This is a genomic window from Flavobacterium sp. T50_26 (assembly GCF_057652995.1).
Genome location: NZ_JBYFCC010000014.1, coordinates 1 through 57,671 on the forward strand (window position 1 = coordinate 1; position 57,671 = coordinate 57,671).

At 32.7% G+C, this 57,671-nt stretch carries 51 protein-coding genes (1 of these 51 running past the window's edge); 29 read left to right on the plus strand and 22 right to left on the minus strand.

What is annotated here, in order from left to right:
• Positions 1–139: 139 nt before the first annotated feature.
• The 12 genes from AC23MC_RS09670 to AC23MC_RS09725 form a co-directional block, all read right to left on the minus strand.
• Positions 140–862, minus strand: coding sequence for a hypothetical protein (locus AC23MC_RS09670; RefSeq protein WP_487568247.1), 723 nt, complete (start codon positions 860–862; stop codon positions 140–142).
• A 184-nt stretch (positions 863–1,046) separates the two neighbouring features.
• Entirely contained in the window at positions 1,047–2,930 is a 1,884-nt protein-coding gene (locus AC23MC_RS09675; RefSeq protein ID WP_487570644.1) for a tetratricopeptide repeat-containing sensor histidine kinase, read from the minus strand.
• A 15-nt stretch (positions 2,931–2,945) separates the two neighbouring features.
• Complete coding sequence (locus tag AC23MC_RS09680) at positions 2,946–3,674, minus strand: LytR/AlgR family response regulator transcription factor (protein ID WP_487568245.1); 729 nt, start codon at positions 3,672–3,674, stop codon at positions 2,946–2,948.
• A gap of 92 nt (positions 3,675–3,766) precedes the next feature.
• Positions 3,767–4,747, minus strand: a complete 981-nt coding sequence (locus tag AC23MC_RS09685) for a carbon-nitrogen hydrolase family protein (protein ID WP_487568244.1) — start codon at positions 4,745–4,747, stop codon at positions 3,767–3,769.
• Positions 4,748–4,750: 3 nt separating this feature from the next.
• Positions 4,751–5,542 carry a hypothetical protein gene (locus AC23MC_RS09690; RefSeq protein WP_487568243.1) on the minus strand — a complete coding sequence of 264 codons (792 nt, stop codon included), beginning with the start codon at positions 5,540–5,542 and terminating at the stop codon, positions 4,751–4,753.
• Complete coding sequence (locus AC23MC_RS09695) at positions 5,532–5,954, minus strand: acyl-CoA thioesterase (protein WP_487568242.1); 423 nt, start codon at positions 5,952–5,954, stop codon at positions 5,532–5,534. The genes AC23MC_RS09690 and AC23MC_RS09695 overlap by 11 nt, the downstream gene beginning before the upstream one ends.
• Before the next feature lie 79 nt (positions 5,955–6,033).
• Entirely contained in the window at positions 6,034–6,534 is a 501-nt protein-coding gene (locus tag AC23MC_RS09700; protein ID WP_487568241.1) for a hypothetical protein, read from the minus strand.
• 41 nt (positions 6,535–6,575) lie between these two features.
• The gene (locus AC23MC_RS09705; RefSeq protein WP_487568240.1) at positions 6,576–8,168 is read right to left on the minus strand and encodes an AMP-binding protein; all 1,593 of its coding nucleotides are present in this window, start codon (positions 8,166–8,168) and stop codon (positions 6,576–6,578) included.
• Positions 8,169–8,171: 3 nt separating this feature from the next.
• Positions 8,172–9,002, minus strand: a complete 831-nt coding sequence (locus tag AC23MC_RS09710; protein ID WP_487568239.1) for a KilA-N domain-containing protein — start codon at positions 9,000–9,002, stop codon at positions 8,172–8,174.
• A gap of 44 nt (positions 9,003–9,046) precedes the next feature.
• Positions 9,047–11,350, minus strand: a complete 2,304-nt coding sequence (locus AC23MC_RS09715; protein ID WP_487568238.1) for an oxidoreductase — start codon at positions 11,348–11,350, stop codon at positions 9,047–9,049.
• Positions 11,351–11,390: 40 nt separating this feature from the next.
• A complete protein-coding gene (locus tag AC23MC_RS09720) occupies positions 11,391–11,960 on the minus strand; it encodes a hypothetical protein (RefSeq protein ID WP_487568237.1) in 570 nt (189 codons plus the stop codon).
• 8 nt (positions 11,961–11,968) lie between these two features.
• A complete protein-coding gene (locus AC23MC_RS09725; RefSeq protein WP_487568236.1) occupies positions 11,969–12,574 on the minus strand; it encodes a flavin reductase family protein in 606 nt (201 codons plus the stop codon).
• Between the two features lie 257 nt (positions 12,575–12,831).
• Between AC23MC_RS09725 and AC23MC_RS09730 the strand changes: the two genes are divergently transcribed.
• From AC23MC_RS09730 to AC23MC_RS09820, 19 genes are all read left to right on the plus strand, one after another.
• Positions 12,832–13,251: an IS1/IS1595 family N-terminal zinc-binding domain-containing protein gene (locus AC23MC_RS09730; protein WP_026709909.1), complete on the plus strand. Its 420-nt coding sequence runs from the start codon at positions 12,832–12,834 to the stop codon at positions 13,249–13,251.
• Between the two features lie 108 nt (positions 13,252–13,359).
• Complete coding sequence (locus AC23MC_RS09735) at positions 13,360–14,574, plus strand: hypothetical protein (protein ID WP_487568235.1); 1,215 nt, start codon at positions 13,360–13,362, stop codon at positions 14,572–14,574.
• A gap of 26 nt (positions 14,575–14,600) precedes the next feature.
• A complete protein-coding gene (locus AC23MC_RS09740; protein ID WP_487568234.1) occupies positions 14,601–14,861 on the plus strand; it encodes a DUF4212 domain-containing protein in 261 nt (86 codons plus the stop codon).
• Between the two features lie 141 nt (positions 14,862–15,002).
• On the plus strand, positions 15,003–16,715 hold the full coding sequence (locus AC23MC_RS09745) for a sodium:solute symporter family protein (RefSeq protein ID WP_487568233.1): 1,713 nt from the start codon (positions 15,003–15,005) through the stop codon (positions 16,713–16,715).
• A gap of 84 nt (positions 16,716–16,799) precedes the next feature.
• Positions 16,800–16,994: a hypothetical protein gene (locus AC23MC_RS09750; RefSeq protein WP_487568232.1), complete on the plus strand. Its 195-nt coding sequence runs from the start codon at positions 16,800–16,802 to the stop codon at positions 16,992–16,994.
• On the plus strand, positions 16,987–19,677 hold the full coding sequence (locus tag AC23MC_RS09755; RefSeq protein ID WP_487568231.1) for an ATP-binding protein: 2,691 nt from the start codon (positions 16,987–16,989) through the stop codon (positions 19,675–19,677). The genes AC23MC_RS09750 and AC23MC_RS09755 overlap by 8 nt, the downstream gene beginning before the upstream one ends.
• Positions 19,678–19,682: 5 nt before the next feature.
• The gene (locus AC23MC_RS09760) at positions 19,683–20,048 is read left to right on the plus strand and encodes a response regulator transcription factor (RefSeq protein WP_487568230.1); all 366 of its coding nucleotides are present in this window, start codon (positions 19,683–19,685) and stop codon (positions 20,046–20,048) included.
• A 14-nt stretch (positions 20,049–20,062) separates the two neighbouring features.
• Complete coding sequence (locus tag AC23MC_RS09765; protein ID WP_487568229.1) at positions 20,063–21,958, plus strand: acetate--CoA ligase; 1,896 nt, start codon at positions 20,063–20,065, stop codon at positions 21,956–21,958.
• 106 nt (positions 21,959–22,064) lie between these two features.
• Positions 22,065–23,972 carry an acetate--CoA ligase gene (acs, locus tag AC23MC_RS09770; protein WP_487568228.1) on the plus strand — a complete coding sequence of 636 codons (1,908 nt, stop codon included), beginning with the start codon at positions 22,065–22,067 and terminating at the stop codon, positions 23,970–23,972.
• A 177-nt stretch (positions 23,973–24,149) separates the two neighbouring features.
• Positions 24,150–25,391 (plus strand): T9SS type A sorting domain-containing protein, encoded by a 1,242-nt coding sequence (locus AC23MC_RS09775; protein ID WP_487568227.1) that lies wholly within the window; start codon positions 24,150–24,152, stop codon positions 25,389–25,391.
• 39 nt (positions 25,392–25,430) lie between these two features.
• The gene (locus tag AC23MC_RS09780; RefSeq protein WP_487568226.1) at positions 25,431–25,673 is read left to right on the plus strand and encodes a hypothetical protein; all 243 of its coding nucleotides are present in this window, start codon (positions 25,431–25,433) and stop codon (positions 25,671–25,673) included.
• 55 nt (positions 25,674–25,728) lie between these two features.
• Positions 25,729–26,850 (plus strand): NAD(P)/FAD-dependent oxidoreductase, encoded by a 1,122-nt coding sequence (locus AC23MC_RS09785; RefSeq protein ID WP_487568225.1) that lies wholly within the window; start codon positions 25,729–25,731, stop codon positions 26,848–26,850.
• Positions 26,850–27,560 (plus strand): methyltransferase domain-containing protein, encoded by a 711-nt coding sequence (locus tag AC23MC_RS09790; protein WP_487568224.1) that lies wholly within the window; start codon positions 26,850–26,852, stop codon positions 27,558–27,560. Before AC23MC_RS09785 ends, AC23MC_RS09790 begins: the two co-directional genes overlap by 1 nt.
• A 10-nt stretch (positions 27,561–27,570) precedes the next feature.
• A complete protein-coding gene (locus AC23MC_RS09795) occupies positions 27,571–28,623 on the plus strand; it encodes a type III polyketide synthase (RefSeq protein ID WP_487568223.1) in 1,053 nt (350 codons plus the stop codon).
• Complete coding sequence (locus AC23MC_RS09800; RefSeq protein WP_487568222.1) at positions 28,617–29,396, plus strand: SDR family oxidoreductase; 780 nt, start codon at positions 28,617–28,619, stop codon at positions 29,394–29,396. The genes AC23MC_RS09795 and AC23MC_RS09800 overlap by 7 nt, the downstream gene beginning before the upstream one ends.
• Positions 29,397–29,408: 12 nt before the next feature.
• Positions 29,409–29,837 (plus strand): 3-hydroxyacyl-ACP dehydratase FabZ family protein, encoded by a 429-nt coding sequence (locus AC23MC_RS09805; RefSeq protein ID WP_487568221.1) that lies wholly within the window; start codon positions 29,409–29,411, stop codon positions 29,835–29,837.
• Between the two features lies 1 nt (position 29,838).
• A complete protein-coding gene (locus AC23MC_RS09810) occupies positions 29,839–31,113 on the plus strand; it encodes a beta-ketoacyl-[acyl-carrier-protein] synthase family protein (RefSeq protein WP_487568220.1) in 1,275 nt (424 codons plus the stop codon).
• 27 nt (positions 31,114–31,140) lie between these two features.
• Positions 31,141–31,395: an acyl carrier protein gene (locus AC23MC_RS09815; RefSeq protein WP_487568219.1), complete on the plus strand. Its 255-nt coding sequence runs from the start codon at positions 31,141–31,143 to the stop codon at positions 31,393–31,395.
• Positions 31,392–31,865: a 4'-phosphopantetheinyl transferase family protein gene (locus tag AC23MC_RS09820; RefSeq protein ID WP_487568218.1), complete on the plus strand. Its 474-nt coding sequence runs from the start codon at positions 31,392–31,394 to the stop codon at positions 31,863–31,865. Before AC23MC_RS09815 ends, AC23MC_RS09820 begins: the two co-directional genes overlap by 4 nt.
• Here AC23MC_RS09820 and AC23MC_RS09825 read toward each other — a convergent pair.
• Entirely contained in the window at positions 31,858–32,475 is a 618-nt protein-coding gene (locus tag AC23MC_RS09825) for a 3'-5' exonuclease (RefSeq protein ID WP_487568217.1), read from the minus strand. The genes AC23MC_RS09820 and AC23MC_RS09825 overlap by 8 nt on opposite strands.
• A 3-nt stretch (positions 32,476–32,478) precedes the next feature.
• Positions 32,479–34,398 carry a DUF294 nucleotidyltransferase-like domain-containing protein gene (locus AC23MC_RS09830; RefSeq protein ID WP_487568216.1) on the minus strand — a complete coding sequence of 640 codons (1,920 nt, stop codon included), beginning with the start codon at positions 34,396–34,398 and terminating at the stop codon, positions 32,479–32,481.
• Positions 34,399–34,492: 94 nt separating this feature from the next.
• Between AC23MC_RS09830 and AC23MC_RS09835 the strand changes: the two genes are divergently transcribed.
• Complete coding sequence (locus AC23MC_RS09835; protein WP_487568215.1) at positions 34,493–35,095, plus strand: Pr6Pr family membrane protein; 603 nt, start codon at positions 34,493–34,495, stop codon at positions 35,093–35,095.
• 448 nt (positions 35,096–35,543) lie between these two features.
• Positions 35,544–37,190, plus strand: a complete 1,647-nt coding sequence (locus AC23MC_RS09840) for a DUF4832 domain-containing protein (RefSeq protein WP_487568214.1) — start codon at positions 35,544–35,546, stop codon at positions 37,188–37,190.
• A gap of 56 nt (positions 37,191–37,246) precedes the next feature.
• On the opposite strand, the gene AC23MC_RS09845 is transcribed toward AC23MC_RS09840, so the two are convergent.
• The 6 genes from AC23MC_RS09845 to AC23MC_RS09870 all read right to left on the minus strand — a co-directional run bounded on the left by AC23MC_RS09845 (position 37,247) and on the right by AC23MC_RS09870 (position 49,100).
• A complete protein-coding gene (locus tag AC23MC_RS09845) occupies positions 37,247–41,143 on the minus strand; it encodes a DUF2194 domain-containing protein (RefSeq protein WP_487568213.1) in 3,897 nt (1,298 codons plus the stop codon).
• A 32-nt stretch (positions 41,144–41,175) separates the two neighbouring features.
• Positions 41,176–42,927 carry a hypothetical protein gene (locus AC23MC_RS09850; RefSeq protein ID WP_487568212.1) on the minus strand — a complete coding sequence of 584 codons (1,752 nt, stop codon included), beginning with the start codon at positions 42,925–42,927 and terminating at the stop codon, positions 41,176–41,178.
• Positions 42,928–43,149: 222 nt separating this feature from the next.
• Complete coding sequence (locus AC23MC_RS09855) at positions 43,150–43,974, minus strand: endo alpha-1,4 polygalactosaminidase (RefSeq protein ID WP_487568211.1); 825 nt, start codon at positions 43,972–43,974, stop codon at positions 43,150–43,152.
• Positions 43,946–45,559, minus strand: a complete 1,614-nt coding sequence (locus tag AC23MC_RS09860) for a hypothetical protein (protein ID WP_487568210.1) — start codon at positions 45,557–45,559, stop codon at positions 43,946–43,948. The genes AC23MC_RS09855 and AC23MC_RS09860 overlap by 29 nt, the downstream gene beginning before the upstream one ends.
• Before the next feature lie 70 nt (positions 45,560–45,629).
• On the minus strand, positions 45,630–47,180 hold the full coding sequence (gene pelF, locus AC23MC_RS09865; RefSeq protein WP_487568209.1) for a GT4 family glycosyltransferase PelF: 1,551 nt from the start codon (positions 47,178–47,180) through the stop codon (positions 45,630–45,632).
• Between the two features lie 381 nt (positions 47,181–47,561).
• Positions 47,562–49,100, minus strand: coding sequence for a DEAD/DEAH box helicase (locus AC23MC_RS09870; protein ID WP_487568208.1), 1,539 nt, complete (start codon positions 49,098–49,100; stop codon positions 47,562–47,564).
• Between the two features lie 210 nt (positions 49,101–49,310).
• On the opposite strand from AC23MC_RS09870, the gene nhaA reads away from it, so the two are divergent.
• The 3 genes from nhaA to AC23MC_RS09885 are packed head-to-tail and all read left to right on the plus strand — an operon-like array spanning position 49,311 to position 51,563.
• A complete protein-coding gene (gene nhaA, locus AC23MC_RS09875) occupies positions 49,311–50,672 on the plus strand; it encodes a Na+/H+ antiporter NhaA (RefSeq protein WP_487568207.1) in 1,362 nt (453 codons plus the stop codon).
• Positions 50,673–50,674: 2 nt separating this feature from the next.
• Positions 50,675–51,286 (plus strand): YqaA family protein, encoded by a 612-nt coding sequence (locus AC23MC_RS09880; protein WP_487568206.1) that lies wholly within the window; start codon positions 50,675–50,677, stop codon positions 51,284–51,286.
• A gap of 1 nt (position 51,287) precedes the next feature.
• Positions 51,288–51,563: a DUF3817 domain-containing protein gene (locus tag AC23MC_RS09885; protein WP_487568205.1), complete on the plus strand. Its 276-nt coding sequence runs from the start codon at positions 51,288–51,290 to the stop codon at positions 51,561–51,563.
• Between the two features lie 4 nt (positions 51,564–51,567).
• Here the strand turns inward: AC23MC_RS09885 and AC23MC_RS09890 are convergent, their stop codons facing one another.
• Positions 51,568–51,957 (minus strand): acyl-CoA thioesterase, encoded by a 390-nt coding sequence (locus tag AC23MC_RS09890; protein ID WP_487568204.1) that lies wholly within the window; start codon positions 51,955–51,957, stop codon positions 51,568–51,570.
• Between the two features lie 268 nt (positions 51,958–52,225).
• On the opposite strand from AC23MC_RS09890, the gene AC23MC_RS09895 reads away from it, so the two are divergent.
• Both AC23MC_RS09895 and AC23MC_RS09900 read left to right on the plus strand, forming a co-directional pair.
• Entirely contained in the window at positions 52,226–53,530 is a 1,305-nt protein-coding gene (locus tag AC23MC_RS09895) for an OmpA family protein (RefSeq protein ID WP_487568203.1), read from the plus strand.
• 80 nt (positions 53,531–53,610) lie between these two features.
• Entirely contained in the window at positions 53,611–54,015 is a 405-nt protein-coding gene (locus AC23MC_RS09900) for a glyoxalase (RefSeq protein ID WP_487568202.1), read from the plus strand.
• Here AC23MC_RS09900 and AC23MC_RS09905 read toward each other — a convergent pair.
• The gene (locus AC23MC_RS09905) at positions 54,012–54,782 is read right to left on the minus strand and encodes an META domain-containing protein (protein ID WP_487568201.1); all 771 of its coding nucleotides are present in this window, start codon (positions 54,780–54,782) and stop codon (positions 54,012–54,014) included. The genes AC23MC_RS09900 and AC23MC_RS09905 overlap by 4 nt on opposite strands.
• A gap of 307 nt (positions 54,783–55,089) precedes the next feature.
• Between AC23MC_RS09905 and AC23MC_RS09910 the strand changes: the two genes are divergently transcribed.
• The 3 genes in view from AC23MC_RS09910 to AC23MC_RS09920 are tightly spaced (at most 33 nt apart) and all read left to right on the plus strand, a layout consistent with a single transcriptional unit that may run on beyond the window.
• On the plus strand, positions 55,090–55,803 hold the full coding sequence (locus AC23MC_RS09910; protein WP_487568200.1) for an esterase family protein: 714 nt from the start codon (positions 55,090–55,092) through the stop codon (positions 55,801–55,803).
• Between the two features lie 21 nt (positions 55,804–55,824).
• A complete protein-coding gene (locus AC23MC_RS09915; protein WP_487568199.1) occupies positions 55,825–56,781 on the plus strand; it encodes an ATP-grasp domain-containing protein in 957 nt (318 codons plus the stop codon).
• A gap of 33 nt (positions 56,782–56,814) precedes the next feature.
• Positions 56,815–57,671, plus strand: the 5' portion of a protein-coding gene (locus AC23MC_RS09920) for a carboxylate-amine ligase (protein ID WP_487568198.1). It continues 253 nt past the right edge of the window; 857 of the gene's 1,110 nt are visible here — the first part of the coding sequence; the start codon lies at positions 56,815–56,817; its stop codon lies off the right edge, out of view.

Sequence of the window (57,671 nt, forward strand, 5' to 3'; positions counted from 1 at the left end):
AATAAGCACTTTAAATATACTAACTTTTGCTTTTTTGTACAACTTTTTTAGTGAAATTATATCGAACTCACGTTAATTAATTCAATTTAGAAAAAGAAAACATGTACTTTAAATTTTAAAGTTGAATTTAGTTGTGTTTTTATTTGCTAAGTTCTTTGTTTAGAATATAAGTATATGCCCATGAAGCATCAATAGAACTTCTAAAATCATTTCGCATTTGTTCGGCTTTCTTTACACCATGTTTATTTTCCATGACTTTCCAAACACCGTCTTTTTCTATATCCATTTCTGCTAAATCTTTGTATGAAGTTGTCACCATATAATTAGGAGCATTTTCGTCACCACCCATAAATGAGTACCATGAACCTCTAACATCTCCTTCAACAGCTTTTAGTGTGTTATGAACTTCTTTAAGGGTTGCATTAAAAACGGTAGAGTTTTTTACTCTAAAGTAAGTTACCCAAACTACGGTTCGATCAGGATTCACTTTTTTAGTGCTCATTTCCGGCATAGTAGAAGCCAAATGATAAACATTTTTTTCAATGTGTGGCATTATCATATTTATGACAATATCTCTACAGGCTTTACCGGCTTCATCATCTTTGTCTAATTCTGCCCAGTTTTTAACCAATCCTGTTAAAGCATAAACGGTTCCTTCTCCTTGAATTCTTGACCAAAGATTCCAAGAATCTGTTCCGTTGTTTTTTTCATAACATTCTTTGTACATTTTTACACCTGCCTTGAATTGATCATGGTGACCTTGCTTGATCGTTAATTCAGACATTGTCAATATTTGACGTTCTGCAACTTGTGCCATAGCTATTATTGGTAATAGCAGTACTAAAAAGAGTAATTTTTTCATGATTAATTAATTTTTAAGATTAGTTGAATTGGATATAAATCCGGTACTAAGTAAAATGTAATTAACTGAAAATGAAATAGGTTTAGGACGAAGTGGAGTAAAAAATGTCCGAAAAGGCAGATTTCCTTATCGGAGGAGTTTTAATGTGTCAATTGGTCAATGTGGCAATGAGTCAATTTGAAGATTAAGCCACTTTTCGCAGTTTAAAATCAAAAATATGGGTTGTTCCATTTTCTGATTCTTCTTTCATAGTGCCGTTTAATTGTTGGGTGAGGAGGGAAACAAGCTGAGTTCCGAATCCGGTTCCTTGCGTAATTCCGGATTTTCCGATGCCATCATCGGTGACAACCAAATGAAGATGTTGGTCATTTTGTTTTTCTAATTTAATGGTAATAGTTCCTTTATCGCCTTCAGGGAAAGCATATTTAATGGTGTTCGTCAGTAATTCATTGATTATCAAACCCAAAGGAACGGCTGTATCAATGTCTAAATCGAGTTTTTCCATAGCTAAATTCAATTTGACTTTTTCTTCCGCACCAAAACTGTCGAGAATACTTTGACTGAGGTTTAAAAAATAATCTTTCATCTCAATAGAACCCAAATTCGTTCCTTGATAGAGTTTTTGATGAACAATGCTGATGGAGTTCACCCGATTTTGTCCTTCTGTCATCGCTTCTTTAGTTTTTAAATCATCAATTTGAGCTGATTGTAAAGCAAGTAAACTGGAAACTATTTCCAGATTATTTTTCACTCGATGATGAATTTCTTTCATCAATAATTCGTTTTCAGCATTTTTCTGAGCTAATAAACGATTGCTTTTGCTTCGGTTTCGATAACTGATGAAGCCAAAAATCAACAATCCTAAAAGCAAACCAACGACAATAATTCCCAAATATTGAACTAATTTTTGTTGGGATATTTTAGCTTCCTGAAAAGCGATAGTTTCCTCTTTTTTCTCTGTTTCGTATTTAGTTAGCAGTTCCGACATTTTTGCATCACTTTCAATAGAACCGATGCTATCTCTCAAATCATACGCTTTTTGTTTGTATGATAAAGCGGATTCAAAGTCATTTAGTTTCTGATAAATTGTACTGACATGGTGATAATTTTCAATAAGATTCGCAATATCATTATTCGTTTCCTGCAATCGAACGGTTTCCAGTTGATAGGGAAGAGCTTCTTTATAATTTCCTTTTAACAAATTTATTTCCCCTAAATTGGCAGTTACCGTGTTGATTCCGTTTTGATAATTGGCTTCTTTGGCCATTTTTAAACAATTAGTATAAAAACGAATGGCTTCATCATATCTTCCTAATTTTTTGAGTGCATTTCCTTGACTATTGCCAATATCAACCAAGCTGGTCAATCCTAAATTTTGTTCTTTTGCAATAGCGGCCGCTTTATTAAAATAGTCTAATGATAGTTGATTTTTCCCCATAGCAATGGCAACGTCTCCGGCATTAGTATAAACGTAAAAAAATTCAGAAGTCAAGTTGTTTTTTTCTGCCATTTCGATTGCTTTTTCAGCATACTTTAGGGCTTCATTTAATCGGTTTTGCTTCGTTAAATCCCACGAAATTCGCGTCATTGCATCACAAATTCCTGCTTTATCATCAATACTTTCCATTAATTTTAAAGCATAAATATTTTTTTGCATCGCTTTATCATATTCACCTTTTTTCTTTAGAACCCAAGCGATTTTAAATGAAGTTGATGCTTGTCCTCTTACATCATCAATGGCTTTATATCCTTTCATTGCCTTATCAAAAAATAGATTTGCTGAGTCTAACTGAAGTAAGTTTGCGTGCATTCTGCCTTCCATTTCATAAAATTTCGGTTGCCAGTTTTTATCGTTTAGTTGATCGGCTAATTTGACACCTTTTTTTGCCAATACTAACGCTTGTTTCATATCATTTTCAAAAACAGTGCTGACCATTTCAGAAATGATTTCTAATTTTTTGGTTTGATTTTTTTCGGAATTTAGTTTCAGTTCTAATTCGGCCAAAGTGGCTTGTTGACTATGAATAATAAGCGGAAACAAAAGCAAAATAAGTAGTTTTAATTTCATAGTCATTAGATAAAATTATACTTTTTGTATGTGAAGCAATAGTTGTTTTTTTAGTTCCGGACTTACGGGAATGGCTTTTTTGGCAATCACCAAATGACTGGTTGCAATTTCGTCGATGTGATGCATATTGATGATAAAAGAGCGATGAATTCGCATCAGGTTTTTGACGTTTAACTTTTCTTCTAAATCTTTTAATGTGCTGACAATGAGGTGTTCTTTTTCTTTGCAATGAATTTTGCAATAATTGCGTTCGGCTTCAATATACAGAATGTCGTTGATGTTAATTTTTATCATTTTATCGTGGCTTCGAACAAAAATCGAATCACTCATAACAAAAGTGTCTAAGTCAGTAACTTCTCCCTTTTTTTCTTCTTGAATGCGAAGAATCGTCAATTCAATAGCATGTTGAAGGTCTAACTTTTTGAATGGTTTGGAGATAAAAGCGTACGGATTTGTTGTTTTTGCTCTGTTGAAATGAATATCATCCGCATTCGCAGTCAAATAAATAATTGGAATTTTGAATTCTTTTTGAATGATATGAGCCAATTCAATTCCGTCTAAATCACCTTTTAGATAAATGTCAAGAAGTAAAATATCCGGTGTATTTTCACGGATTTTAGGCAAAACTTCTTCTGCTCTAGGAATGATTCCAATTACATCATACCCAAGATTTGACAATTGAAGTGCAATATTAGCCCCAATAATCATCTCGTCTTCTATAATAAGAATTTTTATTTTTTCCATTAAGAAAATGACTTATAAATGAATAACTTCAATAATAATCTTAAAATTCTGAATGGTAGATGGATATGGGATGTAAAAATACTTCTTTTTATTTAACTTTTGTTAAAATCTTCGTGATTATCTATAAATGTTATTTTTCGGGTAGGAGCGGTGTTTACGCGGAGATCAAAAATATCAAAGCGATTGTAATGTCCCAGAATATCATGCATTTGTTTCGGTTGAATGCATTTTTCCAAATCGATTTCGGCATACACAATTCCTTCGTCATCAATCAAAGGTTCACCCACAACAGCTCCGTTTGGACCTATAATTCCTGAAAATGCCGAACTTTTTCGAGTCAACAATTCTTCAATATTAGGAACATCGGGTTTTAAAACATCCATAATTTCTTTAGAAATAGTTGAACACGAAACAACGGTGAATAATTTCCCTTCAAACGAATGAGCAGCGGCACGAATTTTAATCGCTTCAGCCATATTGTAATCGGGCGGAGCAACTGGAAGTGAAATATAATTGGCTATGTGAATCAATTCGCCTTGCGACAATAACGTAAATCGAGCTAAAGTGTTTGTGTTTTCGCCACAAGCTAATGTTCCGATTGGACCGATTTCTGTTTTATAAACTTTTAACGACGAACCGTCACCGCTTGACCACGTTAGTTTTTCTGCCCAAGTGGGGACTAACTTTCGGTGTTTTCCGATGAGATTTCCATTATTATCGATGATAAGATTAGTATTGTAAATTTCTCCATAACTATCGCCGCGTTCATTAATTCCAATAACAATGTGCATATTGAACTCTTTAGCTGCATGGAATAACGGTTTCATCGATTCATCTGATAAAGCAACTGAATTTTTATATAATTGTTCATACCATTTACTGCCTTGCACAGGTGTCATGATCCAGTTCCAATACGGATATCCGGCAACGAAAACTTCCGGAAATGCAATTAATTGAGTACCGTAAGAACTGGCTTCTTTAATGAAAGAAATGGCTTTTTCAATGGTTTTTTCTACGTTTAAAAAAACGGGGGAGGTTTGAACTGCGGCAGCTTTGAATTTTGGAAAGTTCATAATTTAATAATTTTCTAACGAATACTTTAATGTCCCGTCGTCAGTGTTGTTTCTATTATAGTTTATAATAATAACGTGCTCAAAAGTTTCGTTAATATCATCTATTTTATTATGATACCATTTAGATCCTATTAATTCTTTTTTAAATTTTTTATCAATTTTCCTACCTAAAGAATTTATTATTTCTATATCAACAACCTCACCTTCTTTATTATGGATTAATTTAAAACAACCAAAAGTCTTTTTAGAATCAAAATTATTAATACTTAATAGTGCATTGCGGAAACCTCCATCTTTTGATGTGTTATGTGATAACTTATTATTTACTTTTTTAATTTTTTCAATTTTTAATTCTTCTAAAATATTTAAAATCTTAATTTGTTGTTTAGGATAATCTTTATGGTAATTTTGATATTTTACTGAATCAATAGTTTTGTTTAATTGAAAATTTCCACTACAAAGACTAGTATAAATCTTACCATTCTCTTTATTTTTAAAACCAAAAATAATCCATTCAGTATCTTTTGGCAAAAACATTCCACAAGAAGCATCACTCATACTTTCTAAATGCAACTCTATAATTTTATTGCCAAAATATTGTTTAACGGTTTCGATCTTTACAAAATAAGGTTTATAAGAATCCATATGATTCCCAATTGTTTTAGATTCTGTAATTTTAATCCTTGCTATATAATCATGTGTCTTTATTTTGTCAATTAATGATGAGTGCACACATGAGCAGGAATAGCTCTTATAAAAAACAACAAGTAATAAAACTAGTATTTTATATTTCATAATGCTTTATTTTATTTTTTATTTCATCCGAAAAACCTTCTGCTTTGATTTTTTCTCGGTCTTCCGCTATTTTTACGTTGACTAAAGTTACTTCGCCTTCTAAAACGGTTAACTCTTTTTCATTAACGAATTGAAATCCGCATAAAACTGATGCAAAACCAATGTCTTTTACCCATAATTTTTTGGTCAGAACTTCTCCCAAACGAGCGGGATTTTTGAATTGGATTTTCAAATCTACTGTTGGAATGCCGTTGGTTTCGTGCATTTTTGAAAAAGGTCGGTCGAGAGCTTCTTCAAACCAATCTTCTACTAAATCATTTAGCATTTCCAAGAATCTTGGATAGAAAACGATTCCAGCGTAGTCAATGTGTTTGAATTTTATTTTTTCTTGTTTGGTGAAAGTATTTTTCATTGTTGTCTTTTTTTGCCACGAATTTCACTAATTCTCACGAATTTATTTTTTTCTTGTTTATTGAATATAATACTAATTTTTATTCATTAAAATAAGTTATTCCAAATTCTTTAAAGAGTTTTTCTTGTCTTAGAGCAAGTTTGCTTATAATTTCCATATTTGGAGAATAATAACTGCCATTACAATCAAAACACAACTCAACATAACCAAAAACTTCATTTTTATTATTATAAAATATAATAGCGTGTCTTGGATCATAACAGGCTGCTTCCCAATTTTCAACTTCGGAATTTATTAATTCATTTTTCAGTTTATTGATTTGAGTTGAATTTAAAACAATTCGATTTTTTAAATACTTTTCCTTTATATCAATTTTTTTATCCTTTATATAATTTACTGGGCTATAATACTTTGGGTTATCTTCTTTTTCCCATTGATTTCTATCCAAATAAGCCAAAATCTCTATTTTTTTAGTTTGTTCAAAAATCACATCAATTTCACTTTTCCTGTGAAAATTACAAGAATTAAGAATCAAAACAAAGAATAAAATTGAGGTTACAAAATATATCTTTTTTAGCATAATAAAAGTCTTACTACTTAATACTCCTATCTTAATACTTCCTACTTCAACTTAAACCTCTGTATTTTCCCCGTCTCTGTTTTAGGCAAAGCTTCCGTAAAATAAATCACTCTCGGATATTTATACGGAGCCGCTACTTCTTTGAACCAGTGCTGAATATGATTTTTCATATTATCCGTTGCTTTAGATGTATCTTTTAGAATAATATGAGCACAAACTAACATCCCACGTTCAGAATCAGGCAAACCAACTACGGCACATTCCAGAATTTCTTCGTGGGTTAAAAGTACGGATTCTACTTCAATTGCTGCAATATTATATCCGGAAGAAATGATCATATCATCACCACGAGCTACAAACCAAAAGTAACCGTCTTCGTCTTGTTTAAAAATATCTCCGGTAATATTCCAGCCGTTTTCAACATATTCTTGTTGTTTTTCGATACGATTGAGGTATTTACAACCTGTAATTCCGCGAACGGCTAATCGTCCGGGTTCATTCGATGAAACGTCATTTCCGTTAGCATCAATGATTTTCGCTTCATAACCTGTTACAGCCAAACCTGTAGATCCCGGTTTCATATTATCTTCATTTGATGAAATGAAAATATGAAGCATTTCGGTTGCTCCAATTCCATCAATGATTTTTAATCCGGTGGCGTTGTACCAATCTTCCCAAACCTTTAAGGGCAAAGTTTCTCCGGCAGAGACACATTTGCGTAAGCTTGAAATGTCGTATTCGTTGACTTTAGTCGTAATAATTCGCCAAGCGGTTGGAGCGGTAAAACAAATCGTGATTTTATGTTCCTGAATGGCTTGTAATAAAACATCCGGCGTTGGTTTTTCTATTAAAAATGTGGAAGCACCAAAATACAACGGAAACAATACCAATCCACCTAGACCAAAGGTAAAACCAATGGGTGGACTTCCTGTAAATATATCATTTGCGGTTGGTTGAAGAGAATAAGTTGGAAATGCTTCGCAAATATTCAAAATATCTTTGTGATAATGAGCTGTCATTTTGGGCAATCCTGTTGTGCCGGAAGTAAAACCAATCAAAGCAACACTATCTGATTTGGAATGAAAATTAGTAAAGGTTTTTGATTTATTCATCATCAAATTTTCCAATTCGGAAGTGCCACTTTCTGAACCACAGAATTTGCTGATTCTTTTCAAATAATCGGAATCCACCAAATCCATTTCGCTTTCTAAAGCGATATCGCAAAACACGTGGGTGATTTCGGCACATTCGATGATTGTTTTTAGTTCTTTGGAACGTAGCAAAGGCATCGTCGCTACTACAATTCCGCCTGCTTTCAGAATTCCAAACCACAACGCAACCATCATCGGATTATTGGCAGAACGAATTAAAACCCGATTTCCGGATTGTAAACCTAAATCATCCACTAAAACATTAGCAATTTGATTGGCTTTTTCAAATAAATCCTGATATGTCCACGTTTTTTTGAAAGTACGAAGACAAGGAGCATTTCCGTTACCGTTTTTAATGTGAGAATCTAAAAGACGTTCGACACAATTGAGCATTTCATTTTCATACCATCCTTGTAAATAGGTGGGCTGCAAATCGATGCTTGGTAGGGAATTGTGAGCGAAATTGTCATCAAAGTGTTTCATTTATTACTCTTTAAGCTTTTTTATTTCCTTGGAACGAACTAGAGATTTCATTTGAGTAATAGCAACTTTATTAAGTTGTATAAGTCGTTCACTTTGTGCTAGACCTTGCTGAATAAGTAATGCATTTATACTTTCCAAATTACTCAGGACTACTAATTGCTCCAAAGTGGCAAAATCTCTTATATTTCCTTTTTGATTAGGGTTATTTTCTCTCCATTCTTTAGCTGTAATTCCAAACAAAGCAACATTAAGTAAATCTGCCTCATTAGCATATACAAAAGATGTCTGTTGTTTAGTAATTTCAACTGGTATTAGGTTTTCTTTAATTGCATCCGTATGAATATGATAATTAATTTTTGAAATTGTACGTTGTAAATTCCATTCTAAATTTAAGCTGTCGTTTTCGTTTTCTTTTAAACGTTGGAATTCTTTGATTATATATAACTTGAATTCAATAGAAATCCAAGAGGCAAATTCTAAAGCAATGTCTTTATGAGCAAAAGTTCCACCATATCTTCCGGCTTTTGAAACAATACCAATTGCGTTAGTACTTTCTATCCAACGTTTAGGGGTCATTACAAAACTATTTAATCCTGCTTGTTTTCTAAACCCGTCGAATTCGACGGGTTTAAAATTTGGATTATAAATCATTTCCCAAAAACCCAAAAGTTCGATGGTATTTCTGTTTCTTAACCAATTTTTTATAATATCATCTGTTTGAGCAGTGTCTTTATGTTTAGCAATATCTGTCAAGGAAATATAATCGCTGTTACTTTGATTCACAACGGCAATTTCAAAACCTTGAACATCTATTTTAGATTTTTTTTCTTTCATTTTTTTATGGCTTAGATATTTTATGAGTAATCAAATTTTTAAAATTAACTTTTTTTGTTGCTTTTTGGTTTCAAAGCTTTTTTCATTCCTTCAACTTGTTTCCTTTCTGATGCTTTCAACGGATACAAATGTGAACTTCCCATTTTATATTGCAACGGAATATCATCCGTTTGCACATTTTCATACGCTTGGGCATTTCTAACAAAGTTAGCATCGGCTAATAATGGTCGGCCCAATGCCACCAAATCAGCTCTGCCGTTTAAAATGATGGTGTTAATTTGATCAATGTCTTGAATAAATCCGGCGGTTATAGTTGGAATATGAACCGTATTTCGAACCAAATCAGAGAAAGGCGTTTGCCACATTCTTCCCATTTGAGGTTTTTGGTGTTCAACGGTATTTCCGGTGGAAACGTTGATGATATCTGCTCCGGCGGATTTGAAAGCATTGGCAATATAAATCACATCTTCTTCGGAAATACCGTTTTCAGTCCAATCAGAAGCGGAAATTCGCACTGACATAGGTTTTTGTTGTGGAAATACGTTTCGCATTTCATTAAACACTCGCAACGGAAATTTGATTCGGTTTTCAATACTTCCTCCAAATTCATCTGAACGAATATTTGTCAATGGCGATAAAAACGAAGCTAATAAAAATCCGTGATGAGCTTGTAATTCGATTAAATCAAAACCGGCTTGTTCAGCGTTTTTTGTAGCTTGGATAAATTCAGTTGTAACTTTATCCATATCTTCCAAAGTCATTTCTTTTGGAGTTGGCATTTTGGAATTGAATGGAATAGAAGAAGCAGAAATCAGTTCCCAAGCATTTTCAATTGGTTCATTTTGTCCTTCCCAAGGTTTTTTTATTGCACCTTTTCTTCCTGAATGTCCGAGTTGTATTCCGATTTTAGTTTGTGTGTTTTGATGAATAAAATCAGTAACTTTTTCCCATTCAACTATTTGATTGTCATTATAAATACCGGCACAACCTAAAGTGATACGTCCATTGTGAGAAACAGCAGTCATTTCAGTTAGAATCAATCCAACGCCACCGGTTGCTCGACTTCCGTAATGAACTAAATGCCAGTTATTAATTAAACCATTTTCAGCTGAATATTGTCCCATCGGAGACATTACAATTCGGTTTGGTAATTCTAAATCACGAAGTTTAAATTTTGAAAAAGCCGCTGATTGATTTTTGTCAATGACATTGTTATTGTCATTGAACTCTTTTAAAACTTTATCTGTGAATGATTTATCTCTAATTTGAAGATTTTCAAACGTCACTTTTTTGGAACGCGTCATACATCCAAAAGCAAATTGATAGAACGAATGTTGAATGTGACGATCCATATTTTCAAACCAATCCAATGAAACCAAAGCGGCATACTGAATCATTTCTACCGTATTTCTTCTGGTTTTGTCATATTGTTCGAAAGCAGCTTCAACATTGTTAGGATTTGCAATCACAGCATCGGATAATCCAATCGCTGAATCCATCGCTAATTTTGTTCCTGAACCGATAGAGTAGTGAGCGGTTGCTTTCGCATCACCTAACAGAACTAAATTGTTATGCGACCATTTTTCATTGGTTACGTGCGGAAATTGTCGCCAATGTGATTTATTTGAAATAAGTGAATGTCCATCTAATTCTTCTTTGAAAATTTCAGCAATTTTTTGAATGGTATCTTCTTCATTGGTGACTTCAAAACCAATGTTTTGCCAAGTTTGTTCACTACATTCAAAAATCCAAGTGCTCATTCCTTCTTCGTATTGATAGGTGTGTGCGACGATGGTTCCGAAGGGAGTTTTTCTAAAGAAATAAGTAAAAGCATCCAACGGTTTAGTCGAACCTAACCAAACAAATCGATTCTTTTTAAGTTCGATTTTGGTTCCGAATTCAGAAGCAAATTTTGTTCGAATGGCACTTCCAATTCCATCACAAGCCACAATAATATCTGAATCAGCAAACTGACTCAAATCATCTACATTTTGTTCGAAATGAAGATTCACACCTTCTTCACGGCAACGTTGGTGTAATAATTTCAATAACGTTTTTCGGGAACAACCACAAAATCCGTTACCGGAACTATTCACAGTTTGACCGTCACGAGCGACAATAATATCATCCCAATAGGCAAATTCACTGCGAATAAGTTCATAGGATTTTAAATCTCGCATTAAAAATTCGCTTAATGTTTCATCGGAGAAAACTACGCCAAAACCAAAACTGTCTTCTGGTTTGTTGCGTTCGTAAACATCTATTTGGCAATGAGGTATTGCTTTTTTGGTTAATATGGAAAAGTAGAGTCCGCCTGGGCCGCCACCGATTACTGTTATTTTTTTCATTTCTCGCAAAGTCGCAAAGCCGCGAAGTTTTTTCTTAAAATTAATTTAATTTATAAATATTTATTACTTCAAATCCTTTTTTTATGGGTTGAAGCAAGCTATCGTTCTTGTTAATAGAATATTTAGTTGTGAAAATATTTTCAGTTAAAGATTCTAATTCTTTTCTTTCTAAATATAATGTATCATTGCTAATTCTATAATCTCCTTGATAAGTACAACTAAAATCTGCTTGATTATATTTTGCAGCAAAACTACCGTTAGTATACAATTTTAGAGTTCCACTTTTTGCTGCTTTTGAAAATGTTACTCCATTAAGTTTTTCTGAGGTCCAAAATTTATCAGTTTCAAACTGTAAAACAAAAAAATAAATAATCAAAAATGAAAATGTAATAATTAAAGGAATAAAGTCGAATTTTGACTTGATTTTTATATATCTGTATGCGTCAATAATCGATATAATCGTAGTAAAAATTATTATAAAGATAATTATTAGCGTTGAAATAAGAAAGTTCATTAAACCACCACAATAATCTCCAACAGGAATAATTTGTAGTAGTAAAAACACTCCTAAAAAAATTAAAACGCTGTATCTTATAATTCTTTTTTTCATACTGTTATTTATTCCCGTTTTATCGAAAAAAGTTCTCCCAACGTACTATAATTTGAACCTGCCAAACGAGCCACAGGTTTGTAAACATCTAAATTAATCCGGTTGTTTTCCATCAAAATAGCATCATCAATATGAATGGTTTTTATTTTTCCAATCACAATACAAGCACCGCCACCAACATTATTCTCCATAAAGTAATGATGAATCATTTCGCATTCCAAATGAATCGGACTTTCTTTTACTCTTTTGGGTTTAATGAAAACTGAATCAATCGGAGTAAGGTTCGCCAATTCAAATTCATCTATATCAGATGCAACGGATGCTGAAGTGGCATTCATCTGTTCCACAACATCCATCGTGACTAAATTCACAACAAACTGACTATTTTGCAAGACATTATTCAATGTATCCTTAAATTGATTGTTGTCTCTTCGCGTAGAAAACATTACACACGGCGGATCGCTTGAAACCATATTGAAATAAGAAAACGGAGCGAGATTATTGATTCCGTCTTTATCAATCGTTGAAATCCAGCCAATTGGTCTGGGGATGATGGTTCCGGTTAATAATTTATATAAAACAGAAGGATCTGTTTCATCAGTTTTAAATTGCATATGTTTAGTGTTGTTTCTACAAATTAAAGAAAATAGCATGAATATTTACATATCTCTTACGCTAAAATTTATCTTTTTTTAGATGAAAATGGTATAACTTATTATAATTTACTGTTTTATTATAATTTAGCTATAATTATGAAGAATATAATTTTTAGCCAATAAAATTAAGCAATTCGTAAATTTTTCTAAAATAAATTACAAAATATGTTTTTATATTATTGCTAATTTAATATATTTATGCAAATTTTTTATATATGGAGATTCTAGCATGTCCGAAATGTCAAAACAATCAGATTGTTAAAAGTGGTATCATCAAAGACAGACAAAGGTATTTATGCAAAAAATGCAACTATTACTTTACAGTCAACAAGTTAGGTAAAAAGATAGACGATTACTACGTAACCAAAGCACTGCAATTGTATTTGGAAGGGTTGAGTTACCGCGAAATTGAACGCATTATCGGGGTTTCACATGTTACAGTGAGTAATTGGGTAAAAGAATTTAAAATCAAAAAACCTGCTCACACCGATTATCATCCAACTTATAAGATTTATAATCATTTAGAATTAGTAGAATTCTTAAAAAACAAAGACCAGCTCAAAGGTGCCGGGATGATTATTACTGAATTAGGTGATAAATTTATGCTTATAAAATGGGAGCGTTTCAAAGATTAACTATACCAATTAACAAAAATATATAACTGAATTTTTTTCTCACTTATAAAATTTCAATTTGGTACTCAGAAAAACAAATTCTTCTAACCAAAACCAAATTTATAATTAATGAAAAAAGCAGTCTTACTTCTCATGACAACGTTTTGCTTTTTTAATGCTTTTTCGCAAGGTTCTCCCGATTATGGGGGCGGAATGAAATTTAACCTAAACGAAGAAGGTTCAAAATACATGCGTGTCATTGCTTGGGGGCAAATGTGGGGTCAATATAATGACAACCTCCCCGAAGATAAAAAAGCTATTGAGTTTTCAACTCGAAGAGCACGGATTTTAACGTATGCTCAGATTACACCTAAATTCTTAGTGTTAACTCATTTTGGTCTAAATTCATTGAATGCCGATAACATGTCGCCAACAGGAAAAGGCGAGAGTTCTCAACTATTCTTTCATGATTTTTGGGTGCAATATAGTTTAGGAAAAAACCATGCGATTGGTTCAGGTTTACATTATTGGAACGGAATTTCACGATTAAATAGTCAAGGTACATTGAACTTTTTAACATTAGACAACAACCGCCAATCATGGTCAACGTTAGGATTATCTGATCAATTTGCTCGTCACCAAGGTGTTTATGCAAAAGGTTCTTTTGGTAAATTTCAATACAGAGTTTCGATAAATGAATCCATGACAAACAGTTTAGATACCCGAGTTACAGCAGATAATGTAAACACAACCATTTATGCAGGTCGAAGAGTTCTAGGTTCAAAAGAATCCGGAATGAATTATGCCGGTTATTTTGAGTATGGCTTTTTAGATGCTGAAAGTAATTTTCTTCCATTTAGAGTTGGTTCTTATTTAGGCACTAAAAAAGTATTCAATGTAGGTGCCGGATTTTTTCTTCATCCTAAAGGAAGTGTTTACAATGACGGAACAACCAACATTGGCGAAGATGTATCCATTTTTGCTGTCGATGCTTTTTATGATGCACCACTTGGTGATAAAAAAGGTGCAATTACGGCTTATGCAACTTATCAAAACAATAATTACGGAAAGAACTACTTGTTTAATGCGTATGGAACCGGAAGCTTCATTTATGGTCATGCGGGTTATATGTTTCATTCGGAAAAATTGACAAAAATTCAACCCTACTTGTCCTATGCAACAAATAGTTATGATGCTGTGGATGATAATCGAAATGTATTCGGAGTAGGCACAAACCTCTATTTAAACGGACATAATTCTAAACTTACTTTAGAATATAAAAATGAAAAATTTGGCGAAAGCAAAACAGGAACAATCACGCTTCAAGCCATGGTTTATCTATAAATCTAACTTTAAAAACAAATTTAACTATGAGTAATCAAGCAAATGCAACCGCCTACTGGAAAGAGAATTTAAGATATCTTCTTATTCTTTTAACTATTTGGTTTTTAGTTTCCTACGGGGCAGGAATCTTATTTAAAGACGCTTTAGACAGTTTTAAAATCGGAGGATTTCCACTCGGATTTTGGTTCGCACAACAAGGATCAATTTACGCTTTTGTAATTCTGATTTTTGTATATGTTCGACTAATGAACAAATTGGATAAAAAATACGGATACGACGAGGAGTAGAAATCAGTTTGCAGTATTCAGTGTTCAGTTTAAAGTGTTCAGAATACAGCAATCGTTAACTATTCATAAGAAAAAATAAAAAATCTAAAAACTCAGCTGCTCAGTATCTCAGCTACTCAGCAACTCTAAAAAATAATCAAAATGGATGTACAAACTTGGACATATATTATAGTTGGAGCTTCATTTGCTCTTTATATTGGAATTGCAATCTGGTCGCGTGCCGGATCAACAAAAGAATTTTATGTTGCCGGTGGAGGTGTTTCACCGTTGGCTAACGGAATGGCTACTGCAGCAGACTGGATGTCGGCCGCTTCATTTATTTCCATGGCGGGAATTATTTCCTTCGCAGGATATGATGGAGCTGTTTATCTGATGGGATGGACAGGTGGTTATGTTTTATTAGCCTTATTATTGGCTCCTTATCTTAGAAAATTCGGAAAATTCACCGTACCTGATTTCATCGGTGATCGCTATTATTCAAAAACAGCTCGCTCAGTTGCCGTTTTCTGTGCTCTAATAGTTTCGTTTACGTATGTAGCCGGACAAATGAGAGGAGTAGGTGTAGTTTTCTCTAGATTTTTGGAAGTAGATATTAATACTGGTGTTATTATTGGAATGGTAATCGTTCTTTTCTATGCAGTTTTAGGTGGAATGAAAGGAATCACCTACACACAAGTAGCACAATATTGTGTATTGATTTTTGCCTTTATGGTACCAGCCATTTTTATCTCCATTCAAATGACAGGAAATCCAATTCCGCAATTAGGAATGGGTGGAACCGTAGCTGATGGTTCAGGAACTTTTTTATTAGATAAATTAAATGGACTTCAAACTGAATTAGGTTTTGATGAATATACAAGTGGTTCAAAATCAATGATTGATGTATTTGCCATCACATTAGCTTTAATGGTTGGAACAGCCGGATTACCACACGTTATTGTTCGTTTTTTCACCGTTAAGAAAGTGAAAGATGCAAGAAAATCTGCCGGATGGGCTTTGTTATTGATTGCTATACTTTATACTACAGCTCCTGCGGTGGCAGTTTTTGCAAAAGCGAACTTAATTCAAACGGTAAGTGATAAAGAATATAGTTCTATGCCACAATGGTTTATGAATTGGGAGAAAACAGGTTTATTAACCTTTGAAGATAAAAATGCAGACGGTAAAATTCAATATGTTGCCGATAAAGAAGCAAACGAATTAAAAATTGATAATGATATCATGGTTTTGGCTAATCCTGAAATTGCGAATTTGCCAAATTGGGTGATTGCTTTAGTAGCTGCCGGAGCTTTGGCTGCAGCCTTATCAACAGCTGCGGGATTGTTATTAGTAATTTCTTCTTCTGTTTCGCACGATTTGATTAAGAAAATGATTAACCCAAACATTTCAGAAAAAAATGAACTTTGGGCTGCTCGTGGTTCTGCTGCGGTTGCGGTTTGTATAGCTGGTTATTTCGGAATTAATCCGCCTGGATTCGTGGCAGCTGTCGTCGCATTAGCATTTGGTTTAGCTGCAGCATCATTTTTTCCAGCTATTATTTTAGGCATTTTTTACAAGAAAATGAATAAAGAAGGAGCTATCAGCGGAATGGTAGTGGGAATGCTATTGATGATTTATTACATGCTAAAATTCAAATTCGGTATCTTCGATGGTGGAAAAGAAATGGTAGATTCGTTAAAACCAAATTGGTGGTTTGGCATTTCACCGGAAGGATTTGGAACTGTTGCCATGATTGCCAATTTCGCAGTAGCATTGATAGTTAACAGATTTACACCCGAGCCACCACAAGATGTTCAGGATATTGTGGAAAACATCAGAATTCCATCCGGAGCTGGTGAGGCAACCGGACATTAATAAATGAATTATCTTTAGATAAAATTACTTTCTCTGCTTTTGAATTTCAAGAGCAGAGTTTGTGATTCAAATGAAAAACTAAAAATGAAAAAAAGACATCTTCAAAAATTTGTGATTATTAGTTTGTTGTTATGGATGGCATTCAACTTTCCAATACTATTACTTTTCAACAAATCTGAAGCTCTATTTGGAATTCCAATCATCTATTTTTACATTTTTTCGGTTTGGACATTGTCAATTATCATTTCATTTTACTTTTTAAAAAAATACAATGAATAGCGGATTTTTATTAGTCATACTACTGTTGTATCTCGGATTACTTTTCTTCATTGCTCAATGGGCAGAGCGAAAAGGGAACTCGAAATGGACTAATAATCCCTATGTTTATTCACTTTCACTAGCGGTTTATTGCACAACTTGGACGTACTACGGAAGTATTGGTGTTGCTGCCAATTCAGGTTTAAATTTTATTCCGATTTATTTGGGACCAGTGATTGCTTTTCCGGCTTGGATTGTTATTCTCAGAAAAATAATTCGCATTTCCAGAGTCAATAAAATTTCAAGTATAGCCGATTTTATTTCGCTTCGTTATGGAAATAGTCGATTTTTAGGAGCATTAGTAACAGTTATTTCGTTAATTGCTATTTTACCTTATGTAGGATTACAACTCAAAGCGATTTCAGAAACATTTCACATCGTAACCAATTCACCTGAAACCACCAATGTTTTTTTAGATACTTCGACCTATGTTGCCTTGGTTTTAGCTCTTTTTGCTTCCTTTTACGGAACGCGTTATGTGGATGCTTCTGAAAAAAGAAAGGGAATTGTGACTGCTGTTGCGATGGAATCGGTGTTAAAATTGTTCTTTTTTATTATTTTAGGATTGTATGTCACTTTTTACGTTTTTGATGGTTTTGATGCCATTTATGCCAAAGCATCTTTGATGGAAAGTTTTGAAGAAAGAAACACAATTCATGGTTTAGAAGGCGGAATGAATTGGATGATGCTTATTGTTTTATCCTTTTTTTCCATCTTCTTATTACCACGACAATTTCACATGTCAATCGTAGAAAATAACCGTGAAAAACACATTCGAACAGCCATTTGGTTGTTTCCACTGTATCTTTTGTTATTCAATTTGTTCGTTTATCCGATTGCGTGGGGTGGAAATATTTTGTTTGAAGGAAAAGATGTCAATCCCGATATGTTTTCACTCTTAATTCCGCAACTGTTTGACAACACATTTATGACGGTTTTGGTCTTCTTAGGAGGATTTTCTGCAGCGATTTCAATGATTGTAGTTTCTTCTATTACACTTTCTACAATGTTGAGTAACAATCTTTTAATTCCGTATGGATTATTAGGTTCTTTACAAAAAGACAACCAGGAAAGCAATAGCGAACGCATCGTAAACATTAGAAGAATTGGTATTTTTTTACTGATCATTTTAGCCTTCATCTACTACCGATTTTTCATCATGGATTTTTCGTTGGTATCCGTCGGAATGATTTCGTTTGTAATTGTAGCCCAACTCGGACCGGCTTTTTTTGGTGCTATTTTTTGGAAAAGAGGTTCACTTAACGGAGCAGTAGCGGGAATAGTAGTAGGAATGCTAATTTGTTTTTACACGATTATGCTACCGTTTTTAATGAGTTCCATCAATCCCGAAAGTAACTTTTTTAAAGAAGGTTTCTTTGGTTATACTTTTTTACAACCATTTCAATTGTTTGGATTAGATTATCTAGAACCTATTCCACATGCACTTTTTTGGAGTTTGTTGTTCAATAGTTTGGTTTATCTATTTGTTTCTGTAAGTTTTAAAGGTGATTACCGCGAACGAAATTATGCCGAAATGTTTGTAGATATTGATAAATACATCAACAACCATGAAAATGCTTTTGTTTGGAAAGGAACTGCTTATATATCTGATATACAGAAAGTTTTGAAGCGTTTTTTAGGCGAAGAACGAACCAATCGTGCTCTTTCCATTTTTAAAATGAAATACAATATTGCTCCCGATAATTTGATGGCAGATGCACGATTAGTCAAATTTGCCGAAAACCTATTAACCGGTCACATCGGAACTGCTTCTGCCAAAATACTAATTGAAAGTGTAACCAAAGAAGATAAAATCAGTTTACCCGAAGTCTTGAAAATTTTAGAAGAATCAAAAGAAAATCTCATCATCAATAAAAAATTAACCGAAACATCCAATGAATTAAAGGAACTTTCATCGCAACTGAAAAAAGCAAATGAAACTTTAGTATTAAAAGATAAGCAAAAAGATGATTTTTTAGATACCGTTACGCATGAACTACGAACACCAATAACCGCCATTCGGGCAGCGAGCGAAATTTTGCATGACGATGACGAAATTCCGGAAGAACTTAAAAAGCAATTTCTTCAAAATATTATCACTGAATCCGATCGTTTAAATCGATTAATTGATAAAATTTTGGATTTAGAAAAATTTGAAACCGGAAAACAGAAAATTTACCTTTCAAAAGGAAATATTATTCAAACCATTTCCAAATCACTTTCACCTCTGCAACAACTGATTTCGAACAAAAAGATTCATCTAGAATTTGATGAAAATCAATCAAAAGTCATTATTGAATATGATGAAGAACGAATCATTCAAGTGATAACCAATTTGATTTCCAATTCCATAAAGTTTGCAGATGAAAAACAAGGTTTAATAATCATTACGATTTCTGATAAAGAAGAAGATTACATCAAAATAAATGTCTTTAATAACGGAAAAGGAGTAAATTCAAATGATTTGGAAAACATTTTCGACAAATTTTATCAATCAAATAATCAAAATATTAAAAAACCAATCGGAAGCGGATTAGGATTAGCAATTTGTAAACAAATCATCGAAGCTCATAAAGGAAAAATATGGGCGGAAAATGTGCAAAATGGTGTGACATTCTCTTTTATCCTTCCTAAAAATAAATAAAAGTTATGAAAAAGATTTTATTAGTAGATGACGAACCCAACATTATCATGTCGTTGGAATATACGTTTAAGAAAAACAATTTTGAAGTATTCATCGCTCGTGACGGTCAGGAAGCGTTAGATATTTTAAAAAATGAACAACCGGATTTAATCATTCTAGACATTATGATGCCTAATGTAGATGGCTATGCTACGATTGAATCGGTTAAAAAGAATGAAAAACTTACCAATTGCAAAGTCATTTTTCTATCGGCTAAAAACAAAGAAAGTGATATTGAAAAAGGAATGCAATTGGGTGCAGATGCTTACATGACCAAGCCATTTTCAATCAAAAAATTGGTAGACCAAGTAAATGACCTTTTAAAAGATTAACAACGACTAAAACTATGAATTACAACGAATTATATCAAAAAAGTCTTGACAATCCGGAATTATTTTGGAGAGAGCAAGCCAATTTAATTTCTTGGTTTAAAAAACCCGAAACCATTTTGTCAAAAGATAAAAATGACTATCCACTTTGGTATGCCGATGGCGAATTAAACGCTTGTTATTTGGGATTAGACAAACATATAGACGATGGTTTTGGTGACCAAATTGCTATTATTTATGATTCACCGGTTACACAAACTATTAAAAAGTATACTTACAACGAAGTTAAAACCGAAGTTGCCAAACTAGCTGGAGGTTTACTTTCTTTAGGTATAAAAAAAGGCGAAACTGCAGTAATTTATATGCCAATGATTCCGCAAGCTGCTTTTGCGATGTTGGCTTGTGCTCGGATAGGAGTGACCCATTCCGTAGTTTTTGGCGGATTTGCTCCTCACGAATTGGCTATCCGAATTGATGATTGCAAACCAAGAATCATTTTAACAGCTTCTTCCGGAATTGAAGTGGACCGATTAATTGCCTACAAACCTTTAGTTGATGAAGCGATTGAATTAGCCAATCACAAACCGAAAAAAGTAGTAGTTTTTAATCGAAAATTAGGTGCTAGAGTTCCATTCAAAAAATACGATGTGGATTATGATGCGTTAGTTTATGGATCTGATGAGGCCGATTGTGTTGTTGTGAGTTCTACTCATCCGCTCTACGTTTTATATACTTCAGGAACAACCGGAAAACCTAAAGGAATTGTCAGAGATACAGGTGGTTATGCAACTGCACTTAAATTTTCAATGCAATACATTTACGGAGTAAAACCCGGTGAAGTTTTTTGGGCAGCTTCAGATGTGGGTTGGGTAGTTGGACATAGTTATATTGTTTATGGTCCGTTAATTAACAGAAACACAACCATCATTTTTGAAGGAAAACCAATTAAAACTCCCGATGCCTCAACCTTTTGGAGAGTAATTGCAGAACATAAAGTGAATGTAATGTTTACCGCTCCAACCGCCATTCGTGCCATCAAAAAAGAAGATCCTGACGGATTATTTATCAAAGATTATGATTTATCAAGTTTAAAAACACAATTTTTGGCAGGAGAACGTTGTGATGTGGCTACTTTAGAATGGTATAATCAACATATTCCGGTTCCTGCCATCGATCATTGGTGGCAAACAGAATCTGGTTGGCCGATGATTGCTAATATGATGGGAGTGGAGTTTCTACCTATCAAACCCGGTTCTGCTGGAAAAGCGGTATCTGGATATGACATTCGTATTTTAAATGATAATGGGGAAGAAGTTGGTGCCAACGAAGAAGGTTTTGTTGTTATAAAATTACCTTTACCACCGGGAACGATGCTCGATTTATGGAACGATAGTGAACGTTTTAAGTTAGGATATTTATCAAAATTTCCGGGTTATTATTTCTCCGGTGATGGCGGATTTAAAGATGCAGAAGATTATATTTTTATAACTGGAAGAGTAGATGATGTGATCAATGTAGCCGGCCATCGATTATCTACTGCGGAAATGGAAGAAATAGTAGCTTCGCACCCAGCTGTGGCAGAATGTGCTGTGATTGGTGTGAATGATGAATTAAGAGGTCAAATTCCGTTAGCGATGGTGGTAATGAAAACCGGAAATGAAACAGAACATTTTCAATTGGAATATGAAATTGTTCACTTAATTCGTGACCAAATTGGAGCAGTGGCTTGTTTGCGAAATGTGATGATTGTGCAACGATTACCCAAAACACGTTCGGGAAAAATATTACGAAAATTATTGCGAAATATTGTTGACAAAATAGAATTTCAAATTCCTTCCACTATTGATGACGAACTTATTATTGATGAAATAATTGAAGTTATTGAAAAATATGCAGTTTCAAAGCAAAAATAAAATCATTAATGCAATTTTATCTATATCTTTTTAGCAAAGATACATTGGAATGAACGATTAGATTCGTTATTTTTACATAAAAATTAGACCAAAAAACAGAAATATTATGAGTTACTATAAAATACATGACCTCGAAAATTATTTCAAAATGTATAAAAAATCGGTTCGTGAACCCCGAAAATTTTGGGATAGAATTGCCGATGAAAATTTCACCTGGTATCAAAAATGGGACAAAGTGTTTGAATTTGATATGCAAGAGGCAAAATTCAAATGGTTTGTGGATGCAAAAGTAAATATTACTAAAAATTGCATTGACCGTCATTTAGCTAGAAGAGGTGATAAAACCGCCATTATTTTTGAACCAAATAATCCTGACGAAGAAGCTCAACATATTACTTACAATGAACTTTATTCAAGAGTGGCCAAAATGGCAAATGTGTTGAGAGATCAAGGGATTAAAAAAGGAGATCGAGTTTGTATTTATCTTCCTATGATTCCCGAATTAGCTGTTTCTGTTTTAGCGTGTGCCCGAATTGGAGCCATACATTCAGTAGTTTTTGCAGGATTTTCGGCTACAGCCGTTTCAACAAGAATAAACGATAGCGAATGTAAAATGGTCATCACTTCTGATGGAGGATTCAGAGGAAATAAAACCATTGATTTGAAAGGTATTATTGATGAAGCATTAGAAAAATCACCTTGTGTGGAAACAGTTTTAGTAGCCAAAAGAACGAATGAAAATGTAAATATGAAAGAAGGTCGTGATCGCTGGTTGCAACCTCTTCTAGACGAAGCAATTCCGAATAACGTAGCAGAAATCATGGATGCAGAAGATCCTTTATTCATTCTTTATACTTCCGGTTCAACCGGAAAACCAAAAGGAATGTTACATACAACGGCAGGATATATGGTTTATACGGCCTATACGTTTAAAAATGTTTTCAATTATGAAGAAAATGATATCTATTGGTGTACAGCCGACATTGGTTGGATTACCGGACATTCTTATATTTTGTACGGACCATTATTAAACGGAGCAACAACCGTAATTTTTGAAGGAGTTCCATCTTATCCCGATTTTAGTCGTTTTTGGGAAGTAATTGAAAAACATAAAATTACCCAATTTTATACTGCTCCAACCGCTATTCGTGCATTGGCAAAGGAAAGTATTGATTATGTTCAATCGTATCCTTTGAAATCATTAAAAGTAATTGGTTCAGTAGGAGAACCAATTAATGAAGAAGCTTGGCATTGGTACAATGACCACGTAGGCGGAAAAAGATGTCCGTTAGTTGATACGTGGTGGCAAACTGAAACAGGTGGTATCATGATTTCACCCATCCCGTTTGTAACGCCAACTAAACCAACGTATGCATCTTTACCTTTACCCGGAATTCAGCCTGTTTTGATGGATGAATTACGTAATGAAATTGAAGGAAATCAAGTCACCGGAAGTTTATGCATCAAATTTCCTTGGCCAGCAATGGCTCGAACTATTTGGGGCGATCACTTACGATACAAAGAAACCTATTTTTCAGCTTTTCCTGGAAAATATTTCACCGGTGATGGAGCTTTACGTGATGAAGTAGGATATTACCGAATCACCGGTAGAGTAGATGATGTAATAATTGTTTCCGGTCATAATTTAGGAACAGCTCCAATTGAAGATTCCATTAACGAGCATCCGGCTGTGGCTGAAAGTGCAATTGTTGGTTTCCCTCACGATGTAAAAGGAAATGCGTTATATGGTTTTGTAATCTTGAAAGAAATTGGTGAAACACGTGATAAAGAAAATCTACGAAAAGAAATCAATCAACAAATTTCCGATCAAATCGGGCCAATTGCCAAACTAGATAAAATTCAATTTGTTTCCGGTTTACCAAAAACGAGAAGCGGAAAAATCATGCGTCGCATATTGAGAAAAATTGCGGAAGGAGATTATTCTAATTTTGGTGATATTTCTACGTTATTAAATCCTGAAATAGTGGAGGAAATTAAGGAAGGAAAATTGTAAATAATAGTTACTTAAATTATTAAGGGCTTATTGAAATTTATCAATTCAGTAAGCCCTTTTTTTTGCAGTAGATTTATGTTGTCTTTTTTTTATTTTAAAAACATTTAACTTATGTTTAATGAGAAATGTTAAATTATGTAAGTAAATTTGATTTATTATTCTGTAAATCAAATTATTATGAAATCTAAAAACTACTTAAAATTATTTGTAACAATTTGTATTTTACTAAGCAATTTTTTAATAGTAAATGCTCAGGAAATCAAATTAATTGGTTTTAATATAACTGAAAATAATGAATTGGATATCGTTAAATGGAATGCCGGTTCTAGTTCGTTCAACAGCAGCACACCTTCCACAATTCAATCTGTTTACATGGGAACTTCAACTTTTGATGTTAGAAGCGGAAAATTCTATGTCAATGCAATTCAGTATGATTCAGGTGAATATCAAAATAAACTTTTTAGTTATGATACCAATTCTCAAATAGTAACTGTTTCTCCGCAAAGTAGCATTTACAATGGTGGAAGCGAAGTTGATATGGAGAGTGGTTTAGTTTACAGTTATGATTTTACAGACCCTAACAATCCTGAATTTAAAATGTTTAATCCTTCAACACAAACAACTACAACTTTAGGGGTTATAAATTTTGATGATTTTAGAAGTTTTTATCATGATTCTTCCTGTTTTGATTCCAATTCAAAGAAATTTTATTTCACTGTATTAAAAGAAGATGGCATTAAAGAACTAGTTACTGTAAATGTAAATTCTCAACCTTTTTCTTATACAATACTGCCAATTCCGGATTCAGTATCGGTTGATTTTTATGGATTAGAATTTAGCAATAAAACGAATAGAATATACACCATGTACAACAATTCATATGAATCTGAAACACCAATCTCTGTTAAAATTGGTATCTTAAATCCTCTAGACGCCACTGTATCAACAATTGTTGATATGGTTGACACTCCAGGATATGAAATGGGCAACAAAACTTTTGACCAAGAAACCAATTCACTTATTTTTGTTGGTGTAGATGCTGTTGGTGAACGCCATTTAAAAGTTGTAAACACAGTAACTGGAATCGTTGATAATCTGCCATTACCATCAGAATATATTTTGGAATTCGAATGTGATAATTCTATATTTGCAGTTAGCAGATATGGAGTTTTAGGTTTGAACGAAAATAAATCTACTTCATTTTCAATTTCACCAAATCCAGCCAATGATTTTGTAAAAGTTGATTTTAATGGAATTGTGTCAAATTATTCAATTATTGATGTAATGGGAAAAACAGTTGCTTCTGGAAATTTAAACGCCAATAATACTATCAATGTTTATGAACTTTCTAATGGAATGTATATTCTAAAATTAGCAACAGAAAATGAAATTTTGACAAAGAAGTTCCTTGTTAATTAAAAAAATGATTTAATTTGTTGACAATAAACTGTATTTTCTATGCAAGTAAAAGATTTATCCAAACTCACAACAGACCAACTTAAAACAAAAGAAAAGACGCTAAAATCATATACTTTTCTAATTTTAGCAGCAATGGGCATTATGTTGATTAGTGGAATATTTCTTAATATAAAAATGGGAATTCCTATTTTCACAATTTTACCTATCGCTTTTTTACCAATAGTAACTACGTTATCAAAAAAAACTAAAAGTATTAAAGAAGAATTACAAAAAAGACAGTAAATGATAAACTGACTTTTTAGTGTTTTTCTTAAGATAAATAGACTACTTTAGTCAAATGATCCCAATTCCCCAAATAGCAATCATCGGCGGTGGACTTGCCGGATTAACTGCCGCTATTCAATTAACGAAAGAGGGAAAATCAGTTATTCTTTTTGAAAAAAACACCTATCCAAAACATAAAGTGTGTGGCGAATTCATATCCAATGAAGTCCTTCATTATATAGAAGAATTGGGTTTAGATATTGAATTCTTACAGCCAACTCACATCAATAAAACATCAATTTCAATCAATAACGGAAAATCTATTTCGGCTGTTCTTCCGTTGGGTGGATTTGGAATAAGTCGTTATAAATTAGACAATTATCTTTATGAAAAAGCCAAAGAATTTGGTTGTCAAATCATTCATCAACAAGTAAATGAGATTAATTTTTCAGAGGATTCATTTACCATTCAAACCGAAAATAACGAAACTTATGTAGCAAAAGTGGTTTTAGGAGCTTTTGGAAAACGGTCTAATTTAGATATCAAACTTCAACGAAATTTCATCCAAAAAAAATCGGCATGGCTTGGTGTAAAAGCTCATTATAAAGGGAATTTTCCAAATGATTTAGTAGAATTACATAATTTTGATGGTGGTTACTGTGGTGTTTCAAAGGTGGAAGATGACATCATCAATATTTGTTATTTAACTAAATATGAATCTTTTAAAAAACACAAAGCTATTTCCGATTTTCAGTCGAATGTTTTAAGTAAAAATCCAAAACTCAAAGCTATTTTTGAGAGTTCAGAACTGCTTTTTGAAAAACCATTAACCATCAGTCAAATTTCGTTTGAAACCAAAAAGCAAGTAGAAAACCATATTTTAATGCTCGGTGATACAGCCGGACTAATTCATCCGCTATGCGGAAACGGAATGGCGATGGCAATTCACAGTGCCAAAATAGCCAGTGAATGCACGATTGATTTTCTAAATGGGAGAGTAAATCGCAAGGAATTCGAAATAAACTACACTAATCAATGGAATTTCAATTTTAAATCACGCATACAAATGGGTAAAATGCTCTCAAAATTATTACTTAATCCAGTTCTGAGTAATATGATGATGAAATGGCTGATAATCTTCCCAAAATCACTACCTTTCCTAATTCAAAAAACGCACGGAAAGCCAATTCAATAATGTTTGTAAACACCAAATTTCGCAACAGAGAAGAAGAATTAATGGATGATTTTTCTATGGAAGGAAGTGAATTGTCCACAGCTTTACAAACCATCGCGTCAATAAATCAAAAATTAGGCGGAAACAAGTTAACATTAAACGGCGTAAAAGAATTACTAAAATCTGTTGATAAATCTAAATCAATTAGCATTTGTGATGTTGGTTGCGGAAATGGAGATATGTTACGTGAAATTGCAAAATTCGGACATTCAAACGGATATCAATTTGATTTAATTGGTATTGATGCGAACGCTTATACAATCAAAGAGGCCATACAATTATCTGAAAATTTCCCAAATATTAACTATATTCAGGAAAATATTTTACATCAACAAACAAATCAAGTAAATAGTGATATTACATTGTTTACCTTAACATTACATCATTTTAGTGATGATGAAATTAATCTAATTTTACAAGATTATTTAGCAAAAAGTAAGCTCGGAATTGTTATAAATGATTTGCACAGAAGTTCCATTGCCTATCACTTATTTCAATTGGTTTGTTTTGTCTTTCAATTAGAAGAAATGCCCAAAAAAGATGGTTTACTTTCTATCTTAAAAGGCTTTAAAAAAGAAGAATTAATTGGTTTTTCAAAAAAAATTAACGCAACAGAACAAACGATTCAATGGAAATGGGCGTTTAGATACCAATGGATTATTCGGAAATAAATAAATTAAAATGGCTGTAAAACTCATAACCGTTGCAACGCAACTTCCGCAATATTCCAGAGAAACTTCGGAAATTATTCCATTAATGGATAATTGGCTTCACGGTCAAGAAGAGCGGTTTATCAGAAAAGCCAAAAAAATTGTAGAAGGAGCAAAAGTCGACAAACGCTACTCGATCATGCATCCGGAAGAAGTTTTTTCGCTCCAATCTTTCGAAGAACGAAATGCAATTTATTCACGAGAAATGATTGTGTTAGGCGAACAAGTGCTTCAAAAAGCATTAAATCAAGCAAAATGGAGTCCGCAAAGCATTGATTATATTATCACTGTGAGTTGCACCGGCATTATGATTCCGTCCCTAGATGCTTATCTCATCAATCGATTACAATTAAAACAAGATATTGTTCGACTTCCGGTGACCGAAATGGGTTGTGTGGGAGGCGTTTCGGGATTGATTTATGCCAAAAATTTCCTCAAAGCCAATCCCAACAAAAGAGCGGCTGTAATTACAGTTGAAAGTCCAACAGCAACATTTCAATTGGATGATTTTTCGATGGCAAACATTGTCAGTGCTGCGATTTTTGGAGATGGAGCAGCGTGTGCATTATTATCTTCATTTCCGGAAGATGAAGGGCCAAAAATGATAGATGAAGCAATGTATCATTTTTATGATAAAGAACGAATGATGGGCTTTGATTTTACGAATAAAGGTTTAAAAATGGTTTTGGATATTGAAGTTCCTGAAACTATTGGCGAACATTTTCCAGCGATTATTCATCCTTTTTTAGAAAAAAACAATTTATCTATTTCGGATATTGATTATTTAATTTTTCATCCAGGTGGGAAAAAAATCGTAAATTTAGTCGAAGATTTATTTTTAGATTTTGGTAAAAACATCAACGATACCAAAGAAGTTCTGCGATTATACGGAAATATGTCGAGTGCCACCGTTTTATTTGTTTTGGAAAGAATTATGCAACAAAATCCAAAATCAGGTCAAAGAGGGCTGATGTTGAGTTTTGGTCCCGGATTTACAGCACAGCGAATTTTATTAGAATGGTAAACGAATTTCAACATACTTGGGCAATCATCCTCGGAGGAAGTTCCGGATTAGGATTGGCTTCTGCTAAAAAGTTAGCCGAAAACGGAATGAATATTTGCATCATTCACCGAAATACGCGAGTAGAATTACCCGAAATTGAAAATGAATTTGAAACTATCAAATCAGCCGGAATTTCCTTTTTGAGTTTTAATGTAGATGCTTTACAATCTGAAAAACGACAAGAAATCATTAATCAAATAAAGTCTGAAATTGGTTCTGATAAAGTAAAATGTCTGATTCACAGCATAGCAAAAGGAAGTTTAAAAAGTATGACTTCTGAAAATTCACTGTCAACCGATGATTTTTTATTAACTATCAATGCGATGGCAATTTCGTTGTACGATTGGACAAAAGCAGTTTTTGAAGCGGAATTATTTCATAACGATGCTAGAATTATTTCTTTTACCAGTGAAGGAAGTCTGAAACCAATTCCAAATTACGGAGCCGTGAGTGCTGCCAAAGCAACGTTGGAAGCGATTTCAAGACAAATTGCTTATGAATTTGCTGAATTTGGCATCAAAAGCAATTGCATTCAAGCGGGTGTGACCAATACAAAATCTCTTCAACTGATTCCGAATAGTGAAAAAATTAAAGAAATTGCTATTAAACGAAATCCATTTAAACGACTCACAGAACCGGAAGATGTGGCAAATGTGGTTTATTTACTTTGTAAAAACGAAGCCAAATGGATCAATGGTACAATTGTGAAAGTAGATGGTGGTGAAAGCCTTTAAATTCAAATTGTTATGAATGAAACCGATTTAATTTTAAGTAAACTTCCTTACCAAAATCCATTTCTTTTTGTAGATGAATTGCTTCAAATTGATGAAAATGGAGCAAAAGGAACATTTACATTTGATGAAAAATTAGATTTTTACAAAGGTCATTTTAAAGATAATCCAATTACGCCGGGTGTGATTTTAATCGAAACAATGGCTCAAATTGGCTTGGTTTGCTTGGGAATTTATCTCACTTTAAATGAAGATGTTTCGCAAATCGCCTTTTCATCCTCCGAAGTAGAATTTTTAAAACCCGTTTATCCCAACGAAAAAGTCACCGTTATTTCAGAAAAAGTCTATTTCCGTTTTGGAAAATTAAAATGCAAAGTTCGAATGATCAATACCAAAAATGAAGAAGTTTGTAGCGGAACTTTGTCAGGAATAATTATAAAATAAAATGCAAAAGAAACGTGTCGTGATAACCGGATTAGGCGTTGTAGCTCCCAATGGTGTGGGAGTGAGCAACTTTTTGCACGCCATTAAAAACGGAATTTCAGGAATTAAACACGATGAAGAATTAGAACGATTGCAATTTTCCTGTCAAATTTCGGGAACACCTGAAATTTCAGAAGAACTGAAAAGAGAATATTTTACAGAATTAGAATTAAAAAACTTCAACGCATCCGGAATTTTATACGGTGTTATTGCCGGAATGGAAGCTTGGAAAGATGCCGGATTATCTATTGAAAACAATGAAAATCCCGATTGGAATAGCGGAACTATATTCGGTACAGGAACATCAGGAATCGAAAAATTCAGGGAAAGCATTTATAAAATCGACGATTTTCAAACCAGAAGATTAGGAAGTACAGCTGTTGCTCAAACAATGAATAGTGGCGTGAGTGCTTATTTGGCGGCCAAATTAGGTTTAGGAAATCAAGTCACAACCAATTCATCTGCCTGTGCAACCGGTACAGAAAGCATTTTGATGGGGTATGATCGGATTGTTTCCGGACAAGCGAAAAGAATGTTGGTGGGAAGCACTTCCGACAGCGGCCCGTATATTTGGGGTGGTTTTGATGCCATGCGGGTTTGCACTTTTAAACACAATGATTCACCGGAAAAAGGTTCTCGATCAATGAGTGCAAGTGCTTCCGGATTTGTGCCGGGAAGTGGAGCAGGAGCTTTAATTTTAGAAGATTTAGATTCGGCTTTAGCCAGAAATGCTAAAATTTATGCCGAAGTTTTAGGTGGAATTAGTAATTCCGGCGGACAACGAGGCGAAGGAACAATGACCGCTCCAAACTCAATTGCTGTGCAAAAATGTATTGAAGATGCTTTACGAAGTTCAAGTGTGATTGCAAATGAAATTGATACAATAAATGGACATCTAACTGCCACAATTAAAGATAGTTTAGAGGTTTTTAATTGGAGTAAAGCTTTATTTTTATCCAAATCAGATTTTCCATATATTAATTCATTAAAATCAATGATTGGACATTGTCTTTCGGCTTCCGGAAGTATTGAAAGTGTGGCAACTGTTTTGCAAGTTCATCACGGATTTATTTTTCCGTCGATTAATTGTGAAGATTTGCATCCGGAAATTGAGGCTTTGGTTGATAGGGAAAAAATTCCGCAACAAATGCTTCAAAAAGAAATCAATATCGCTGTAAAAGCCAGTTTTGGTTTTGGCGATGTTAATGCTTGTGTTGTTTTCAAAAAGTTTCATTAAGTTGCGTATCTTCGTTAAAAAAAGAAGATGAATAAAGAAGAAACTATTCTCAAACTGAAAAATATTGTAAAACCATATATTAAAAATCAGGATGCTTTTGAGAATCTAAATGAAAATACGGATTTTATCAATGATCTAAAGATAAATTCAGCCAATTTAGTTGATGTTATATTGGATGTTGAAGAAGTTTTTGATATTGTGATTGATAATGCTTCAATGGAAAGAATGCTCAATGTTCAATCTGCTTTAGAAATCATCGAAACAAAATTAGCTGAAAAATGATTGGGAATGATGTGGTAGATTTAGCTTTAGCAAAAGTAGAAAGCAATTGGCAACGTAAAGGCTACCTAAACAAAATATTTACTACAAAGGAGCAAATCCTTATTTATTCCGCTGAAAATCCATTAATTATGGTTTGGATATTATGGAGTAGGAAGGAAGCCGTTTATAAAATCATCCGACAACAAAATGGAGAAAGAGGTTTTTATCCATTGCGAATTGTGAATATTGACTATGAATTAGGATTAGTTTCTTTTGAAGCCAGGTTATTTTATGTAAAAACCTCAATTGTAGAAGATTGTGTTCATTCCGTTGCACTTCAAAATCAATCGTTTAATCAAGTTAATGAAATTTCTACTTCCACTCAAATCTTAAAAAAAGATGAAATTCCTTTTATAATTAAGAATGAAAAGCACCTTCATATTTCAAAAAGTCATCATGGAAGGTTTGAAAAAGTGGTCAGAATTATTTAATATCCAATCGTTTCTTCAACTTTAAAAAAACCAAAGCTGTAATAAAAGCATCACCGGAAGCAGTATGTCGATCGCTTTTTTCCACTTTTAAAATTTTACATAATTCATCTAAAGTAGAATGTTGATCTTCTTGTAAACCTTTGAATTTTTGATACATAGCATCGGTATCCATGCTGTCGTTTTTGAGTTTTCCCACGTCCAAGCGTTTGAGAGCTTGGTTAATCATTTCGATGTCAAAATTTACGTTATGACCAATTAAGGTAGCATTTTTAATAAATTCCAAAAATCGAATAATAGCTTCTGCTTCAACAATTTTGGATTCTTTACCTTCTTTTAAAATTCCGTGAATGGTAGCTGTTTCTGATTTATATAAATCTTGTTTGATAAAAAGTTCAAGCGAATCGTTTACAATCACAGCATTATCAATTACAGCAACTGCTCCTATTGACAGGATAACATCTTTTCGGTGGTCTAGACCTGTTGTTTCACAGTCGAAAACCACAAAACGTTTAGGTGTTGATTCATCAGGTTCTTGCTCGAAATTTTCTAGGTAATTTTCCCAAAATTTCGGATGATCTTTGCTTACTTTTTTAAACCAATTTAATACCATAGTTTAAGTGAAATAAGTGAGTTGAAAACGATTTTTTATAGCATCTTGAATATCGCGAATAGGTTGAAAAGCGTTTTTAAGCTTTACTTTATCTGATTTTGATAACTCATTCAAATTCAAATACCTACCGCTATTGCTATTTAGTAAACCTTCTTCGGTTCTAAAGAGTGAAAGTGTAGAAAAAGCTTCGGCACAACTTTCAAATAAATCAGCATTTTGAGGTTCTAATTCTGCCATTTTTTTGTATCGTTGATAGGTATTGTTGATGCCTCTAACTCCTTGACTTAAAACCAATAAACGAGCAGCATCAACTAATGGCATTAAAGCACGACTTTTTATATCGAAAGTATCTTTGTGTTCACCATCATCTTCAACCAAAAACTGACGGAAAAAGCCTAAAGGTGGTGGGTTTTTTAATGCATCCGTACCCAAATAAGCAAAAAATAATTGGTTATTATGCACATTGGCAAAGATGTTTTCTGTTATCAAATCAACTAATTTATCATCGCCTACTATAAAATCATAATCAAAGAAAATGGAACACATTAAAATTCCTTTTTCACCAGGTTTATTAATCCACGAATTATATTGTTTGTTCCAATCTGTTACCGATTTACACCACATTGGGTTGCTTGCCATCATGTCTGCAGGACAAAATTCGTAGCCAACTTTATTAAGTGTTTTTGTTACTTTTTCGGCTAATTCAAGGAAATATTTTTTCACATCATCATAGCGTTCTTCTTCCACATCTTCAAAAACTAAGGCATTATCTTGATCCGTCATCAACAATTGCTCTTTTCGTCCTTGACTGCCAATGTTCATCCAAGCAAATCGGGTAGGGGGTTGCTCGTCCATTTTTTCGATGGCTAATTCCACTGCTCTTTTGGTGATTGCAATATTGATTTCGCCCACAATATTGGAAATATGTTGAATTGGAATATTTTTATCTAATGAATTCTGAATCAAATCGTTCAGTTTTTCGCGAACTGCTTTTAATTCCTTAGAACGTGTTGCCCGTTTGGTTTGTTTTAGCAAAACTCCAGGATTATTGGCTTGAGCTACCACGACATCATGTTCAGAAATAATTCCCATGATTTTGGATTTATTAGTTCCGTCAACGGTAACACAAAGATGACCAACGTTATGTTTAAGCATCATCATTTGGGTTTCTGCGATTGAAATGTTTTCGGAAACTGTAATTACCGGAGCAGACATGATTTGATCGACAGTGATATCAATAGGGAAAAGGCCTGTTGCAATTTTAGAACGCAAATCTTTATCGGTAACTATGCCAACCGGAAGATTATTATCTTGAATAATTACACTACCAATTTTGCTTTGTGTCATGGTTTGTGCCACAAATTTCACAATATCCTTTCTGGAAGCAGTAATTGGACTTTTTGTATATGAAATTGGTTGAAAATATTGAATTTCAGAACTTTGTTCTGTATAAATGACATTTTCAGATATTAGTTTTCCTTTGTTTTCTTTATCATAAGGATTTCGTGTATTGGAAGCAAAACTTTCTAATAAAAAGCTTAAAACTTCAGCATTTTGACTTACATAAGGTTTAAAAACTTCGATTGGAATTGCATATAAAAGGCTTTCTTCACGGGCTTTGGCAGTCATTAAATAATTGTCTTTGGCAAAAAAGGGGCGAAGACCAAGGATATCACCTTCATCACATTTATCGATTAAAGTTTCTTCTGCATCGGAAGTAACGGAAAGCCCGATAGCACCTTCTTTTACAATATAAAAAAATGGATGCGTCTTGTCACCAATTTTGAATAAAACATGGTTTTTTTCAACATGAACAACCTGAATTTCATTTGAAATAGCAACTAATTCCGGATAAGTAAGACTGAAAAAAGGTGGGAAATTCTTGAGAAAATCCGCTATTCGTTCAGCAATTGAGTTTTTCATACCAATAGTAATTAAAATGATAAAGTTACATAAATTCTAAGAGTAGTTTCAAATTTACAATCAGATTTATTAACTTTATCAAAAATAGAATAGTATGCAAAATAGAAAATTAATTTTGATTTTAGGTTTCCTATTAGGATGGTTTTCATTGATCACTCAATTTATTATTATGTTTCAAAATAGAGAAGTTGGTGTTTTTGATACTATTGTTCGTTTTTTCACTTTTTTCACGATTTTGTCTAATATTTTGGTTACGATGTGTTTTACATCAAACTTATTTAATTTTTCTTCTTTATTTAAATCGTATAAAGTACAAACAGCTATTGCAGTTTACATTAGCATTGTAGCCATAGTCTATAATATTATTTTACGTTTTATTTGGGAGCCAACTGGTTTGCAGCGAATTGTGGATGAATTGTTACATGTTATAAATCCGATAGTTTTTGTAATATTTTGGTATATGGCTAGAAACAAAATTTCTATATCGTATAAATTTATATTAAAAATTTTGGTATTTCCATTGGTTTATTTGTTTACAGTTTTATTGATTGGAAATTATTCAAATCATTATCCGTATCCTTTTTTGGATATAAATACTATTGGCTATACGAGTGTAGTGATAAATAGCATAGGAATATCGTTAACATTTGTTCTTGTTTCAATATTATTTCTATTTATCAGTAATAGAAGAGTTTAAACTTCTTTTAAAGATATTCTATTTTACATAATATAAATTATAGTTCAAAACGTATCGTTTTATTTATTGCGTAAATTGCTCAAAAATCATGTAAAATAGTTGCTTTAAATTCTTGTAAAAATAGTTTTCAGAAGAATTAATAAAAACTAAGTAGTTAAATTCTTAACTCACTGATAACTAGAAGCTAATAATTCTCACAAATGTTCAAAAAAAGTGAATCAAAACCTACATAAAAAAATGTTAATTTATATTCTTATTCTTACTATTTATATAAAAACATGCATTTCATCGATTTTTAATGTATTTTTTTAACGCACTTCATCGATAAAAAAATACATTTCATCTATATTTGAATCCGTAATACAATGAGCCACAACATCGTATTATACTAAAAAACTAAAACGTTTAATCCGCTAACCCAAATTTAGCACAAAACTAACCTACTACTATGAGAAAAGTTTTTACCTTTTTTGGTGCTCTTCTGTTTATTTACGGAGGTGCACAAACTACTACAGTTACGTATACTGCATCGAGTGCAAACTTTCCAAATCCAGAGCGTGGATTTTATAAGTACAGTGACACAGAATCTTCTTCTTCAAGTGGTTACAGTCTCTTGAATCAATCTTCATTAACAAACTATCGCGTTAACCAAAACATTACTTTGGTTTTTAGGTATTTTTATTTGAATGATTTTGTTAATTCTTCTATTCCGCAATCGTATTTAAACAATATGCAAACGGATTTTGACAGAATTCGTAATGCAGGATTAAAATGTGTAATTCGTTTTGCTTATTCAGATGATTATGGAGATGATGTTGTGCTAGATGCAACTAAAGCGAGAATGCTGGAACACATCAATCAAATTAAGCCTTTATTAACAGCTAATGTTGACGTAATTGCTGTAATGCAAGCCGGATTTATTGGTGCTTGGGGCGAATGGTATTATACAGACCAAGCTGAATTTGGTGGCTGGGGTTACAATGAAACCAGTTTAACTTCTGCTAATTATGTACACAGAAAAAATATTACAGATGCTATTTTGAATGCTTTACCAAACACAAGGGCAGTACAAATTCGTTATCCAAAGATGAAGCAGCAGATGTATAACACTACTGCTCCTCTCCCTCCTAGTCAAGCTTATACTAACACCAGTTTAGCTAGAATTGGTCATCACAATGATTGTTTTTTATCAAGTAATACTGATGTTGGAACCTATTCAAACGTAAATACCGAGTATCCTTATTTGGATCAAGAAACTAAGTTTTTGCCTATGGGTGGAGAAACATGTGCCGTTTTTGAGTCGAGAACTAATTGTACAACTGCTCAATTTGAAATGGCTAAATTTCACTGGTCGTATCTTAATTTAGATTATCATCCAAGTGTTATAAATGGTTGGCAAACCGGGGATTGTTATGAAGAAATTCAAAAAAATCTAGGGTATAGATTTCAATTAACTAGTGCCGTTTTACCTCAAAGTATTTCGTTAAGTAATCAATTATCTGTTACATTAAATATAAATAATGTTGGTTATGCAGCTCCGTTTAATGAGCGATATGCATATATTGTTTTGAAAAATGTTGTTACAAATGATGTTTTTCCAATTATGTTGGATTCTGATCCGAGAGATTGGCAAGATCAAATTACGATTACAGAAAACTTAACTTTACCTGATGGAATTATTCCTGGAAATTATGATATGTTTTTACACTTACCTGATGCCTATCCATCCTTAGCCAACAGACCGGAATATGCTATTCGTTTTGCTAATAATAATGTATGGGAAGCGTCAACAGGATATAATCGATTAAATCATAAAGTTACAATAACAGAAACACTTGGCGTTGCAGATAACAATAGATTAAAAGTAATTTTACATCCTGTTCCTGCTGATAATGAGTTAATTGTTGAAATGGATGCTGCATCAGAGTATAGTTATACAATTTATAATTCTTTAGGTCAGCAGATGAAATTGAATTCTAATCAAAATGGAAATAAAGTAATTTTTGACACACAAGTCTTAACAAATGGTGTCTATTTCATTCAGTTTAACAATGGTGAAACTAATGATTCAAGAAGATTTATAGTGAAACACTAAAAAGTACATGTTTTTTTGAAGATGATGAAGTACATTTTATTTGTACTTCATCATTTTTATTTTGTTCTGTTTTTTTCTTTAAAGCTATGTTTTAAACCAAATTGAATTGTATTTGAATAAAATTTTTCTTGGTTAAATATTTCAAAACCGGCAACTAAAGCAGTATAATTAAACAATCGATAGGATATTGTTCCTGAAAATCGCTGAAATACATCTGCATAATCATCAAAAAAGTAGGCCGCTTCAACTTTTGCTTTAAAATCGTTTTCCTCCAAACCATAGCTGTAGCTTAAACCTCCTCCTCCAAACAAACGTTTGTCTAACATCCAATATGGATAACCATCACTCAAATCGGCTGATCCTGTTTGTATTGCAGATTCTAAAAAGGGTACAAATTTTGATTTTTTCTCTTCACCGTCATCCCAACCAATTCGCAATGTAGCCGAAATGTCAATGTTGTTGTCTGTGATAAAATCGGTGTTATATTTACTTTTGGTGTAATAATTAGATTCAATTCCCAGTGTTGCATTAATTTTTCTCATCAAATAAACACTTTGATACAGAACCGATTGAACATGATAAATTTCTTTGGCATGTCCGGGAGCAGTTTGAACCGGAAATACATTCACTTGTGCTGAACTAAAGTTTTTCTTGAATGTTTTGTTTATACCGGCTCCAAACTGGAAATATGTTTGCTGATAATTATCCATTTCAAATCGAATTCTGGACCAATATTGATATTTTTCAAATGAAAATGGATTTTTATATTGGTATTCAACACCATATACGCGGGTAAATTTATTATCGTCTGAAATTATCAATTGTTCGTTATCTTCTCTACTTTCATAACGTGGTAAAGTTATAATTGTATCAACCGTTGAACGAATTAAAGGAAAAAATTCAGAATATGTACCGGCAAATCGATGAAGGTTCTTTTTCTTATCATAAAAATTATACGAATGTCTTGTCATTAACGAAGCCATTCTGTCTCTGTTAGTTTGAACTTCATTCTCAGATTCAATAAAATTACCATATTTTAAACGATTGGTTTTTGTAACGGCCATTTTTACATTATCCAAAAATAATTCAGGATAATTTGCCAGTAAATCTTGCTGCAGGAAATCATCTTGATAAACAACATCCGCATTTAAAGCTTTTCTAAGCGATTCTTTTTCTTTTGATTCCGGTAATTCGCTAGCTAAAATCCAAGCTTCTTTAAATTTACCCATGTCGTGGTAATAATTAGCCATTAAAGCTTTGGTTTTGTAGTCGTCAGGATTTTTTTCAATATGTGTTTTATATTCATTTATGAGAGTATCATATTGTTTTAGCTGAAAAAGCCATTCCATTTTGTTAGCAATGTCAATTTCATTACTGTAAAATGACCAATCATATGCTTTTTGATAATTTTTTTCGTTAGCATAAAGCCAAGTAATATTGGTAGCTAATTCTCTATAATCTTCTGAAGGTTCAATTTTTTCTAATTCAACCAAAGCAGTCTGTGGCTCATACCATAGTAAGTGCTGCAGGTAGTTAAACATACTTTGCTTTCCGGTATCAACACCTAAAAGGGCTATTAGTGCTTGCTTAATTTTTTCCTTATTCTCCGGTGTATTAAAATTAGCGACATAACTATTTAACAAATCTTTATCTCTAGGATTAACCAATAATTGAGCATTTATCCATTTTTCCATAGCTAAATCGTTTGGATAACCAATCAATTTCTCTAATTCTTGAGAATACATTACGTTTTCTTTGGTAGGATGTTTTGCACAATGTTTTTCTAGCATTGTCCAAACTTCATCACCTTTGTTATCCCACGACATGTATTCTGCATATTTATTCCAAGTTGGATAATCTATTTTTGGTTCTGCAAGCATGCGTTGTTTTAATGCTGCTTTTTCTAATCTAATTTCTTCTTCATAATTCTCGGCACTATCTTCTTCGCCTTGTTCAAAAACTTTCACTTTTGCATTGTAAGTGTAATAATCATTTTGCACTTTACTAAAAATAAAATCTAATTCTTTATCTCTGTATTCTCGATAATCTTTGATTTTAATAACAGGTTCATTGGTGTAAACAGAATATAAATAACCATTTAAATATTTTGTTTTGGAAAATATTACGGCAATTGATTTTAATTGAAGTTCAATGTTTTCTGCATTTTCCAACGATCCGTACAGAAACCAATATTGACTATTTGAAATTGAATTTTCGGGATTCAATTCTTCTACAATATATTTTCCATCATGCGATTTGTGATTAAATTTTGAAGCTCTCCAGTCTAAAGCAATAAATCCACCTTCACCTGCATTTAAAAAGCGAGATTGTGGAAATGCTGTCGTAAATTCTTTTAGATATTTATCAAACTGAGCCATCAATCCGCCAGATTTTCCCTTCGTTTTTCGCCATCCCAATCCTTTTGCATTTCTAAGATCAAAATCACCGGCACTTTTGTTAAATGGACTTGGAATTTGATATACATCATCCGGATGCACAAAGTGATTCCAAATTCCGGTGTATAAATACATGGATTGAATGTTGTATTTTGAATTATTATCAACTTCAAAACCACTGGATATACGAGGATAATCGAACATACCATGATGATATGGATCAAAATCAAACTCGCGGTTTCCACCATCGTACGTTTCACCTAAATATAAACTACACATAAAACTAATTGAGGGAAGACCTTCTTTTAGTCTTTTTAAACCCATTTGATCAATATAATTTGAAGGTGGTACATAAGAAATTGGTAAATCACCAAAGCTACTTACTTTCCATTTTTTTTGAACACCTTCTAATGCAGTAACAATAAATTCTTGTTTTTTCCAGTCTCTTTTTACTAATGAAACGTGGTTGTATCCATGAAATCCTAATTCATGACCATTTTTAATACAATCTCGCATTAACCAACTACTCACGGGTTCAATCCTACCTCCTACTGATACCTTTTTTGCATCCCATTGACTGAATAAAAAAGGAGGGTCAGTTTTGGCATTATAATCAAAAGCGGGAACAGCTGTGTAGCTAATTTGATATTTTTTGGCTAAATCTTTCATGTCCGGCCACCACACATTTCTAACAAAATCGGAAATGGAAAGATTCATTTCAGATTTGATAGGCTCCATTTTTGTGTCGTATAATGGCGAAGGGAAATCATCTAAAAAGATTGTACTTGTGTTAGCAATTGGATATGGAATTCCTTCTAAACCCATCATCATTCCTGAAAACAGCAATCCTCTGTCCATTTTTTCAAATTCGAAAGTAGAGTTCAAATTGATGACTCTCCCCTTCCCTATTTTGGATTCTAAAATGGCTGGATAAGATGGATTATTAATGGATGTGGCATAGATTTTAATTTTAGTTAAATCGAAATTTTCACCACTCATACCGAAATGAATAATTGATTCTCGGGTAGAAGTTCCTGCTAAAGTTGGAATAAAATTGTCTTTAAAACTAATTCCAACAGAAGTTACATCGGTTAAATAATCAGAATTTGTTTTCATTCCAATCATAAAACCAAAACGTTTATCCTCACAAGCAAACGGTAGATAAAGCGTTCCGCCATCTGAAACAAATTTTAAAATTTTAGTAACAGAAGCATCATTTAATTTTTTGGTTTCCAAAACACACAGAACACGTGTTGAAGGGGCAATTTCTAAATTTGCATTCCAAGCCTTGATATTGATATTTTTAAATGGAATTTTCGTGTAATTACACAATTTTTTGAGGTGATTACTGTATTTTACACTAATTGGGTTTTCAAAATCTACGACATATTCAACCAATGGAGGAAGATTTAAATCGGTGTCTGAATAATGTTTTAATAAACCGTTTTTTCCGGCTTGATCTTTTGAAAATAAATCAATATTGTTGGGATTCATTATCGCATCAAAGTCGGCACAGCTTGAAAAAATCAACACAAATGCCATGAGGCTATGTATCATTAATCGATTTAGGGTTGCACGGGTTTTCATACTTAATAGATTAGGTCATCAATCTTACTTGATTTGGGTTCGTTTACAATTTCATATACGTTTACATATGGGCTTTCGTAATACAAAGAGACTTTTCTACCTCTTTTTTCTAACGTTTTAATATGTTCTTTTAATAGGGGTTCTAATTGATTTTGATCTGCAAAATGATTTTCTGTTTCTGTGTTGTCATGATATACAAATATTAAAACACTTTTAGGAATTACGTATTGCGGATTTTCAACAAAAAATTTTGGTTTCTTTCTGTTGTGATGATAGATGGAATCACTTTCTAAGTAACTGAATAAAAAATCTTCGTAATTAATAAAAAAGTGTTTGTTTAAACTCAATGTTTGAGCAATATTATCATTTACAACAGCATAGCTATGTGGAAAATAATCATGTAGAATTTTATCATAAGCATCTAAAACCATTCGAGGTGTTTTGTCTGAGGTTTTAACGTTTTTGAGAGGTTGAATTTGCGAATATAAAATTCCACCAAATGCAAAAAGTGAAACTGCAACAGCAATTGGCACTTTAAATCGAAGTACTTTTTTGTAAATCGGGAATGCTATTCTTAATAAAACAGCTACTGTTATTCCGAAACATATTGGTATAAAAACCGACAAAGCTAATCTAAGTAAATCGGTATCAATCCATTCCACATGAATAAAACTCAATGTTACTAAAAAGTTGAAGTATAACATGAAAACTAATGATGGTTTCCATTGTTCTTTTTTATACCAAATTAAAAAAGGTAAAATAATGATACTAAACAAAGAGCCATATTGATAATATTTGATTAATTCATCAAAAGGAATTATCAAATTAGGCATATAAGTGAATGACGTTACAGAAATTAAACTTGATTGTAAAAAAATAAAATAATCATTTTGATAGTAACTACATAATATAAAATATGTTGCCAATACAGAGCAGGTTCCAATAATATAAGCCGAAAGAGCAATCCATTTAAAAGACAAATAATTTTTGTTTACAAATACTAAAGCAATTAAAAAAAAAGGTGGCATTAGAATTAGGAGTGTAAACAAATCAACTAATCCAATTGCAAAAAAACAAACAGTTAGACTGGTGAAATAATTAATCTTTTTAAAATTAATTACGTCTGGCTTGAGTATATAAACCATACACGGAATTGCAAATGTTAAACCCATTAAAACTGGTTCGTTTTGTAGCAAATAGTGAATTTCTATTGGTGAAAATGTGTACAAAAACACATATGTTAAAAAAGCAATCATTGGGGCCACAATTCTTGATGTAGATATTTTTCGAATTGTCCAAAACACAATTAGACTCAGAAGTAAATCTTCTAAAATGGCTAAACTTTGCAAACCAACTTCTGGGCTCACATCTACTAACTTAGAATATAAACTACTCAAGGCTAGCTCTCCCTCAACAGAAACTGTTCCGTTAAACCAACTATTTTCATCAAAAAGAATTACTTTATTTAAATTGGCTACCCATAAATCTGAGAGCAAATAAGTGTCATAAATATAAAAATAATACCTTCCAATAAAAGCAGCAACAATTAATACCAATGTTGCATAAAAAATAAAAACTCTATCGTCCTTAATTTTTTTTGGTTTTTCTAATCGTATGAGTTCTTTAAGCGGTTTTTTATTTTCGTTATCTTTTAGAAACTCGAAAAAACGAGACTTAGAAGCATCTTTAAAATAACGAACCGGATTTTTAAAATTTTTAATACCAACCACATCAATTAAAATCAAGAACATCATGATTAAAACATAATTAATTAGACTGTAAACACTACATTGTATGAGTACAAAAATAATTACTAGCGACAAACTCCCATACTTAAACCACTCATTAACAATGAATTGCAACAAATTGTGACTATGCTCACGTTTAACTAACTTATTATTACAGTAATACAAAAACATGAGCAAGAAAACGAGCCTGATAAAACCTAATAATATGGAGCTAGAAAGTATCATGATTTATTTTGTGAAATTTGGAACAGATTGCAAATCAATTTTTCCAATAAAATATTCGAAGTTTGTTGAAGACAGACGTTTTACTATTTGATTAAAAAGCATTTTATTATTGGCATATTCAACAAGTAAAATGGGTATTTTGTAATTAGAATGAATTTCATTGATGTTTTTCATTCTAAGATTAAAATCTTTGACTTCTCGGAGTTTATATTCATTTCCTTTAAAAGAATAGTCGGTTGCAATAGATTCAAAGAGTACAGATTCTATAAAGTTTTTGGTGTCCGGAATGAGCTCAGCACCAGAATTTTGTACCAAAATATGATTTGGATGTTGTTTTTTTATTTTTTGTATTAAAGCAATTAGTTCGTTACGTTGAGCAAATTGTGGTCCAAAAGATGAAAAATTATCAATGTTATCTAAAAATAATCCATCAAAACCCTTGTCTAATATTTTGTTTACAAGTGATAAAATTACAACAGAAGTAGATTTATCTTTTAAATTTAAATAATAGCTATTCCAATTATTGTTTTTTCCTAATGTTCTATTCTTTAGCAAATTATAATGAATTGCATTACTATTTACTTCACCTAAACTTATGTAGGCTAACACATTTTTGTTGTGTTTTTTTAGTAATTTAATTTCTTCTGTTTTAAAGTTTTTTTCTTCTAAAATAACATAATTATACCCTTTTATTTTTGCGGGATCTAATTTGCCATAACAAACCAAAACAGTGCTCTTGCTTACAGGATTACTGAAAACTGGCGTTGAAAGAAGCGATGGCAATAACCATAAAAATAAATTAAAACGACGCATAATAATGATAATCAAGTTTTTTGAAAAAACGAAAAATGTGCATTAATGTATAAAACATGAAAAACATAGCTCCAGCCAACATTCCTATAACACTATATTCAAAGCTAACAAATCGACTTAAAATAAAACCAACACTAATGTTTATTGTAATGGCATAAATTATTCCTTTTAGTGGTTGCTCAGTTTGACCTAAAGTAAACAAATAAAGCGTATTAAGCATTCCCCAAGCTAAGAAAAAATAGCCTAAACCTCCAAAATATGTTACTTTTATGCTTAAAGCTTCTAATTCTTCATGAAACTGTCCTTTGTAGCCCCAAGATGCAAACATTAACTGATAGATAATTATAAAAATTACTCCGGCGGTAGCTAATAGAATTAGAATATTTTGCCAATATAATTTGTGTAATTCTTTATTAAATAGTTTAGAATTTTCAAATTGAACTAACTTTTGTGTAATGTCTAAAAAACGAGTGAAAGATGCAATGCTAAATTCTAAAACTCCTGATAACAAGAGAAATACCAAAATAGCCATGTCCATTCCTAATTCGTAATCTTTTTCAAAATAAACCACAAATGGAAGCTGACCGTCTTTGGTTGTTGACCATGCCAAAATTCTATCAATAAAAATAAAAAGATAAATACATAATCCGTATAAAAAATACCGGTGGTTTTGATAGATAAATACAGATGTTTTGATATTTAAATCTGCCCTTGGTGGATGCTTTTTTAAATATCCTCGAAAGAAAATATATAAGTACGTTTTTGCAGAAATAATTGCAACACTAATTCCGAACCAATGTGTATAATAGATTAAAAGAGATGAATATTTATTTAGAATAACTGTTACAAATGTTCCTAAAACAACAGCAACTGTAATCATCCAGCGTTGTCTAATTGTGTGTAATGGTGCCAAGACCAATAAAAGAACTCCAATTAAAAAAGCATAAACAAACACAACAAATAAAACTTTATACGGGTATAGATGTATGAAAAAATTAATAAAAAGGATAACTGCAAAAACAATAAATAGTGTTTTTATTCCTAATTTCAACAAATAATCGATTGTTTTCTTAGTCATCGAATAATCGTGATAATTCCAGTAAAAAGTAGCTTGACGACCAATTACTTGAACAAAACCTCCTGTTGAAACAATACCAATAATTACACCCAAAACAACTGCTGTTGACTGAAGATGGTTAAAATGAACATGCGTCCACAATGAATACCCAAAGACAACAATGGCCGCTATTTGAAGAAAAACGGGAAGAAGATGAAAAATTCCTAATGGATAATATTGGGCAAAAATTTTAGCTTTAACAGCCATGTAATCCGAAAGTTGAATGGTCTCCGGATTTGAATCTATGTATTCACGTTGTTTGACATTCAAACTTTCTTTATGCTCTAAAGACGTTGTGAGTTGTCTGTAAACATAATTTGCTAAGTCTTGGATATCCGAAACACCATAATCGGCCTCGGTATCAATATCTCTAATGCCAAAAGATTCAATAGTAGCGGCTACAACTCTGCTGCTTACCGGTTTACCTATTTTATCTTTTACATTATCTATTAATATCTTAATATTTTCACTATGCTTTTCCATGCTGCATTAGTAGAACACATACATTCTATTTTGGTTAGGTTTGAGATTTAGTTGTAAATTTGGGTGGGGTTTATGAGGCTTTTACTGATTCTATTTCATCTAATGATTCAATTAAAATTGGCATTTGAACTTCTTTAACTTCACGAGTAACAACTCTTTCATACACTTCTTCATAAGCAGTGATAAACTTTCCTATTGTAAAATTATCAATTACTTTTTTTCGTGCATTAACCCCCATTTGCTCTCTTAATTCTTTGTTATTAAGAAGCTCCACTACTCTATTTCCAATATCTTCGGCATCTTTTGGCTTACAAATATAACCACAAGAATTATCTAATGCTTCGGTTACACCACCAACATCTGTGGCAACAACTGGAATTCCGCAACTCATTGATTCTAACACGGTATATGGAAAACCTTCAGATATTGAAGTTAATATTGAAATATCTCCTTCGCAAAACAATTCGCTTGGTTTATCATGATAACCGGCTAATTTAAAATTCGCTCTCAAATCCAGTTCATCAATCAAACGTTCGCACTCAGCAGTATATTCCGGAACAGCATTATTGTCACCATAAACCAAATATTGAATATTCGGTATTTGACGTTTTGCTACTTCGCATGATTTTATCATTGTAATAATATCTTTCAAATCAAAAATACGAGCAGCGGCAACTACAGTTGGAATATCTTTTAAATGCTCCGGTTTTGGTGCTGGTTTAAACACATTGTGATCTATTCCGTTGTAAATGATTTCAATTTTTTCAGGATCTGCTCCGTACATTTTTTCCCATTTGATATTGAATTTGTTCACAGACAGGATTTTATCTGCTTTATAATAAACTAATTCAGTAACACATTCAGAAAATTTAATCAACATTTTTTTAAGGAAGAATGAATATTCTGAAGAGTTGATTGCTAATAAACGTTCACGGATAAAAACGCCGTGCTCAGTAACAATCATAGGAGTTCCGTATTTATATTTTAAAACTAAAGCTGGAATTACAGGAAAACCGGACAAGGTTAAGTGAGAAACATCAACTCTAGGAACATCAACTGATAGCGGAATTAAAAAACGATAAATCCAACGCATTCCTGAAGTTAAATCATATAGCGATACTTTTTCGTTTTCTTGTTCAGAATTCAAATCAGAAACCATGTAACAGAATGTTTTCCATACAGGCTCACTCTTCATTGTTTTTTTATAGTCATGCTTTTGAAAATAACGCCACATTTTTTGAATGGTTTCATCAAAAGCTCTTACATCTCTGTTATTTGAAAAAATATGTCTTAGTAAATCTTGAAAAACAGGAATAAATACTTGATTAATTTTATCTAAATCATTTTTTTCCTTCTGAGAAATGATTTTATAGTATTTTTTTCCATAATCAATCATCTCTTGTGGCTCCATTGGAGACCATAGCGGAACTTGGATTAAGCTTTTAACATTTTCGCTTAATTTATATTTTGACTTAGATTCAAATTCTGCATTAATAGAGTAAAGAGTGAAGTTTGAATTTTTCACTTCATTACAAAGCATGTGTGCCCACGTAGAAACTCCACCGCCATTAAAAGGATAAGTTCCTTCTAAAATTAACATTACATCGTGCTTTTTGCTCATAACTTTTAGATAATAAAATTCCGTTCGTCGATGAATCTGCCTATGCAGAACCAGACAATTTGGTGCACTTTAACAATCTTAGGGTGGTTTGTGGTATTTTTTTGGAACGCCGGCTTTTGGGGACGACTCTAAAAAAAGTGATTTACTTGATAAAAGTTATATTAACATTTGATTAATTAATCTTCAATCAGTTAAAACACAATTCAAAAATAGAACTAATTATATGTCATACAAAATAAAAACCTTGAAATCTGTTGAAAACACTCATTTCATCGACGAAATACACACCAAAAAGATGAGCTACCTAAATTGTCGATAAACGGTAAAATAGAATTTTAAAAGAATAAAATATGTAAAGTTTTAACAAAAAATAAGATAGAATTACTCCTCTGAAAACAGCTTTTCTCTAAATTTTCGACCAATAACAATTGAAAGTCTTGTTTTGTAATCTTCAATTAACCAATCACGATAGTTTTTGGTAGAGCTACTTAAACAATTGGCAAAATGTCGAACTCTGCTTTCAATATCATCTGCTAATTCTTTTGCTAAAAGTTTTGCTTCTGTTAACGTTTCAGAATTATCAACACACATTGAAGCATGATGATCTATGGATTTTTCTATAACTACTTTTGGGCGTAAATTTTTAGATAAAACAAGTCGATATTCTGATTCAATATCAAATTCTATAATTGGAGTTTTACTGAATTTTGCTCTTAATTCCGGTGGCATTTTATAGAAAAAATTTAGTTCTATCTCAACGTCGCCTTTTAGATTGTGAATATATTGTTCAGGATATTTAAAAATGTGTTGCCAATCCAGCTTGTCTGTCCATAAACCAAACCGTGCCGCATTGTTTCCTAAATCAATTATAGTAAACTCATCTTTGTTTGGAAGTTTGCGAGAACCGCGACCAATCATTTGAAAATAAAGCGTTAACGATTTTGTGGCACGGTTTAAAATAATTGATTCTACTGTTGGCTCATCAAATCCGGTAGTAAGAATTCCTACCGAAGTTAAAATTGCATCAGGAGTTTCTTTGAACCATTTTAGGATGTCTTTTCGCTCTTCGTTTGAGTTTGTATTATCCAAATGTTTGATGTTTTTGAAACCTGCTTCTTTAAAAACATCAAGAACGCCTAATGATGTGATAATACCGTTGTTAAAAATTAAGGTTTTCTTACCAAATGAGTGAGCTGTATAGGCATGAATCAACTTTTCCTGCATGGCCATATTGGTATAAAGCTCATCAGAAGATTTTACGGTATAATCGCCATTAATCCCAATTTTTAACGAAGTTAGTCCAACATCATAACTAAATGTAGTTGCTTTGGCCAAATAACCCTTATCGATTAGGGAACCAATACTATTTCCTACAATTAATTCATGATAATTTTCATTCATGGGAAGTTTAATATTAGAACTCAGTGGTGTGGCCGTAACGCCTAGAAAAAAAGTGTTTTTAAAAGCGTGAAATAATTTTCTAAACGAATTAAAATGAGCTTCATCAATAATTAATAAACCAACATTGTCAATCAGCAATTTTTCATCATTTAAACGATTTTTTAACGTTTCAACCATTGCTACAAAACATGAATATTCGTCTTGATCAGGCAATTCTTTAACGATGCTGTTGATTATTTTGTTTTTTACATCAAAACCTTTCAACATTTTTGAGGTTTGTTTGCACAACTCAATACGATGAGTTAAAACCACAACTTTTTTATCATATTTTTCTAAATATCGACGTGTAATCTCAGAAAAAACAACTGTTTTTCCGCCGCCGGTAGGCAATTGATAAAGTAAATGATAGTTGTGAGGAGCGTTTTCTATCTTATCAAAAATACGATCAATATCGCCTAACTGATAGCTGTAGAGCTTTTTTTTCTCTTCAATTTCGAGCAATATATCTTTTTTTGACATTATAGAAATTTACAAATTCAATTTTTGCAAAAATAAGCAGATAAAACCCTACTATTTAATTTTTAAGGTTAATAAATTTAAAAAAATCCAATTCACTATTGCCAAAAGGTTAAATTAAACATAAAATCAAATAAAATAAATTGCTGAACATTTCATATTCAATGAATATTCTTAATTTTACACTCCTTTTCAAAAAGCCTTTAAATTAATATGAAGTATAAAATTAAAATCACTCCGATAGACAAATGGGTTATTGATCCCGTTAACCGTTTTATCGGAAAATCTACAACGGGAGGAATTGTTTTATTTCTGTCTGCAGTTGTAGCTCTAATTTTAGCAAATTCACCATGGAAAGACGCTTATCATCATATCTGGGAACATAAAATTAGTTTTGGAATTGATAACAATTTCATGTTAGATAAAACGCTACACCACTGGATAAATGACGGTTTAATGGCTGTTTTTTTCTTTGTTGTTGGATTAGAATTGAAACGTGAAATTATTGGAGGTGAATTATCAAACCCCAGAAAAGCAATACTTCCCATTGTTGCTGGTTTTGGAGGAATGGTTTTTCCTGCTGTAATCTACCTTTTGTTTAATCCATCCGGAGAAGCTCACAGTGGTTGGGGAATTCCTATGGCAACTGATATTGCTTTTGCTTTGGGTGTTTTGTTTTTATTAGGGAATAGAATACCAACCTCCTTAAAAGTTTTTTTGACCGTTTTGGCTATAGCCGATGATTTAGGTGCTGTTTTAGTTATAGCCTTTTTTTATACTTCAGATATTTCTTTTACAAGTCTAATCGTTGGTTCAATTTTCTTACTTCTTTTAATTGTGTCCAATTTACTTGGGGTTAGAAATACATTTTATTATGGAATTTTAGGAGTTGGTGGTGTTTGGATGGCATTTATGTTATCTGGTGTTCATGCCACAATTGCAGGTGTTCTAGCTGCATTTACAATTCCAGCTAATGTGAAAGTTGATGAAATAGGATTTATTGAAAAAATGAAAGATTATCTCAATAAATTTAAACATGCTGACCCAAATGGAGTGCCAACAGTTACACCGGAACAACTTCACATATTAGAAGATATGCGAACGCTTTCAAAACAAGCAATGACTCCTCTTCAACGATTAGAACACGGAATGCATCCTTTTGTTACCTATATAGTAATGCCAATTTTTGCATTGGCAAATGCAGGGGTAACGATTACCTCAGATTCTACAAGCTCTGGATTAAGTTTTGTTGCATTGGGAGTTATTTTCGGTTTATTGGTAGGTAAGTTCATTGGGATAGTAGGAGTAACATCTCTTTTTATAAAATTAAGGCTTGCAAGTTTGCCATTAGGAATGACTTTTAAACATCTAATTGGTGTTGGTTTATTGGCCTCAATTGGTTTTACGATGTCTTTATTTATTGCAAATCTGGCTTTTAAAAACGAAGAATTAATTCAGCAAGCTAAAATGGGTATTTTAATTGCTTCACTAGTGGGCGGAACAGTAGGGTTTTTATTTTTATATTATACAAACAACAAATCAGAGTTAAATATCACAGAAGCTGATACAAATTAATTATGCAACGCGAAAAGATAAAAAAAAATAAATGGAGACAACTCCACATGTATTATACATATACTGGTTTTTACAAATTCATTCTTGATGGATTAAAAAGTGCTTTTTGGCCCACAGCTCTTATAGTTGCTGCTTTGCTTTATGTTCATTATTATGTAATTAACATTAACGAAGCGTTGATTATGTTAACAGAACGATATAGCGATTTAACTATATTCTCAGTGTTTTTTGCTTCAGAGTCAATTTTGGGTTTACTTCCACCGGATATTTGGATTGCATGGACAAAAAATACCGACTACCCTATACTATACCTTTCGCTTTTGGCAGTATTGTCTTATTTAGGAGGCGTAATATCTTATTTATTGGGAAAAGCGATGTTGATTATACCATCGGTTAACAACTTCATGTTTAACAAAATGAGTAAGCACATAGCCAACATGCGAAAATGGGGAGGGTTACTAATTGCTGTTGGAGCACTTTTACCACTTCCGTTTGCTATGGCATCAATGGCAGCAGGAATGATTAAATTTAATTTTAAAAACTTCCTGATGTTTGCTTTGTTGCGTTTATTACGTTTCGTTGTTTATGGATTTGCAATCTATCAAATGTTATAATATGTTGGAATTCTTCAAAAAAATAGCCCTACTAGAAGGGATTTCGCTTTTGGCTCTTTTGTTTTTTGCTATGCCGATGAAATATATGTTTGGTCAAGAAATATATGTTAAAACTATTGGCATGGCACACGGAGTTCTTTTTATAATATACATTATTATGGCGGTTCTACTTAAATTTTCTTTAAATTGGGGTTACAAACTACTAGCAATAATAGGTTTAGCTTCAATTATTCCATTCGGAACATTTTATGTAGAAAGAAAATATCTCAATCAATAACAGCTTATTTTTCAAGTCTGTCTTTTACATATTCTATTTTGGTTTTTCCATGAGCAAGTGGTCTACCGTCTTCGCTTAGATTAACCATTGTAATTTCATCTACAGAAATAATTGTATCTCTTGTCATGATATTTCGAACCTCGCATGTGAGTGTTATCGATGTATGTCCAAATCTAACCACATCAATTCCTATTTCTACAATATCACCTGGTTTAGCAGAACTTTTAAAGTTGATTTCAGACATGTGTTTTGTTACCACTTTTGCGTTTTCTAACTGAATTATGGAGTATAAAGCAACTTCTTCATCAATCCATGCCAATAACCTACCGCCAAATAAAGTTCCGTTTGGGTTTAAATCTTCGGGTTTTACCCACTTTCGAGTGTGAAATCTCATAGTATAAGAGTTAAAAATAAAGTACAAATTTAAGTTTAAAAAGAATAAAGTAACACAATTTAATACCATATTAACCGAAAAGGATTTCGCAATCCAACTAAATCATTTTTACATTATTAAGTATGTTTATTGTGTGCATTTCATCGCTAACTTCTTTTAAATTAAGAGATTGTTTTTAATTTTTTTTAACAAAAAAGTTGAATATCTAAACTTTTGAACTATCTTTGCACGCAAATAAAAATTGAATTTTCAATAAATAAACACCAAAATGAAGAAAAACCTACTTATTTTTTCCCTGTCAATCTTTGCATGTGCAAGTTCTTTTGCACAGGATTCTACAGAAGTATCAAAAGTTGACGAATACAATAAATGGTCTATTGAGTTAAATGCCGGTCAAAGTAAAGGTATCAAACCTTATACAACTGGTTACTTTGCGAGTGATCGTGATAAAGTATTAGGTAGCATTACCTTAAACCATTATGAACTTGGAGTACGCTATATGTTTAGTCCTACTTTTGGTTTAAAATTAGATGGAGCTTATGATAAGCTTGAAAACCTAAGTGATGAAAGTTTAAAATTTGAACTACAACAAATTCGTATTGGACTTCAAGGGGTAGTAAATGCAGCTAGATTGTTTGACATCCAAGAAAAGTTAGGTCGTTTCGGAATGTTATTCCACGGTGGTGTTCAAGTTGCTCAGATGACTCCTCAAATGGGAATGCTTGAAGGTAGAAGTGAGTGGAATGGTGGAATCATGGTTGGTTTTACACCAGAATTCAGAATCACTAAAAATTTAGCTGTAACAGCTGATTTCACTTTAATTTCAAATGTTAGACAACATTTTAACTGGGATGGTGCCGCTTATTCAGATGATAATAACAACTTAGCAGGTAGTATGTATACAACTTCGTTAGGTCTATCATATTCATTTGGATCGCACAAGATTCACGGAGATTTTGCGACCATTACCACTAAACAACAAGAAGCTTTAAATGCTCTTGAAAAACGTGTTGGTGAAATTGAGAATGATATGAGTGATAGCGATCAAGATGGTGTGCCGGATTATTTAGATGCTGAACCAAACTCTATTGCTGGTGTTGCTGTTGATACTAAAGGTAGAATGGTTGACATTAACCAAAACGGTGTGCCTGATGAGTTAGAAAAATATTTGAATAATACTTATGTAACTAACCAAAACTATAATGCTGACGGAAAAACTTCTGAAATGATGAAAAAATTCATCAATGATGGGTATGTTGCTACGTATTTTGACTTCAACAAAAAACAACCAACTAATGTTTCTACAGAGGGAATTGACTTTATTAGAACATATTTGTTAAACAATCCAGAAGCTTCTGTTGATATTATTGGTTTTGCAGATGAAATTGGAAATACACCATACAATAACAAATTGGCTAATGATAGAGCTACTAACGTGAAAAACATCTTAGTGAAAGCTGGTATTGCAGCAGAAAGATTAAATGTGATTTCACAAGGAGAAGATACTTCAGTAGATAAAGATTCTGCAGGAGCAAGAAAATTGGTAAGAAGAGTAACTTTCAAAGTGAAATAATTAACAATCGATTCTTAATAACTATAAATAAACCTCTGTTTTACGACAGAGGTTTTTTTATAACTTTAAAATAAAAAATCATGACAACAAGACATAGTTATATTATCGAAAACAGAGGTGAAGCTCTTGGCGTGGTAACCGAACAATCTTCTGCTGAAGAAAGGTTTCAAAATCAAACCATCCGCCCTATTCTAAAACTTCAAAATGATTTGTTTGTTGATGTTTTTAAAAACTATATTTCAAAACATAAGAATGATTTTTATTCCTATTCAACAGAGAAGAAATTGCAGTTTATTGAGAATTCAATCCAAAAAGATATTAAATTCAGAAACTCATTAAAAGGAATGGTGATTGGGTTATTTACCATAAATGAATATGAAGTCTACATAAAAAATTCATCAAACCTTAATAAAAGAATGATGAATATGTTGATTGAAAGATTAAAAAGCAATATTATGCTGTTTGATACGCAGCAAGCATCTTAATCAACTTTCTTAAAGATAACTTTCATACCGTCCTGATTTGTTAAATACAAGCGATTGTTTTTAATTTTATATTCGGTCGAACTTTGCAATGCTTTTAGGAAAGCACTTTCCATATTAGTTTCACCGCAAACCATTTTTGTGGAAATAATGTTCGTAAACCGCAACAATTCTCGTTCTTGGAAAATTTTTCCTGAAATACGATTACAACCACCATAGCCAATAAATTTCTTTTCAGATGAATTTATTTCTAATAACGGAATTTCTTTAGCAAAATCAGCTAAAGTCACATTTTTACCTTCCAATTCTTCTAAAAGCCAAATGTCAAATAATCGATAATCAGCAATATAATTTCCACACCCGGAATAGTTCACATTTTCCTTTTGATTATTTCTTCTTAAATTAAGATCCACTTTATAATCATGTTTATTATCAGACATACCGTCAGAACAGTTTTGCATACTAATCGTTACTTCTATTTCTCCACTTTCAGTGTTTACGCGATATAATTTCACATTGGCATCCATGGCACGAATCGGTTCAACATGTGGAGCTGTAAATTCACTTCCGGCCTCTATTCCTTGAAAACGTATCATCTCTTCTGAAATCTCTAAACCCCAAAATGGTTCTGTACCAATCGCTTTAAAATAACCTTCTGTTTTCGATTTCAATAAAGGAGCTTCTGGAATAATGGTTTTACTTTCTGTGTTGGTTTTAGTAGAACATCCCACAAAAATTCCAATAAAAACTATGTATACTATATTTTTCATCTCTTACCAAATTAAAATTACTACACTAAATTTACATCTTTTAATTAAGATTTTTCATTCTTTAGATTAAAATATTTCATTTTTTAGATTGATTTAGTATGATTTTAAATACATTATTACTTCTTCCAATTAATAAGAATATATTTTTTTTTGCAAATACTTAAATCGAAACCCCAATATCAATACTTTTTTTGAGCTTTTTACACCCTTTTTAAATTGTTAAAGGCTAAATCATAAAAATAATCAAAACTCAATCTTTTGTAGCTTTATATGATATTTTTTCATTATTATTGTTAAAACGAATGATATGAGAGAAGAATACTTCAAATGGCACTCCCCTAACCTTGGCAGAGAAATTCAAATGTTGGTTTTTGGTCACGCCGGTTATCCTGTAATTTTATTCCCAACATCAATGGGAAGTTATCATGAAAATAGAGACCAAGGTTTGATTGCTTCTGCTAAATGGTATATCGAACAAGGGTTAATTCAGATTTTTTGTCCAGATAGTATTGATAAAGACAGCTTTTATAACAAAAAAATTCATCCTACACATCGAATTCAAAACCATGTTTGGTATGATAAGATGATTTGTCATGAAATTGTAGAAAGAGTTAAAAACAATACCTACTCAGGAAAAGTTGCCGTTGCCGGTTGTAGTTTTGGAGGATATCACGCAGCCAATTTTGCATTTCGTCATCCTGGTTACGTTAGCCATATGTTTTCGATGGGAGGAGCTTTTAATATCAAAAGTTTTATGGATGGTTTTCACGACGATAATGTTTTTTATAACAGTCCTGAAGATTATCTCCACGGATTAAATGATCGTGAATTGTGGAATATGGACATTGTTCTCGGGACTTCCAATTGGGATATTTGTTTTGATGCCAATTTAAAACTCAGCCGAGTCCTCGCCCATCGCGATATTCCGCATTGGCTGGATGTGCGTCAAGATCGCGAACACGATTGGCCGGCCTGGAAAGAAATGTTTCCACACTATTTATCAAGAATTAAATTTTTTTAAACAACATAACACTTACCAACCATGAAGAAAATTGGAATTTTATTTGGAATGGAAGACACCTTCCCCCAAGCATTTATTGATCGAGTGAATTCAAAAAACGAAAAAGGCATTGTAGCCGAAGCTGTTTCCATTGATAAAGTCGTGCAAAACAAAGCCACAGAATATGCTGTTATCATCGACCGTATTTCGCAAGATGTGCCGTTTTATAGAGCTTATCTAAAAAATGCAGCTTTAACCGGAACCGCTGTAATCAACAATCCATTTTGGTGGAGTGCGGATGACAAGTTTTTCAACAACTGTTTAGCGGATGTTTTAGGCGTTCCATTGCCAAATACAGTGATCTTGCCTTCTGCTGAACATCCAACCGACACAACCAGCAAATCATTTCGAAATTTAGCCTATCCAATGGATTGGGAAACGATTTTTGATTATGTAAAATTTCCGGCCTATATGAAACCCTACGCCGGCGGTGGTTGGAAAAATGTATATCGACTTGAAAATCGTGATGAATTTTGGGAAGTTCACCGTGAAACCGGACAATTAGTAATGCTTTTGCAAGAAGAAATTGTTTTTGATCAGTATTTCCGTGTCTATTGTTTAGGTGGAAAAGCGGTCAGAATTATGCCATATGAACCAAGAAATCCGCATCATTTGCGTTATGTTGTGGATGGACCTCCGGCTGATAAAAAATTATTAGCAACCGTTAAAGATTATACGTTGCGATTATGTAAAGGTTTAGGATACGATTTTAATACGGTTGAATTTGCCGTTAGAGACGGAATTCCGTATGCCATCGATTTTGGAAATCCTGCTCCAGATGCTGAATTGACTTCCGTTGGAAAAGAAAATTTTGAATGGGTTGTAGAGGAAGCAGCGAATATGGCCATTGAATACGCTAAAAAACACAAATACGGTCAAATGAACTTGACTTGGGGAACTTTTATGAAAGGTTCTGTAAACGACGCCAAACGATTTTAATAAACTCCTTTTAAATAGAATAAAAGAACGACTATGAAGAAAGAATTACCCGTTTTTACACTCGGTGTAGAAGAAGAATACTTGATAATTGACCCGGAAACAAGAGACTTGCGTTCGCACATGTCTAAAATTGTAGATGGAGCTAAAATCATTCTTCAGGAACAAGTGAAAGCCGAAATGCACCAATCTGTGGTAGAAGTTGGTACAAACATCTGTAAAAACGTTAAAGAAGCCAGAGAAGAAATTACTTTTTTACGTAAAAAAATTGTTGAATTAGCCGCCAATCAAGGTTTGGTAGTTGGTGCTGCCGGAACGCATCCGTTTTCCAAATGGCAAGATCAACCGATTACCGATGATCCTCGTTACCACAACATTGTAAACGAATTGCAAGATGCCGCTCGTTCCAATCTGATTTTCGGAATGCATTGCCACGTTGGAATTGAAAGCCGAGAAGTTGGTTTGCAATTGATTAACCAAGCGTGTTATTTCTTACCGCATATTTTTTCGCTTTCAACAAATTCACCTTTTTGGGAAGGAAGAAATACCGGTTACAAATCGTTTAGAACAAAAGTTTTTGATAAATTTCCTCGAACCGGTTTACCGGAATATTTTGATTCAGTTCAATCGTATGACAATTTTTTAGAAACATTAGTAAAAACCAATTGCATCGATAATCCGAAGAAAATTTGGTGGGATTTGCGTTTGCATCCTTTTTATAACACGATTGAATTCCGCATTTGCGATATGAGTTTAACCGTGGATGAAACAATTTGTATTGTGGCTATCATTCAAGCAATAGTAGCAAAACTGTATAAATTGAATACAGCAAACACAAGTTTTAATGTGTATCGATTGGCATTGATAAAAGAAAATAAATTCCGTGCCGCTCG

Bases quoted from the DNA above. Each gene is read 5' to 3' on its own strand.
- AC23MC_RS09670 (WP_487568247.1), bottom strand. From the start codon at position 862: ATGAAAAAATTACTCTTTTTAGTACTGCTATTACCAATAATAGCTATG.
- AC23MC_RS09675 (WP_487570644.1), bottom strand. From the start codon at position 2,930: ATGAAATTAAAACTACTTATTTTGCTTTTGTTTCCGCTTATTATTCAT.
- AC23MC_RS09680 (WP_487568245.1), bottom strand. From the start codon at position 3,674: ATGGAAAAAATAAAAATTCTTATTATAGAAGACGAGATGATTATTGGG.
- AC23MC_RS09685 (WP_487568244.1), bottom strand. From the start codon at position 4,747: ATGAACTTTCCAAAATTCAAAGCTGCCGCAGTTCAAACCTCCCCCGTT.
- AC23MC_RS09690 (WP_487568243.1), bottom strand. From the start codon at position 5,542: ATGAAATATAAAATACTAGTTTTATTACTTGTTGTTTTTTATAAGAGC.
- AC23MC_RS09695 (WP_487568242.1), bottom strand. From the start codon at position 5,954: ATGAAAAATACTTTCACCAAACAAGAAAAAATAAAATTCAAACACATT.
- AC23MC_RS09700 (WP_487568241.1), bottom strand. From the start codon at position 6,534: ATGCTAAAAAAGATATATTTTGTAACCTCAATTTTATTCTTTGTTTTG.
- AC23MC_RS09705 (WP_487568240.1), bottom strand. From the start codon at position 8,168: ATGAAACACTTTGATGACAATTTCGCTCACAATTCCCTACCAAGCATC.
- AC23MC_RS09710 (WP_487568239.1), bottom strand. From the start codon at position 9,002: ATGAAAGAAAAAAAATCTAAAATAGATGTTCAAGGTTTTGAAATTGCC.
- AC23MC_RS09715 (WP_487568238.1), bottom strand. From the start codon at position 11,350: ATGAAAAAAATAACAGTAATCGGTGGCGGCCCAGGCGGACTCTACTTT.
- AC23MC_RS09720 (WP_487568237.1), bottom strand. From the start codon at position 11,960: ATGAAAAAAAGAATTATAAGATACAGCGTTTTAATTTTTTTAGGAGTG.
- AC23MC_RS09725 (WP_487568236.1), bottom strand. From the start codon at position 12,574: ATGCAATTTAAAACTGATGAAACAGATCCTTCTGTTTTATATAAATTA.
- AC23MC_RS09730 (WP_026709909.1), top strand. From the start codon at position 12,832: ATGGAGATTCTAGCATGTCCGAAATGTCAAAACAATCAGATTGTTAAA.
- AC23MC_RS09735 (WP_487568235.1), top strand. From the start codon at position 13,360: ATGAAAAAAGCAGTCTTACTTCTCATGACAACGTTTTGCTTTTTTAAT.
- AC23MC_RS09740 (WP_487568234.1), top strand. From the start codon at position 14,601: ATGAGTAATCAAGCAAATGCAACCGCCTACTGGAAAGAGAATTTAAGA.
- AC23MC_RS09745 (WP_487568233.1), top strand. From the start codon at position 15,003: ATGGATGTACAAACTTGGACATATATTATAGTTGGAGCTTCATTTGCT.
- AC23MC_RS09750 (WP_487568232.1), top strand. From the start codon at position 16,800: ATGAAAAAAAGACATCTTCAAAAATTTGTGATTATTAGTTTGTTGTTA.
- AC23MC_RS09755 (WP_487568231.1), top strand. From the start codon at position 16,987: ATGAATAGCGGATTTTTATTAGTCATACTACTGTTGTATCTCGGATTA.
- AC23MC_RS09760 (WP_487568230.1), top strand. From the start codon at position 19,683: ATGAAAAAGATTTTATTAGTAGATGACGAACCCAACATTATCATGTCG.
- AC23MC_RS09765 (WP_487568229.1), top strand. From the start codon at position 20,063: ATGAATTACAACGAATTATATCAAAAAAGTCTTGACAATCCGGAATTA.
- acs (WP_487568228.1), top strand. From the start codon at position 22,065: ATGAGTTACTATAAAATACATGACCTCGAAAATTATTTCAAAATGTAT.
- AC23MC_RS09775 (WP_487568227.1), top strand. From the start codon at position 24,150: ATGAAATCTAAAAACTACTTAAAATTATTTGTAACAATTTGTATTTTA.
- AC23MC_RS09780 (WP_487568226.1), top strand. From the start codon at position 25,431: ATGCAAGTAAAAGATTTATCCAAACTCACAACAGACCAACTTAAAACA.
- AC23MC_RS09785 (WP_487568225.1), top strand. From the start codon at position 25,729: ATGATCCCAATTCCCCAAATAGCAATCATCGGCGGTGGACTTGCCGGA.
- AC23MC_RS09790 (WP_487568224.1), top strand. From the start codon at position 26,850: ATGTTTGTAAACACCAAATTTCGCAACAGAGAAGAAGAATTAATGGAT.
- AC23MC_RS09795 (WP_487568223.1), top strand. From the start codon at position 27,571: ATGGCTGTAAAACTCATAACCGTTGCAACGCAACTTCCGCAATATTCC.
- AC23MC_RS09800 (WP_487568222.1), top strand. From the start codon at position 28,617: ATGGTAAACGAATTTCAACATACTTGGGCAATCATCCTCGGAGGAAGT.
- AC23MC_RS09805 (WP_487568221.1), top strand. From the start codon at position 29,409: ATGAATGAAACCGATTTAATTTTAAGTAAACTTCCTTACCAAAATCCA.
- AC23MC_RS09810 (WP_487568220.1), top strand. From the start codon at position 29,839: ATGCAAAAGAAACGTGTCGTGATAACCGGATTAGGCGTTGTAGCTCCC.
- AC23MC_RS09815 (WP_487568219.1), top strand. From the start codon at position 31,141: ATGAATAAAGAAGAAACTATTCTCAAACTGAAAAATATTGTAAAACCA.
- AC23MC_RS09820 (WP_487568218.1), top strand. From the start codon at position 31,392: ATGATTGGGAATGATGTGGTAGATTTAGCTTTAGCAAAAGTAGAAAGC.
- AC23MC_RS09825 (WP_487568217.1), bottom strand. From the start codon at position 32,475: ATGGTATTAAATTGGTTTAAAAAAGTAAGCAAAGATCATCCGAAATTT.
- AC23MC_RS09830 (WP_487568216.1), bottom strand. From the start codon at position 34,398: ATGAAAAACTCAATTGCTGAACGAATAGCGGATTTTCTCAAGAATTTC.
- AC23MC_RS09835 (WP_487568215.1), top strand. From the start codon at position 34,493: ATGCAAAATAGAAAATTAATTTTGATTTTAGGTTTCCTATTAGGATGG.
- AC23MC_RS09840 (WP_487568214.1), top strand. From the start codon at position 35,544: ATGAGAAAAGTTTTTACCTTTTTTGGTGCTCTTCTGTTTATTTACGGA.
- AC23MC_RS09845 (WP_487568213.1), bottom strand. From the start codon at position 41,143: ATGATACATAGCCTCATGGCATTTGTGTTGATTTTTTCAAGCTGTGCC.
- AC23MC_RS09850 (WP_487568212.1), bottom strand. From the start codon at position 42,927: ATGATGTTCTTGATTTTAATTGATGTGGTTGGTATTAAAAATTTTAAA.
- AC23MC_RS09860 (WP_487568210.1), bottom strand. From the start codon at position 45,559: ATGGAAAAGCATAGTGAAAATATTAAGATATTAATAGATAATGTAAAA.
- pelF (WP_487568209.1), bottom strand. From the start codon at position 47,180: ATGAGCAAAAAGCACGATGTAATGTTAATTTTAGAAGGAACTTATCCT.
- AC23MC_RS09870 (WP_487568208.1), bottom strand. From the start codon at position 49,100: ATGTCAAAAAAAGATATATTGCTCGAAATTGAAGAGAAAAAAAAGCTC.
- nhaA (WP_487568207.1), top strand. From the start codon at position 49,311: ATGAAGTATAAAATTAAAATCACTCCGATAGACAAATGGGTTATTGAT.
- AC23MC_RS09880 (WP_487568206.1), top strand. From the start codon at position 50,675: ATGCAACGCGAAAAGATAAAAAAAAATAAATGGAGACAACTCCACATG.
- AC23MC_RS09885 (WP_487568205.1), top strand. From the start codon at position 51,288: ATGTTGGAATTCTTCAAAAAAATAGCCCTACTAGAAGGGATTTCGCTT.
- AC23MC_RS09890 (WP_487568204.1), bottom strand. From the start codon at position 51,957: ATGAGATTTCACACTCGAAAGTGGGTAAAACCCGAAGATTTAAACCCA.
- AC23MC_RS09895 (WP_487568203.1), top strand. From the start codon at position 52,226: ATGAAGAAAAACCTACTTATTTTTTCCCTGTCAATCTTTGCATGTGCA.
- AC23MC_RS09900 (WP_487568202.1), top strand. From the start codon at position 53,611: ATGACAACAAGACATAGTTATATTATCGAAAACAGAGGTGAAGCTCTT.
- AC23MC_RS09905 (WP_487568201.1), bottom strand. From the start codon at position 54,782: ATGAAAAATATAGTATACATAGTTTTTATTGGAATTTTTGTGGGATGT.
- AC23MC_RS09910 (WP_487568200.1), top strand. From the start codon at position 55,090: ATGAGAGAAGAATACTTCAAATGGCACTCCCCTAACCTTGGCAGAGAA.
- AC23MC_RS09915 (WP_487568199.1), top strand. From the start codon at position 55,825: ATGAAGAAAATTGGAATTTTATTTGGAATGGAAGACACCTTCCCCCAA.